Raw genomic sequence first — 56,565 nt, forward strand, 5'->3', positions numbered from 1 at the left:
GTCTTCGCAATGAACCGGCGACCCTCCGGAGACGCACCACGAGGGCGCCGGCCCCGCTCCGGCGCGACCGCAAAGACCACAACCTCCCTTGGTTCCGCAAGGAAGACAGCGAGCGGGGGCAGGGGCACCATGTGGCCCACGTCACCCTCCCCCACAGGGCTCCCCCGTACCGATCTACCCAACCGACAGGTGGTGTCATACGTGCGTCTGCGCACCCCCCTTGCCCTGCTCGGGGCCGCCGTGCTCGTGCTCGCGGGACCGCCGTTGCTCTCCACGGGCAGCGACGCCGGGACCGGCACACAGATCCCCGGCCTGCGCTTCATGGTCCCCAACACGCCCGGCGGGGGCTACGACATCACCGCCCGCACGGCCGCGAAGAACGCCGAGGACGCCGGGCTGACGCACAACATCGAGGTGTTCAACCTGCCCGGCGCCGGCGGCACCGTGGGGCTGAGCCGGCTGGTGAGTGAGCACGGCAACGGCAAGCTCGCCATGTCCATGGGGCTCGGCGTCGTCGGCGCCGCCCGCTCCAACCACGCGCCCAAGACCCTCGCCGACACCACGCCGATCGCTCGCCTCACCGAGGAGCAGGACGTCGTCGTGGTCGCCAAGGACTCGCCGTACAGGACGATCGACGAGCTGATCGGTGCCTGGAAGAAGGACCCGGGCAAGATCCCCGTGGGGGGCGGCTCCTCGCCGGGCGGGCCGGACCATCTCGCGCCGATGCTGATGGCGCAGGCAGCCGGGATCTCCCCCAGGTCGGTCAACTACATCCCCTTCGACGGCGGCGGCGAGCTGCTCGCCTCGATCCTCGGCAACAAGGTCGGCTTCGGGGTCTCCGGCGTCGGCGAGTACCTGGACCAGATCAAGGCGGGCGAGCTGAGGGTGCTCGCGGTGACCGGCCCGGAGCGGGTCGACGACCTCCGGGAGGCGCCGACGCTCAAGGAGTCCGGCTACGACGTGGACTTCACCAACTGGCGCGGCATAGTCGCCCCGCCCGGGCTCTCCGACGCGGAGCGCAAGAAGCTGATCCGGCTGGCCGAGGAGCTGCACGCCTCCCCGGAATGGAAGAAGTCCATGGAGCAGAACGGCTGGGACGACGCCTTCCTCACCGGTGAGAGGTTCGGCGCGTTCCTGGACGCCCAGGACAAGCGCGTGGTGTCGGTACTGAAGGAGCTGGGACTGTGACGACGCGGACCGAATCCTCCCCGGGCCCGGACCCGGCGCAGGCGCCCGAGCGGCGCTCCTGGCTGCGGGACCACTCCGAACTGGGCGTGTGCGTCCTCCTGCTGGCGCTCGGCGCCCTGGTCCTGACCGACGCGCTCACCATGGACGTCGACATCACCCAGCGCGGGCCGGTCGGCCCCAAGACCGTCCCGGTCGTGGTCGGCGCCGGCCTGCTGCTGATCGCCGCGCTGCTCGCCGTGGACGTCCTGCGCGGCGGCCGGGGCGAGGCCGAGGGCGGCGAGGACGTCGACCTGTCCGAACCGGCCGACTGGCGCACGGTGCTGCTGCTCGCCGGGATCTTTCTCGGCTCGGCCGTGCTCATCGAGCCGGCCGGCTTCCCCGTCGCCGGAGCGCTCCTGTTCTGGGGCGCCGCCTTCGCCCTCGGCAGCCGCCGCTCGGACCGCGATCCGCTCATCGCCGCGGTGCTGTCCCTGCTCACCTACGTCGTCTTCGACAAGCTGCTCGGAGTGCCGCTGCCCGGCGGTCCACTGATGGGAGTGCTCTGACATGAACGCCCTGAACTCCCTCATGGACGGCTTCGGGACGGCCCTCACCCCGCTCAACCTCCTGTGGGCCGCCGTCGGTGTGCTGCTGGGCACGGCCATCGGCGTCCTGCCCGGCATCGGCCCCGCGATGGCGGTGGCCCTGCTGCTGCCGGTGACGTACGGGCTGGATCCGGTCGCCGCGTTCATCATGTTCGCCGGCATCTACTACGGCGCGATGTTCGGCGGTTCGACCACCTCCATCCTGCTCAACACCCCCGGTGAGAGCGCCGCGGTGGTCGCGGCCATGGAGGGCAACCCCATGGCCAAGGCGGGGCGCGGCGCCCAGGCGCTGGCGGCCGCCGCCATAGGCCACTTCGCGGGCGGCATGATCGGCACGGTCCTGCTGGTGGCCCTGGCACCCGTGGTCGCCGACCTGGCGGTGGACATCGGTGCGCCGGACTACTTCGCCATCATGGTGCTGGCGTTCATCGCCGTGACGTCGGTGCTGGGTTCGTCGCGCGTCAGAGGCCTGGCCTCCCTGCTGATCGGCCTGACGATCGGACTGGTGGGCCTGGACCAGATGACCGGCCAGCAGCGGCTGACGTTCGGCTCCCTCCAACTCGCCGACGGCATCGACGTGGTGATCGTCGCGGTCGGCCTGTTCGCGATCGGCGAGGCCCTGTGGGTGGCGGCGCACCTGCGGCGCGGGGCGGCCGAACCGATCCCGGTGGGACGCCCCTGGCTCGGTCGCGCCGACGTGAAGCGGACGTGGAAGTCCTGGCTGCGCGGCCCGTTCATCGGGTTCCCGTTCGGCGCCATCCCGGCGGGCGGCGCGGAGATCCCCACGTTCCTGTCGTACGTCACGGAGAAGAGGCTGTCCCCGCACAAGGACGAGTGGGGCAAGGGCGCGATCGAGGGCGTGGCGGGTCCCGAGTCGGCCGCGTCGGCCTCGGCGGCGGGCACGCTGGTGTCCATGCTGACCCTGGGTCTGCCGACGACGGCGGTCGCGGCGGTCATGCTGGCCGCGTTCCAGCAGTACGGCATCCAGCCGGGCCCGCTGCTCTTCGAACGCGAACCGGAGCTGGTCTGGGGCCTGATCGCGTCCCTCTTCGTCGGCATGGTGCTGCTGCTCGCGCTCAACCTGCCCCTGGCGCCGGTCTGGGCCAAGCTGCTGCGCATCCCGCGGCCGTACCTGTACGCCGGGATCATGTTCTTCGCGGCCGTCGGCGCCTACGCGGTCGGCGGCGAGGTCGTCGACCTGGTGACCCTGCTCATCATCGGCCTGGTCGGCTTCGGCATGCGGCGCTACGGCCTGCCGATCCTGCCCGCCGTGATCGGCGTCATCCTCGGCCCCAACGCCGAGCAGCAGCTGCGCCGCGCGCTGCAGATCAGCGACGGCAGCGTGACGGGCCTGGTCGACACCCCGTTCGCGGTGACGGTGTACGCGGTGATCGTGCTGCTCCTGGCGTGGCCGCTGCTGAAGCGGGCGGTGATCCACAAGCGCCCCCGGGCCGGCGTCTGACCGCCCGGCCGGCGAGAACCGGGGTGCGGACCGACTTCGGCCCGGCGGGACAAGGGGTTGTCCTTGCCGGTGCCCACGGGGCACCGGCAAGGACAACCCCTGACCTGCGTACCTCTCCGCCCTTCAGGAGGCGTAGGCGAAGGACTTCACCTCGGTCGGCGTGAGAGCGCCCCTGAAGACGCGTACGGTGTCCACCCCGCCGTGGAAGTACTCGCCCCAACCGCCGTCCGCGGTGTGGCCGCGGCCGACGTTCAGCGGGCCGGGAGCCGCCCAGGAGGCGTTGAACCGTGCGGTCGCCACGGCCTCACCGCGGACGTACAACGTGATGTGGCCCTCGGAGTCGTCGTACACGACGACCAGCTCTTCGTCATGGGACGTGGGAACACCGGGCGCCGCGACGACGGTCTCGGGGGCGCCCGGTTCGTCGCCGTGGGTCACGACCAGCTGCCACTCGGCCGCGGCCGGGTCGTAGCGGACCCGGAAGGCGTCGCGGTCGGCGTCGCCCTGCGACAGGACGGTCATGGGCCGGTCCGGGGAGGTGTCGGTGGAGCGGACCCGCAGACCGACGCTGTAGCTGTCCGCGGTGTCGACCGGGGGACCGTCGGTGGCGGCGTAGTCGTCCGCCCCGTCCAGGGCCAGGTGATCGTTGCCGTCGATGGCCCCCGCGGGAAACTCGACGCACTCGGGGTCCTCCAGGCAGGCGTCGAAGTCCGGGGTGTAGAACCCCGTCCCGCCGTGCAGCCTGAGCGGCGTGTCGCCGTCCCGGTCGGGGACGCTCCCGTCTTCCGTGCGCTCTATGTCCCACGCCGCGACCAGGTCGGCGGGGCGTGCCCCCATCCTCTCGATCTCCTCGCCGGAGACCACCCGGTCCCAGACGCGCACGTCGCCGATCTCGCCCCGCCAGCGCGCACCGCCGTCGCCGCGGGCACGTCCGATCTGGAAGGCGCCGGGGGCGGCCGTCGCCGCCACGCCTGTCTGGGAGGCAACCTCTGTGCCGTTGACGTGCAGGCTGAGCGTGCCGTCCTCGGCGTCGTACAGGCCGGTCAGGTGGGCCCAGCCGCCCTCCGTGGCGCTGCCGCCGGTGACGCGCGCGCCGCCGTAGCCGAAGGCCCACTCGGCCTTGCCGTCCGCGGCAGGGCTCAGGCCGAGGGTGACGGCCGAAGTGCCGTCGCCGGCGTCCTGGCTGGCGACGGTCATCGCGGTGTCGGTGGCGGCGGGGCGGGCCCAGGCGGAGAGGGCGAACGTCCCGTCGGTGTCGGCCACGGAGACGTCCGGCGTGAGATAGCTGTTGCCCCGGCCGTCGAGGGCGACGGTGGCGGTGAGGTCGGTACGGGAGGGAGCGGGGGCGCCGAAGACGACCCCGTCCTCGGCGCGGGCCGCGGGACCCGTCTCCGCTGCGGCGGTGCCGGACCCCGCCGGATCCGCGAGCGTCCAGTGGGCCACGGGAGCCCGGCCCTCGGCGACGCGCAGCCAGTGGGTCGTCCGGGCGCTGGTGCGGCCCGTCCGGTCGATGGCGGCGACCTGCATGTAATAGGGCCCGCTGTGCTCCGGCATCCACCGGACGGTGACCGGCCCACCGGGTTCTTCGGGCCGGACCCGCCCGTGCCGGGAGCCGAGGACGGAGTAGTCGTACTCGACGACGTCCTCGGACGGGGAGTCGAACGTGAAGCTGCCGTAGACACCGACCCCGTCGTGCCAGGCCATGTCGTCGGGATACTGCTCGGACACCACCGTCGGGGACTCCGGGTTCACCGTGTCGATGATGAACCGGCAGGTGGTGCCCGGTCCTTCGTCGCTCCAGGCGGAGACCGCCCCCTCGTCGTCGACAGCGCGGACGTGCCAGGAGACGACGGTGTCGGCGGGAAGATCCGATGTCCGCCACAACTGGGTGGCGGGGGACTTCAGCGCGGGCGAGGTGTATGTGCGGTGCTGCTCGCCCCCGTCGGCATCGGTCCAGCTGAGGGCGAACTCGGCCCCGGCCGCGTTGGTCTCCCACGGCTCGTTGTCCTCGGTCGGGTCCTCCACGACAGCCCTCAGGTCGGGCGCGCGGGGCACGTACACGGGGTCGTCGGAACATGCCTTGGCGGAGTCGGTGGTGAGGGTCGCGGTACTTGGCCGCAGGGGCGGAAGGTTCTCATCCGCCGCCGCGGCGAGGCCCGGGGTGGTGGCGACCAGCGCCGCCGCCAGTACCGTGGCGGCGGTGACGCTGCGCCGACGGGAACGTGCTCTCATACGGTTCGGTCCCCCTGGTTCGATGATGCGTCCTTCGTGCGACCGATCGCCTCCCCCGGCGCACGCGAGCACCCGAGGACCAGTGGCTGACACGCTCACCATCGGTCTCGGGCGGCTCGACTATAGAGCGATCTTCGAACGCGTACGCGAGTTTTGATCCGGCAGGTTCGCCTCTCCGTCACCCGAGGAACGACAGCCGCACCCGGCGGTCCGGGTTGTCCCTGTTGGTGTCCACCAGGCACACCGACTGCCAGGTTCCGAGTTCCAGCCGTCCGCCGATCACCGGCAGGGTCGCGTGGGGCGGTACGAAGGCGGGGAGGACGTGGTCGCGGCCGTGGCCGGGGCTGCCGTGGCGGTGCTGCCAGCGGTCGTCGGCGGGGAGCAGGGTGTGCAGCGCGGCGAGCAGGTCGTCGTCGCTGCCCGCGCCGGTCTCGATGATCGCGATCCCGGCGGTGGCGTGCGGCACGAAGACGTTGAGGAGGCCGTCGCGGCCGCCGGCGACCTCGCGCAGGAAGGACTCGCAGTCACCGGTGATGTCGGCGACCCGTTCCGCCGAGCCGGTGGCGAGGTTCAGGACTCGGGTGGTGAAGGCGTCTGGCATGCCCTCCATCCTGGCGTACGCGGCGGTCCGGACGCGGGAGCGTCGGGGCCGAGGCAGGACGGACGGGAGAAGGACGGGCCAGGGAACGGCCGACGGGAGAAGGGCGGGCCGGGGGAAGATCGGGGCCCTCCGCTCCGTTGGTAGAAACGTGAACAACACTCGCGAGGTCGAGGTCGTCGTCATCGGTGCCGGTCAGGCGGGGCTCGCCGCGGCCCACCATCTGCGGCGCACCGGGTGGGAGCCGGACCGTGACTTCGTCGTGCTCGACCACGCCCCCGGCCCCGGAGGCGCCTGGCAGTTCCGCTGGCCGTCGCTGACGTACGGCAAGGTGCACGGGATGCACTCCCTGCCGGGCATGGAGCTGACCGACGCCGATCCGGGCCGGCCGTCCGCGGAGGTGGTCGGCGAGTACTTCGCGGCGTACGAGCGGGCCTTCGACCTGCGCGTGCGGCGGCCCGTCGACGTGCGTGCGGTGCGCGAGGGCACGGGCGGGCGACTGCTCGTCGAGACCTCGGCGGGAGCCTGGTCGACGCGGGCGCTGATCAACGCGACGGGCACCTGGGACCGGCCCTTCTGGCCGCGCTACCCGGGGCAGGAGACCTTCCGGGGACGGCAACTGCACACCGCGCGGTACACCGGTCCCGAGGAGTTCGCCGGGCAGCGGGTGGTCGTGGTGGGCGGCGGCGCCTCGGGGACGCAGCACCTGCTGGAGATCGCTCCGTACGCCGCGGCCACCACGTGGGTGACCAGGCGGCCTCCCGTCTTCCGCGAGGGCCCCTTCGACGAGAACGCGGGCCGGGCTGCGGTGGCGCTCGTGGAGGAACGGGTACGGCAGGGCCTGCCGCCCAAGAGCGTGGTGTCGGTGACCGGGCTGCCGCTGAACGACGCGATCCGGGCCGGGCTGGCGTCGGGGGTGCTGGACCGGCGGCCCATGTTCGACCGGATCACGCCCGAGGGGGTCGAGTGGAGCGACGGGCGGCGCGTGGAAGCCGACGTCATCCTGTGGGCGACCGGGTTCCGGGCCGCCATCGACCATCTGAGACCGCTGCGGCTGCGGGAGGCGGGCGGCGGCATCCGGGTCGAGGGGACGCGCGCGGTCGCCGACCCGCGCGTGCATCTCGTCGGTTACGGGCCGTCCGCCAGCACCATCGGCGCCAACCGGGCCGGGCGCGCGGCCGTACGGGACATCAGGCGGCTGCTGGCCGAACGGGAGCGGGTCGCCGCGTGACGTCCCGCCCGGTCACGTGGCCAGGTCCTCCTTGGCGGCGTCCTGCCGGACGCGGTTGAACTCGGCGACGTTGCGCTGGTGCTCGGCGTAGTCGGCGGTGAACCGGGTGTCGCCGGGCTTGACCGTGACGAAGTACAGCCAGTCGCCGGGGGTGGGGTTGATCGCGGCGCGCATCGCCTCGTCGCCCGGGTTGGCGATGGGGGTGGGCGGCAGACCCATGCGCTGGTACGAGTTGTACGGGCTGTCGATCCGGGTGTCCTTCGCGGTGGTGTTCAGAGTGGACCGGCCCAGGGCGTAGTTGATGGTGGAGTCCATCTGCAGCGGCATACCGCGTTCCAGCCGGTTGAAGATCACCCGGGCGGCCTTGGCCATGTCCCGCTGGCCGGCGGCCTCCGCCTGCACGATGCTGGCGATGGTGACGGCCTGGTAGACGTTCAGGGCGTTGCGCTGGGCGCCCGCGGCGACCGGCGCGCCGGTGAACTTCTCGTTCGCCTTGTCGACCATGGCCGCCAGCAGCTTCTCCGGGGTCGGGGCCTCGCCGAGCGGGTACGTCGCCGGGAAGAGGTAGCCCTCGGGGTTGCCCTCGGCGTCGTTCGGCAGCTTGAGGTCGGCCTTGGCCAATGACTTCCTGGTGGTGCCGGCGGGCAGGGCGAGGGCCTTGTCGACGGCCGCGTAGACCTGGGTCGCGCGCCAGCCCTCCGGGATCACGAGGGACGTGGGGCCCGACTCGCCCTCGTCGTCCGTCGTCAGCAGCGGCACCGCCACGGCGGTGCCGGCGACGACGGCGCCGGTCACGATCAGGGCGATACGGCCCCGGCGCGTCAGTCGGATCGTTCTCCTGGTGCCTCTCGCACTGCGCGGCGGAATGTTCGTCTGCATGCGGGCACGGTAACCCTCATATGCAAGCAAACCCGGCATATCGTCATTTTGTCGGCGCCAGTCGGGCGTCCCGGCGCACCAGTGCCGCGTACCTGCCCTCCTGGGCCAGCAGCTCCTCGTGCGTGCCCTGTTCCGCCAGGCGCCCCGAGTCGAGGACCACGATGCGGTCGGCGTCCCGGACGGTGGACAGGCGGTGCGCGATGGTGATGGTGGTGCGGTTGGCGGACAGTGCGTCGATCGCGTCCTGCACGGCGGCCTCGGTACGCGTGTCCAGGGCGCTGGTGGCCTCGTCGAGGACGAGGACGGGCGGGTCGCGGAGGATGGTGCGGGCGATGGCCAGGCGCTGTTTCTCACCGCCGGAGAAGCGGTGGCCGCGCTCGCCCACGACCGTGTCGTACCCGTCGGGCAGGGCGGCGATGTGGTCGTGGATCTGGGCCGCCCTCGCCGCCGCCTCCAGCTCCGCGTCGGTGGCGTCCGGCTTGGCGAAGCGCAGGTTCTCGGCGACCGAGGCGTGGAAGAGGTACGTCTCCTGCGAGACGACGCCGACCGCGCGGGCGAGGGTGTCGAAGTCGAGGTCGCGCACATCCACCCCGTCGAGGGTGACCCGGCCACCCGTCACGTCGTACAGCCGCGGCACCAGGTGGCCGAGGGTGGACTTGCCGGCGCCGGTGGGGCCGACGACGGCGAGGCTGCTGCCCGCGGGGACGGTGACGTCGATGCCGTCGAGTACCGGGGTGCCCTTGCCGTCGTAGCGGAACTCGACGTTCTCGAACCGGACCTCGCCCTTGATGTGGTCGAGGTGGCGGGGGTCGTCCCGCTCGGTGATGTCGATCGGCAGGTCGAGGTACTCGAAGATCCGCTGGAAGAGCGCGAGCGAGGCCTGGATCTGGACGCCGGTCGACAGCAGGCTCACGGTCGGGCGGAAGAGGCCCTGCTGGAGCGAGACGAAGGCGACGATCGTGCCGAGCGAGACATCGGGGCCGCCGAGCTGGAGGGCGATGCCGGCGGTCCAGTAGATGACGGCCGGCATGGCGGCCATGACGATCGTGATGACCGCCATCCGCCAGCGGCCCGCCATGTTCGACCTGATCTCCAGGTCGACCAGGCTCTCGGACTCGTCGGCGAAGGCGCGGGTGAGCGAGTCGGAACGACCCATGGTGCGGCCCAGCAGGATGCCGCTGACGGAGAGCGACTCGGTGACCGTGGCGGCCATCGCGGCCATCTGCTTCTGGCGCCGGGTGGTGATCTTCCGGCGTTCCCGCCCGACGCGGCGGCTGATCCACACGAACACCGGCAGGAGGAGCAGCGAGACGACGGTGAGGCGCCAGTCCAGGACGACCATGGCGGCGATCGTGGCGACCACGCTGGTGAGGTTGGAGACCAGGGAGGTCGCCGTGGACGTGACGGTGGCCTGCATGCCGCCGATGTCGTTGGCGATGCGGGACTGGACCTCGCCCGTGCGGGTGCGGGTGAAGAAGGCGAGGGACATCTGCTGCAGCCGGCCGTAGACGGCGGTGCGCAGGTCGTGCATGACGCGCTGGCCGACGGTGGTCGAGATCAGCGTCTGCAGGACACCGAAGACGCTGGTGAGGACGGCGCCGAGGATCATGCCGAGGGCGAGCAGGCTCAGCAGGCCCGTGCGCCCCTCGGGGAGGGCGACGTCGAGGATCTCCTTCAGCAGGAAGGGTGTGGCGACCGACACCAGCGACGCGGCGCCGACGAGCAGGCCGACGATCGCGAGCCGGCCGCGGTAGGGGCGGAAGAGTCTCAGAATGCGGCGCACCTGCCGCGGCTGCTCCTTCGCCTCGGCGGGTGCGGTCCAGGCGGACTCGTGATCGGGATGCATGGGCTCCTACGGGGGGGCGACAGGTGAGGGAGTGAGGGAGGTGCCGGGGAGCCTGCGGATCACGGGTTCCGGGCGGACTTCCGACAATGATCCGGGCGGACTTCCGGCAACCTTGCGGATCATAGCTCATTGTTACCTATACTCACAATGAACATCATCCTGATATTGTTCCCGCATGACCGCCCCCGATCCCGACGGCCTGCTCGCCGAGCAGTTGCTGCGGCTCACCCGCCGGGTGCACCGCATCCAGAAGCGCCATCTCGAACACCGCGACCTCGGCATCACACCGGCCCAGTCCCGGCTGCTGCGCACGCTGGCACACTACGGCTCGCCGCCCCGCATGGCCGACCTGGCCGAGCGTCTGGAGGTGGTGCCCCGGGCGGTGACGACGCTGGTCGACGGTCTGGAGGCCGCGGGCAAGGTGCGCCGCGTCCCGGACCCGGCGAACCGCAGGGTGATCCGGATCGAGCTCACCGACGACGGACACAGGGCCCTGCGGGAGCTGCACGGCGCGCGCCGCTCCGCCGCGGAGGAGATCCTGGCGCCGCTGACGGGCGAGCAGCGCACGGTGCTCGGTGGGCTGCTGGACACGCTGGTCGACGGGCCCGGCGTCGCGCGGGGCGGCCCTGCCGGGTGACCGGGGCACGCGCCCTCAGAGCTTCAGGTGCTCCCTGTCCCCCATGACCACCACCGGGTGCAGGTCGGGGTCGAGCGTGCGCAGCAGGTGCTCCATGGCCGGCTTGGGCAGGCTCACGCAGGCGGACGTGCCACTGCCGTGGTCCAGGTGCAGCCAGATCCCGCCCCCCTTGGACGCGCCCAGCGGGCGGGTGGGGTCGTTCGGGGCAGTGCCCTTGACCCGGTTGTAGTCGATGGCGATGACGTGGTCAAAGTCGTGCCAGTACGCCTTGTCCCACCACCTCGGTGCCGCGAAGGCGGCGGACCGGGTGTAGGGCAGGCCGGTGCCGGGAGCCGGCTCGGGGTCCGGGAGGACGCCGCCGGCGTCGCTGAGCGTGAAGACGCCGACGGGGCTGCGTCTGTCGTTCTCGTGGTGGTCCGTCGTCCACCCCTTCGTTCCGTTGTGCGCCGCCCAACTGCGCACGCGCTGCCAGCCGGAGCCCCGCTTCGTGTACAGCACGACCGTGGAATCGGCGGAGTCCTCGTCCTCGCCGTACACCGCGACGACCTGACGGGAGTCGGTGGGAACCAGCCGCTGGAGACGGTCGCCGACGCCGGGAATCCGTGTCGGGTCGGCCGTGGCTCCGCCCCGTCCCGCACCGCCGGCGGCTCCGCTCGCCCGGGCGTCCGTCCCGTCGCCCGCGCCGTGCCCCGACGGGCCGCCGCAGGCGGACAGCGTCGCCAGCAGGGATCCGAGGACCGCCAGAGCGACCGCCGTACGCCGTGCACCACCAGTACGCATCGGTCCATGGTCGCACTGGCGGTGGGCGGACGGGGCAGGGGTGCGACGGACGGCAGCCGGATTCGTGTCCCACCGCGGAAAACCGCTTGATTTTGGGCATGGCGCGACGCGAACCTTGCACGGTTTGCAGCCTCTTGCCGCCGTACCGCAACGGCACCCCCTGACACGAGCCACTGGGACGTCATGCAGATCCAAGACCTTCCGTATCCCGACCCGGGCGTGCCGGACGCGCGCTCGGGCCACCGATTCCTGTGGTGGCTGTTCCGCAACCAGCTGGGAGGACAACTCAAGTCGCTGGCCTGGGGCATGCTGCACTTCGCCTCCGTCTCCGCCCTGCCGTTCTGCGTCGGTCTCGCCATCCAGGCCGTCGTCGACCGTTCCGGCGCCCGACTCGCCCTGGCGGGCGGTCTCCTGGCCGTGTGCTGCGCCGGCAACGCGCTCGGCGACACCTTCCTGCACCGCACCGCCGTCACCAACTGGATCACCGCTGCGGCCCGCGTCCAGCAACTGCTGGCCCGCAAGACCGCGGTCCTGGGCTCGGCGCTGACCCGTCGGGTCGCGGCGGGAGAGGTCGTGGCCGTCTCCACCGGCGACGTCGAGAAGATCGGCTGGTTCGTGGAGGCCGTCTCCCGCTTCACGGCGGCGGCGCTGACGATCGTACTGGTCTGCTTGGCCCTGGTCGTCTACGAGCCGGCGCTCGGCGTCGTCGTGATCCTCGGCCTGCCGGTGCTGGCCCTCGCCGTCCTCCCCCTGCTGCCCCGGGCCACCCGACGGGCCGACGTGCAACGCGAGAAGGCCGGCCGCGCCACCGAACTCGCCTCGGACACCGTCGCCGGGCTGCGGGTGCTGCGTGGCATCGGCGGCGAGGAGCTCTTCCTCGACCGCTACCGCGGCGCCTCCCAGGAAGTGCGCCACGCCGCCGTGCGCAGCGCCCGGATGTGGTCCCTGATCTCCGCGATCCAGGTCCTGCTGCCGGGGCTGCTGCTGGTCGCCGTGGTCTGGCACGGCGTCCATGTCGCCCGCGAGGGCCGCATCGGTGTCGGCGAACTCGTCACCGTGTACAGCTCCGTCATGATCCTCACCTATCCGCTCCGGCACTTCGAGGAGATCGCCATGGCGTACTCCTTCTCCCGGCCGTCGGCCACGCGGGCCGCGCGGGTGCTCGCCCTGGAACGGGCCACCGACACCGCGGGGTCACGCGCCGCCGAGGTGCCGGCCGGGGACCTGTACGACCCGGCCACCGGTCTCCTGGCGCCGACGGGCCGGTTCACCGCCGTGGTGTGCGGCGATCCGGACGCGGCCGGGCGCCTGGCGGAACGGCTCGGCGGGCATCCCTCGGAGCAGGGCGAGTCGGCGCTGCTCGGCGGCGTGCCGCTCGACGAACTGCCGCTGCAGTCCGCACGCACCGCCGTGCTGGTCCAGGACAAGGACCCGGTACTGCTCTCCGGCACGCTGCGGGAACTGCTCGACGTGCCCGCCTCCGGCGCGGTCGCCGCGCAGGACGCGCTGGCCGCGGCCCAGTGCGGCGACGTGCTGGCGGCGCTGACCCAGGGATCGGTCGGCGCCGACGACCCGATGGACGCCCGCATCACCGAACGGGGACGCTCGCTGTCCGGCGGCCAGCGCCAGCGGCTGGCGCTGGCCCGGTCCCTGATCACGGACCCGGAGGCACTCGTCCTGGACGAGCCGACCTCGGCCGTGGACTCGCACACCGAGGCACGGATCGCGGACGGCGTGCGGACGCTGCGCGCCGGACGGACCACCGTGGTGTTCACGTCGTCGCCGCTGTTGCTGGACCGCGCGGACGGGGTCGTGTTCCTGCACGACGGCGAGGTCGCCGCGGTCGGCACCCACCGGGAGCTGTTGCACACCGAGCCCCGGTACCGGGCGGTGGTGACCCGCGAGACCGACGAGGAGACCGCGGCGCACGAGGAGAGGGTCCCGCCGGCCGCGGGCGGTCCGGAGCAGCCCCCGCACGGCCGGTCGGCGCCCGACGGCGAGCGGACACGAAAGCGCGAGAAGACCCCGGACGACGCCGTCCTCGTCGACGACGACGTACTGCACCGACTGGAAGAGATCGAGGAGACGGCATGATCGGCGTCGCGCCACCGTCGTACGACCCGGCGGCCCCGACCACGGCGAGCACCCTGCCCGTCGGGGCCCCCGCGACCGTACGCGCGTACGCGGGAGAACTGCTGCGCCGGCACCGCCGGGCGTTCCTCCTCCTCGTCTCCGTCAACACCGTCGCGGTGATCGCCTCCATGGCGGGCCCCTATCTGCTGGGCGGACTGGTGGAACGGGTGTCGGACGGGACCCGCGAGCTGAACCTCGGGCTCACCGCCTCGCTGTTCGTGCTCGCGCTCGTCGTCCAGGCCGTGTTCGTGCGGGAGGTGCGGCTGCGCGGAGCCGTGCTGGGCGAGCGGATGCTGGCCGATCTGCGCGAGGACTTCCTCGTGCGGTCGGTCGGGCTGCCGCCCGGCGTGCTGGAACGGGCCGGAACGGGTGATCTGCTCTCCCGCATCACCACGGACATCGACCGGCTCGCCAATGCCATGCGCGAAGCTGTGCCGCAGTTGGCCATCGGTGCCGTGTGGGTGGTGCTGCTGCTCGGCGGGCTCGTGATCACGGCGCCGCCGCTGGCGCCCGCGGTCCTGATCGCGGTGCCGCTGCTGGTCGTCGGCTGCCGCTGGTACTTCCGGCGGGCGCCCGCCGCCTACCGCTCGGAGGCCGCCGGGTACGCCGCCGTCGCCGCCGCGCTCGCCGAGACCGTGGACGCCGGCCGCACCGTCGAGTCCCACCGCCTCGACGCCCGTCGCATCGCGCTGTCGGAGCGGCGGATCACGGAGTGGACGGCCTGGGAGCGCTACACGCTCTGGCTGCGGTCGGTGCTCTTCCCGGTCATCAACGTCACCCATGTGACCGTGCTCTCCTCCGTCCTGCTGATCGGCGGTGTGTTCGTGTTGCAGGGCTGGATCGGGGTCGGTCAACTGACCACGGCGGCGCTGATCGCCCAGATGCTCGTCGACCCCGTCGGCCTCATCCTGCGCTGGTACGACGAGCTCCAGGTCGCCCAGGTGTCCCTGGCCCGGCTGGTGGGCGTGCGGGACATCGAGCCGGAGGCCGGTGACTCCTCGCTGGCCCCCGACGGGCGGCACGTGCACGCCGACCGCGTGCACTTCGGCTACGTCGAGGGCGTGGACGTCCTGCGCAAGGTGACGCTGGAGGTCGCCCCCGGCACGAGGCTCGCGCTGGTCGGTCCCTCGGGCGCCGGCAAGTCCACGCTGGGCAGGCTGCTGGCCGGCATCTACGGCCCCCGCGAAGGGCGGGTCACCCTGGGCGGCGCCGAGCTGTCCCGGATGTCCGCCGAGACCGTCCGCTCGCACGTCGCCCTCGTCAACCAGGAGCACCACGTCTTCGTGGGCTCCCTGCGCGACAACCTCCGCCTCGCCCGGACCGGTGCCACCGACGCCGAACTGTGGGCGGCGCTGGGCGCGGTCGACGCGGACGACTGGTCCCGCGGGCTCGACGAGGGCCTGGACACCGAGGTCGGTTCGGGCGGCTTCGCGCTCAGCCCGGCCCAGGCCCAGCAGATCGCGCTGGCCCGCCTGGTGCTGGCCGACCCGCACACCCTGGTCCTGGACGAGGCGACGTCCCTGCTCGATCCCCGGGCGGCCCGCCACCTCGAACGGTCCCTGGCCCGTGTCCTCGACGGACGGACGGTCGTCGCGATCGCGCATCGTCTGCACACCGCTCACGACGCGGACGTCATCGCCGTCGTCGAGAAGGGGCGGATCAGCGAGCTGGGCAGCCACGACGAGCTGGTCGCTGCGGACGGGGCCTACGCGGCGCTCTGGCGCTCGTGGCACGGCTGACCATGCCCCGACAGCACCCTCCGGACCGGGCAGGACGCTGCGCCGTTCGGATCCGGCCGGCACCGGGCCCGGGTCGCACTGGGACGGGCCGGGCGGGGACCGGCGGGCGGGGACGGAGGGGCCGGGCTGGGTGTGGCTGGGCGGGGCCGGTAACGGTGCACCTCGGTGCGGTCGGGACCGGGCTCGGCTCGGACGGTGCAGGTCGGAGCCGCTCGGTGCCGGGCCGGGGCAGGGACGGTAACGGCACCTCTCGGTGCGGTCGGGTCCGGGTCCGGTGGGACGGTGCAGGTGAAAGACGCTCGGCGCCGGGCCGGGCGGCCGGGGCCGGCCGCTGGCCGGCGCCGCGGGGCCGAAGCGTCGGGCACCCGGTCGACGGCTGTGGCGTTGCGCGGTCCCGAACGGGGGTGGAAGGCTGGGAGCAGGCACCGGCTCGGGGTAGGCCCGGGAACCGTGCGGTTCGTGACGGGTGACGCCTGTGCCCCGTGCAGCGGCGGCCCGCCGCGGTCCACGGTGAGAAGGGGCCCGTCCCCACCCCCTGGAGGTACCCGTGAACAGCGCCGACGGATGGGGAGATGACGTCTACCAGCCCGACGGATCCGAGCAGCGGGAGGACACCGGGCTGCTCGACGGGGAGGACACCCTCGAGAACGACGGTGTCGACGATCCGCTCGACCGCGGCTGGTCCCCGCCGGAGCGCCCCTGGGCGGTGGAGCACACCGGCGTGACGGCGGCCGAACGGCTCTCCGGCGAGACGCTGGAGGAACGGCTCGCCGAGGAGCGGCCGGACCTGCTCGCACCCGACGGTGACGGACTGGGCGACGCCGACGGCACCGACGGGGAACTGCTGGACAACGAGGTCGGCGCGGAGCGCTCCGGCCGGCTCGTGGCTCCCGACGAGGGGGCGCACGAGGACGAGGAACCCGCGCTGGTCGCCTTGGACGTCGGTATCGACGGCGCGGCGGCCTCCGCCGAGGAGGCCGCGATGCACGTCGTCGACGAGGACTCGCTGCCCGGCTGACGCCACCCCCGGCGGTGATCCGCCGCCGTCCCGACGATCCGCGCCGTACGAGGAGCACTCATGCAGCAGGACAAGCATCCCGAGTACCAGGCTGTGGTCTTCCGTGACCGCAGCGCCGGATACGCCTTCCTCACCCGGTCCACCGCCACCAGCGACCAGACCATCGCGTGGGACGACGGCGAGACCTACCCGGTGGTCGACGTGGAGATCTCCTCGGAGAGCCACCCCTTCTACACGGGCAAGGCCCGGACGGTGGACTCGGAGGGCCGCGTGGCCCGCTTCGAGCGGCGCTACGGCGCAGGCGAGGGGCAGAACCCGGACACGCCGGACTGAGCGGGGAGGGACCACGCCCCTCAGATGAAGTTGAGCGCCGCCGCGCCGCCCACTCCCCCGAGCAGCATGAACGCCGGCATCAGCACCTTCAGCTCCACCCAGCTGCCCGCCCGGAACCGCATGGCCTTCGGCGGACCGATGGGGTACCAGCGCTTGCGGCCCACGGGTATCGGCCAGAGTATCGGGCAGCCCGAGACGGTCAGCGCGTCCCCGATGTCGTGGACCAGGGCACCGAGCACGATCGGCAGCCCGAGCCACAGGTACTCCTGACCCGGCGCGGTGAAGAGCCAGTCCGCGCCGCCGTCCGACTTGTCCAGTATCCCGGCGAGGATCCAGGCGCTGGTCCCGGCGAGCAGCCAGACCAGCACGTCGCTGCTGGATCCGCGGGTCGCCCGCCAGAGCAGGCCCTCGATGGCGAGCACCATGTGCACGAAGAGGAGCGCCAGCACCGCCCAGCGCCCACCCGTGACGGCCAGCGCCGAGGCTCCCGCCCCGATCAGGACCGCCCACAGCCAGGTGTGGGTCAGCGTCCGGTGTCCGCCGGAGCGCCGTGGGTCGCCCTGTTTCTTCGTTGCCTTGTAGACGGCGTACGACAGCTTGTCGACGATCTCGCACAACCCCCGCGAGACGGGTCCGAAGGCCCGGGAGATGGTGGCCGCCTTGTGGTCGAGATCCGGGGCGAGCGCCGCTCCGGCGCAGATCAGGGCTCCGGCGAGCAGCACCGGCCAGGGCATCGGATGCCCCGCGGCGGCGGTCGCCGCCCCGACGCCGAGCCACGCCGCGGCGCCCGAGAGTGAGTGTGCTGGTCCCATCATCGCCGTTGCCCGCCCCATTCCTCGTGTGCCGCTGTGCAGTTGTCCAGGTCCGCTGCTGCCTCGTCGGCGACCCAGCGTAGCGTTCGTGATCTTCACGCGGACAGCCGATTCCCCCATCGCGACCGAGGCCAGGCAAGATGGGGGCGTGACCCTCATCGATCAGCTGCCGCGGACCGCCGACCCCGATGCCCTGTACGAAGCCTTCGAGGCGTGGGCGCAGGAGCGCGGTCTCACGCTCTACCCCCATCAGGAGGAGGCGCTGATCGAGGCGGTCTCCGGCGCGAACGTGATCGTGTCGACGCCCACCGGGTCCGGCAAGAGCATGATCGCGGCGGGCGCCCACTTCGCCGCGCTGGCCCGGGACGAGGTCACCTTCTACACGGCTCCGATCAAGGCACTGGTGTCGGAGAAGTTCTTCGAGCTGTGCAAGATCTTCGGCACCGAGAACGTCGGCATGCTGACCGGTGACGCCTCCGTGAACGCGGACGCCCCGGTCATCTGCTGCACCGCCGAGGTGCTGGCGTCGATCGCGCTGCGTGACGGCAAGCACGCGGACATCGGCCAGGTCGTCATGGACGAGTTCCACTTCTACGCGGAGCCGGATCGCGGCTGGGCCTGGCAGATTCCCCTGCTGGAACTGCCGCAGGCCCAGTTCGTCCTGATGTCGGCCACGCTCGGTGACGTCTCCTTCTTCGAGAAGGACCTCGCACGCCGCACCGGCCGTCCCACGGCGGTGGTCCGCTCGGCCACCCGGCCGGTGCCGCTCTCCTACGAGTACCGCTACACGCCCCTCACCGAGACGCTCACCGATCTGCTGACCGCACGGCAGGCCCCCGTCTACATCGTGCACTTCACGCAGGCGCAGGCCGTGGAGCGGGCGCAGGCACTGATGAGCATCAACATGTGCACGCGTGAGGAGAAGGACCGGATCGCCGAGCTGATCGGCAACTTCCGCTTCACCACGAAGTTCGGCCGCAACCTCTCCCGCTACGTCCGGCACGGCATCGGCGTCCATCACGCGGGCATGCTGCCCAAGTACCGGCGGCTGGTGGAGAAGCTGGCGCAGGCCGGCCTGCTGAAGGTGATCTGCGGGACGGACACGCTCGGGGTCGGCGTCAACGTCCCCATCCGTACGGTGCTGTTCACCGCTCTGACCAAGTACGACGGCAGCCGGGTGCGCACGCTGCGGGCCCGCGAGTTCCACCAGATCGCCGGCCGGGCCGGGCGCGCCGGCTTCGACACGGAGGGCTTCGTCGTCGCCCAGGCGCCCGAGCACGTCGTCGAGAACGAGAAGGCGCTCGCCAAGGCGGGTGACGACCCGAAGAAGCGGCGGAAGGTCGTTCGGAAGAAGGCTCCCGAGGGCTTCGTGGCCTGGTCGGAGAGCACGTTCGACAAGCTCATCGTCTCGGAGCCGGAGCCGCTGACGTCCCGCTTCCGGGTCACCCACACCATGCTGTTGTCGGTGATCGCCCGGCCCGGTGACGCGTTCGCGGCGATGCGGCACCTGCTGGAGGACAACCACGAGCCGCGCAAGCAGCAACTGCGGCACATCCGGCGGGCGATCGCCATCTACCGCTCGCTGCTGGACGGCGGCATCGTCGAGAAGCTCGACCGGCCGGACGCCGACGGGCGCGTCGTCCGTCTCACGGTGGACCTGCAGCACGACTTCGCGCTGAACCAGCCGCTGTCCACGTTCGCCCTGGCCGCGTTCGAGCTGCTGGACCCGGAGTCGCCGTCGTACGCGCTGGACATGGTGTCCGTCGTGGAGTCCACTCTGGACGATCCGCGGCAGATCCTCGCCGCCCAGCAGAACAAGGCGCGCGGTGAGGCCGTGGCCGCGATGAAGGCGGACGGTGTCGAGTACGAGGAGCGCATGGAGCGCCTCCAGGACATCACGTACCCGAAGCCTCTGGAGGAGCTGCTCTTCCACGCGTACGACACGTACCGCAGGAGCCACCCGTGGGTCGGTGACCATCCGCTGTCGCCCAAGTCCGTCATCCGCGACATGTACGAGCGGGCGCTGACCTTCACGGAGCTGGTCTCCCACTACGAGCTGGCCCGTACCGAGGGCATCGTGCTGCGCTACCTCGCGAGCGCGTACAAGGCACTGGACCACACCGTCCCGGACGACCTGAAGTCCGACGACCTGCAGGATCTGATCGAGTGGCTCGGCGAGATGGTGCGCCAGGTCGACTCCAGTCTGCTGGACGAGTGGGAGCAGCTCGCCAACCCGGAGGAGATGACCGCCGAGGAGGCGCAGGAGAAGGCCGACCAGGTGCGGCCGGTCACCGCCAACGCCCGCGCCTTCCGTGTCCTGGTCCGCAACGCGATGTTCCGCCGTGTCGAGCTCGCCGCCCTCGACCAGGTCGAGCAGTTGGGCGAGATGGACGGCGACGCCGGCTGGGACGCCGACGCGTGGGGCGAGGCCATGGACAAGTACTGGGACGAGTACGAGGACCTCGGCACCGGTCCCGACGCCCGCGGTCCCAAGCTGCTGGTGATCGAGGAGGAGCCGCAGAACGGCCTGTGGCGAGTCCGGCAGATTTTCGACGACCCGAACGACGACCACGACTGGGGCATCAGCGCGCAGGTCGACCTCACGGCCTCCGACGCGGAGGGCCGGGCGGTCGTCCGCGTCACCGATGTCGGCCAGCTGTGAGCACAGGAGAATCCCACCCATGACGAATCCGGCCGAGAGCCTCGTGTCCCTGCTCGACCTGGAGCAGATCGAGGTCAACATCTTCCGCGGCCGCAGCCCGGAAGAGTCGCTGCAGCGGGTCTTCGGCGGCCAGGTCGCCGGCCAGGCACTGGTCGCCGCGGGACGCACCACGGACGGGGAGCGCCCGGTGCACTCGCTCCACGCGTACTTCCTGCGCCCCGGGCGCCCGGGCGTGCCGATCGTGTACCAGGTCGAACGGGACCGGGACGGCCGGTCCTTCACGACGCGCCGGGTCACCGCCGTGCAGCAGGGCCGCACGATCTTCACGCTCACCGCCTCCTTCCACAAGCCTGAACAGGGGAGTTTCGAGCACCAGCTGCCGCCGGCCCGCAAGGTTCCGGATCCCGAGTCCCTGCCGACGGTCACGGACGAGGTGCGGGAGCACCTGGGGGCGCTGCCCGAGCAGTTCGAGCGGATGGCCCGCCGCCAGCCCTTCGACATCCGCTACGTGGACCGGTTGCGCTGGAGCGCCGAGGAGGTCGAGGAGGCCGAGCCGCGCAGCGCCGTGTGGATGCGCGCGGTCGGGCCGCTCGGTGACGACCCGCTCGTGCACACCTGCGCCCTGACCTACGCCAGCGACATGACGCTTCTGGACGCCGTACGCCTCCCGGTGGAGCCTCTGTGGGGGCCGCGGGGCTTCGACATGGCGTCGCTGGACCACGCCATGTGGTTCCACCGGCCGTTCCGTGCGGACGAGTGGTTCCTGTACGACCAGGAGTCACCCATCGCGACCGGCGGGCGGGGTCTGGCCCGGGGCCGGATCTACGACACGCAGGGGCGCATGCTGGTGTCCGTCGTCCAGGAAGGGCTCTTCCGGGCGCTGTAGGTCACGGGTCTCTGCGCCACAGCCTGCCGAACAGACCGCGAATCCGTCCGCGCGCCTCGGTCTTCGGCGGGCGCGGCGCGAGGCCGGGCGGGGTCGACGCCGACCGCGCCGGGTGAAGGTCCGGGTGCGGCACTCGACGCTGCGGGTGCCGCTCCTTCGGTGCCGGGTGGTGCTCCTTCGGTGCCGGGTGGTGCTCGGCCCCCCTCGGGACCGGGCGTGGGGCCGGACGCTGCCTGCGAGCGGCGTCCACCGCGCCCGCCAGGTCCGCGCGGAGCCAGTCGATCTCGTCCGGGTCGGCCGCCGTCATGATCTCCTCGGCGAGCTGCGCGGACGGGGAGCCGGGGACTCCGTGGGACGGCTGGGTCGGGCGGAACCGCAGCAGGTGGGACCGTTCACAGGGGTCCCTGACGACTTCCGAGACCTCGACCGGGTCGAGCAGCGACGCCACGGCCGCCGCCCGGGACCACGGGTCGTCGTCGGCCCGGCGGAGCAGGAATCCCAGGTGCCGGCCCCGCCAGTTGCGGGGGCGCAGGTCCAGGCCCTCCGTCAGCTGGTCCCGCAGCCCCTCCGGGGTGCGGCCCTTCAGGAGCGCGGCGTTCCTCTCGTCGGACGCGAACTGCCGCAGCTCGTCGGCCAGATAGAGCCAGACGACGGCGCGGTACCGGTTGATGTAGAACGACACGGGCACCAAGAGGCCCAGCCGGGCGAGACGGGTGAACCGGGCCCTGGTCACTTCCATGAGAGCCGCGCCCTCCGCGGTCCCGACGGAGCGGACGCTCTCCCGCAGCACCTCGGGGAAGCCCTGTTGCGCCCGGATCCGCTCGATCTCGTCCCGGGCCACGCGCCGGCCGCCCCCTCCCCCGTCGTCGGGCAGCGTGCGGATGCGGCCGAGGTGCACCGCGAGAGTGAACTCGCTGCGCTTGAGACCGAGTTCGCGTGCCGCCCGGCTCGGCGCCACAGACGTGCCGCGGGTGGTGCCGACCGGGTCTGCGGAGGTCGTCGTCTCGTGTGTGAGGGTGTTGCCGGACATGCTCGTCTCCCCCGTGGAGTGTGCGGCCTGCGCTGTCCGCGCCCGCCTGACACAAAACCGTAGCCGCTGCCGCGACCTCCGCGACGGGCCTGTGGAAAACTCTCCGGCCGACCGCCCCCGAGCATGGAAGGTCCAGGTCAGAGCTCTGTCGGCGATATACGCCCCGGCTGTCGCGCGTCCACGTCGAGATGCTCGCCGACCCGGTTCACGAGCAGCGTCATCTCGTAGGCGATCTGCCCGATGTCGGCTTCGGCGCCGCTGAGCACGCACAGGCAACTGCCCGCCCCGGCGGCGGTGACGAACAGAACGGCGTCGTCGAACTCGACCATCGTCTGCTGTACCTGCCCGGCGCCGAAGTGGCGGCCCGAGCCCTTGGCCAGGCTGTGCAGTCCGGACGAGACGGCGGCGAGGTGCTCGGCGTCCTCCCGCCGCAGGCCCGTACTCGCTCCGGTCACCAGCCCGTCGTTGGACAGCACCAACGCGTGCCGGACGTGTTCCACACGGCCGGTCAGGTCGTCCAGCAGCCAGCCGAGTCCCTGGTTCTGCACCATGGTCCGAACTCCCCGTGTTGTCCCCGTTTGCATGGTCTCCCCCTGGCCGGAGGATCTGCCCGCCAGCCTTCACCACGCCCGTGCTCCGGGCAAGGAGGATGGGGGCATGGCAGAGAAGATGACCGATGAGGAATGGCGGGCGTTCGTCTCGGACGGCACCCGCACCGCGAAGCTGTCGACCGTCCGGGCGGACGGCAGCCCGCACGTGGCACCGATCTGGTTCCTGCTCGACGGGGACGAGGTGGTGTTCAACACCGGCAAGGACACGGTCAAGGGCCGCAACCTGGTCCGTGACGGCCGCGTCGCCCTGTGCGTGGACGACGCCCGGCCGCCCTTCGACTTCGTCGTGCTGCAGGGGCGCGCACGGACCTCGGAGGATCCCGCCGACCTTCGGCACTGGGCCGAGCGCATCGGTGCCCGGTACATGGGCGAGGAGCGCGCCGCGGAGTTCGGGGCTCGCAACGGCGTCCCGGGCGAGCTGCTCGTCCGCGTCACCGTGGAGAAGGTCCTGGCGCAGAAGGCCGTGGCGGACTGAGGCCCCTCCGGTCCGACGCGCGGTGCGGTCAGCGTACGGAGTCGAGCAGCCGGGCGGTGTGCATCCGCCCGGCGTACTCGACGAGCCTGATGAGCACCTCTTTCCCCGAGGCGCGGTCCCGGGCGTCGCACAACACCACGGGCGTCCCCCGGTCGAGGTCGAGGGCGCGCAGGACGTCCTCGGCGTCGTAGCGGCGTGCTCCCGTGAAGCGGTTGACCGCCACCACGAACGGGATGCGCCGGTGCTCGAAGTAGTCCACCGCCGGAAAGCAGTCGGCCAGGCGCCGGGTGTCCGCGAGGACGACGGCACCGAGCGCTCCCTGGGCCAGTTCGTCCCACAGGAACCAGAAACGGTCCTGACCCGGTGTGCCGAAGAGGTACAGGGAAAGACCGGAGCGGATGGTGATGCGGCCGAAGTCCATGGCGACGGTCGTGGTGACCTTGCGGTCGACACAGTCCGTGTCGTCCACCAGCAGGCCGACCTCGCTGAGCTGTTCCTCCGTGCGCAGCGGCCGGATCTCGCTGACCGCGCCCACCAGGGTGGTCTTGCCCACGCCGAAGCCTCCGGCGACCAGGATCTTCAACGCCAGCGGGCCCGTGTCGCCGTCCTCGGCGTCGGAGTGCTCGAAGACCATTGCTCACTTCTTCCCGTCCTGATGGTCGTGCACGGTGTTGCCGGTCATGGTTCTCGGCCTCCTCTAGAGGGCTCGTAGCCCGTCGATCACTTCGCGCAGGATCCGTTCGTCGGGCAACTGCGCCGGCGGCACGGGACGGCTGACGGTGACCGAGCCGAGGTCCACCAGGTCGCCGAGGAGCACTCTGACGACGCCCACGGGCAGGTCGGCGTCGGCGGCGAGTTCGGCGACCGACTGGGTCTCCGTGCGGCACAGCTCGATCAGGGTCCGGTGTTCCGGCCCCAGCACGGGGTCGTCGGCGCCCGGTGCGCCAGGGGCACGCGTCACGAGGGCGATCAGGTCGAACCCCACGCCCGTGGGGCCCGGGCGGGTGCGTCCGCCGGTCATCGCGTAGGGACGCACCAGCGGCCCGGCCTCGTTGTCGTACCACTGGCTGCCCGGCCGGTCCCGTCCGTCGCCCGTGGCGTCCTCGGTCATCCGCGCGCCCTCCCGTCTCATCCGCCGGCGGGCGGCCGTGCGGCGGCGCGCGGAGCGGTGCGGAGGTGCTCGCCGACACGTCTCACCAGACGGGCCATCTCATAGGCCACCAGGCCGATGTCCGCGGTCGCGGCGGTGAGGACGGCGAGACAGGAGCCCTCGCCCGCGGCGGCGACGAAGAGGAAGCCGTCGTCCATCTCCACCATGGTCTGGCGCACGCCCCCGGCACCGAAGTGGCGGCCGGCGCCCTTGGCCAGGCTGTGGAAGCCGGAGGCGACCGCCGCCAGGTGTTCGGCGTCCTCGCGTCCGAGACCGGTCGACGCGCCGACGGCGAGGCCGTCGTTCGACAGCACCACGGCGTGTCGTACCTCGCCCACCCGTACGACGAGGTCGTCCAGCAGCCAGTCGAGTTCGCGGGTCCGCCGGGCGGTTCCCGTGCCGGAATCGTGGATCATGCGGGGTCTCCTTCATCGCTGTGGCCGCCGGCCGTGGCATCCCCCGGTGCTCCGCGGCCGGATGTCCGGCCCTCGCCGCGCGACCAGCCGTCCCGGTAGGCCGTCATGCGGTCCCGGACGGCTTCGGGGGTGCGTTCGTCGTCGCGGGGCGGCGGCTGCGCGGGGTCCGCGGTGCGCCTGTCGCGCAGTTGGGGCGCGAGACTGGCCTGCCGGGTGCGCCGGGGGAGGTGCTCGGGTTCCTCCGTCACGGACCGCGGGCCTGGTTCGTCGGTGCTCGCGGGGTCGCCGGGGGAACGGTGCAGTCGCAAGGCGGGGGCTCCTGGGTGCCGAGTCGGTGCGGTCGTTTCCGTTCTGGCCGGTGCGGAGGCCGTCAGGGCGGGCCGGTCGTCCGGTGCCGAGACGGTCTCCTGATGCTCGGCGGGGGCCGGCACGCGCGCGTGGAGGTGCCCCTCGGGCCGGGACGCCTCGTGCGCGGCCCTGGGCGAAGGGGCCGCCGGTCCGCTGTGCAGGAGCGCGGTGGGCAGCAGGACGACGGCGGTGGTGCCGCCGTAGGGCGAGGTCTTGAGGTGGACCTTGATGGCGTGCCGGGCGGCCAGCCGGCTGACCACGAACAGGCCGAGCCGGTCGCTGTCGAACAGGTCGAGTGCCTCGGACCGGGCGATGCGGTGGTTGGCTTCGGCCAGGCTGTCCTTGCCCATGCCGAGCCCGCGGTCCTCGACCTCGATCGCGTAGCCGTTGCCGACGGGCTCGCCGGTGACCCGCACGCGTGTGTGGGGTGGCGAGAACTGGGCGGCGTTCTCGATGATCTCGGCCACGAGGTGGGTGAGGTCGGCGACGGCGGCACCGACGACGGACGCCTCGGGCAGCTGTCGTACCTCCACGCGCGCGTAGTCCTCGACTTCCGAGACGGCCGCGCGGACCACGTCGGTGAGGGAGACCGGCATGCGCCAGGCCCGGCCGGGTGCCGCGCCGGAGAGGATGATCAGGCTCTCGGCGTGGCGCCGCATGCGGGTGGTGAGGTGGTCGAGGCGGAAGAGGTCGCTCAGTTCGTCGGGATCGTCGGACCGGCGCTCCATGGCGTCCAGGAGGCTCAACTGGCGGTGGACGAGGATCTGGCTGCGGCGGGCGAGGTTGACGAAGACTCCGGAGATGCCACTGGCCAGTTCGGCGCGTTCCACCGCAGCCCGCAGGGCGGCACGGTGCACGGTGTCCAGGGCTTCGGCGACCTGACCGGCCTCGTCCTCGGCGGGTGGTCCGGGTGGCGCCTCGGAACGGATGTCGATCTCCTCTCCCGCGCGCAGTCTGCGCATGGCCTCGGGCAGTTTGCGCCTGGCGATCTCCAGGGCGCTGTTGCGCAGGCTGACCAGTTCGACCACGAGGCCGCGGCCGATGCGGACGGAAATGACGAGCGACGCGGCCACGGAGAGCAGGCCGAGGAGGACCGCGGCCCCGGCCGGTGTCAGCAGGCCACGCGTGAACGGGTCGGCCCGGTCGGCGACTTCCCGCCCGGCGTCCCGTTCGATCGTCCGCATCCCGTCGCGCACGCGCGCGTGAGCGCTGTCCCAGGTGGCCCGGAGCGCGGTCTCCTCGATCCCCCGGGCCCGCGCACCGCCCGCGAGCAGCTTGTCCTCGGTCGCCCCCACGGCCGCGTAGGCGCCGCTACCGGCGAGTTCCCGCCAGGCGGCGCGTTCGGAGCCCCGCAGGTCGGCGACGGACGAGCCGGTCAGCGTCCGGCGGCGGTCGACGGCTCCGGTGAACAGCCGCAACCGCTCGCCGTCGAGGCCGTCGGCGAGGCGGGCGCCGGCCAGAAGGGCGTCCTCCTGGGCCAGCGCCTCGCCCGCGCGGGCGAACTCGACCAGCACGCGCGCGTCCGATCCCGCATCGGCGTCCTGGACACCGCTCAGCGCGCCGCCCACGGGGAAGGCGGCCGCGATGGTCGTCGTGTACCGGCGGTAGGCCTCCTCCCAGTCCGTGCGGCGGTCGAGGACCGCGGTGCGCAGTGGCCCGAGCCGTTCGGCGCCGACGAGGAAGGCGTCGAGGCGTCGGGCCACCCCGGTGGGCAGGCCCTCGCTGTCGGCGACGGTGTGGCGGTCCCCGAGCCGCAGTTTCCCCACCGCGCGGTCGGTGCGCGCGAAGAGTTCCCGGTAGTCGGCGCTCCGCACCGCCGACGGATCGGTGGTGTGGCGTACGGCGGCGAGCCGTTCGGCCTGCAACGCGGCGACGGCGGCGCTCACGGGGGACCGGACCTGGCCGTCCACACGCTGCACCTGCCGCAGCCGGGCGATGTCCTGGGCGGTGGTGACGGTGGCGTACGCCCACAGGCCGAGGAGGGAGACGACGGGCACCATCAGCAGGCAGACGATTCTGGCGCGCACGGTGCGCGGGCGCAGTCCCCTGCTCCGGGCGCTGATGGGCGCCGGGCCGGGTGTCTCGCTCATGGCGTCCGTCCGGTCCTCGTCGGCCGGCGGTCCGGCGTGCGCGCGACGGCCGCGCACGGCTGGCTTGAGCGGCGGCGTCCCGGCGCCGGCCGCGGCGGTCGTACGGGGTGTGCGCATGGCCTTCTCGCTCGCTAGGAGGTGGGTCGGTGCCTCGGGGCGCCGGACCGTGGTGGCCCGGGGCGCCGTCACCCGGCGGTGCTCCCCACGGGTCGCTGGGCCGAGGCGGAGGCCGCACGCTCCCCCGCCGTCGGCGACAGTGCGACGAAGGCCGCGGTCAGGAAGAGGTAGGACCCGAGGCCGACGGCGAGGGGGAAGACGAACTGCATCGCCGTGGCCCCAGGCAGTGCCTCGCCGGAGGGCGTGACCCGCACGCTCACCGCGAACATGCCGGTGTAGTGCATGCTGCTCACCGCCGCTCCCATGATCAGCGAGGCGAAGGTGACGGCGAGGGGCGAGCTGATGTGGAGCGCCGCCCACAGGGCCGCCGTGGCCGCGGCGACGGCGATGAGGACGGAGAGCCCGACGCGCGACGGGTCGTAGCTCACGTCGCCGTGCAGGCGCACGGCCGCCATGCCCAGGTAGTGCATGCTGGCCACGCCGAGACCCGTGGTGAGCCCACCGAGCAGGAGTGCCCGCCCGCGGTCGCGGCCGTAGCCCACCGCGAAGACGCCGGCGCAGACGACGATCATGGCGACGAGAAGGCTCGTGAGGGTGAGCGGCACGTCGTAGCGGATGTCGGTGCCGTGCACCCGGAAGCCGAGCATGGCGACGAAGTGCATCGTCCAGATGCCCGTGCCAATCGCCGAGGCCGCGGTGAGGAGCCAGTTGCGGCGCGCCCGCCCGGTGGCGGCGAGGGCGCGTACGGTGCAGCGCAGCCCGAGGGCCGCGCCGGTACAGGCCATCGCGTACGACAGCGCGGGGGTCAGCCAGCCGAGGGCGGCGTGGTCCAGGTGTCCCATGGCCCCGGGACGCTAGTCCTGGAAAGGGCGCACAACGGGGGCGCATTTCGAAAGGTGTTGCTAACTGACACAGAGAAGCGCTGGAACGATCGCGTCACGCTCGAACGTGCGCGCTGGAGCGTCATCCCCGCGCTTGAGGGATCATGCGGGGCATGAGCGACGACCACACGCACGTCCAGGAGTTCTTCGGCGCCCGCGCCGCCGACTGGGACAGCCGGTTCCCCGACGACGGGCCCGCCTACGCGGCCGCGGCCGCCCGGCTGGGTCTGCGGGAGGGGGACCGCGTGCTCGACGCGGGGTGCGGTACCGGCCGCGCCCTGCCGTCCTTGCGTGCGGCCGTGGGGCCGTCGGGCCTCGTGGTCGGGGCCGACCTGACACCGGCGATGCTCCAGGCCGCCGTACGGGCCGGGCGGGACCGTGACGGGCGGTTGCTGCTGACCGACGTCGCCGCGCTGCCGCTGCGGTCCGGTTCCCTCGATGCCGTGTTCGCGGCGGGTCTCGTCGCACACCTGCCCGATCCCGCGCGCAGTCTGCGGGAGTTGGCGCGCGTCGTGCGTCCCGGCGGTGTGCTGGCGCTGTTCCACCCGATCGGGAGGGCGGCGCTCGCTGCACGGCAGGGGCGGCAGATCACACCGGACGACCTGCGCGCCGAGCCCCGTCTCCGCCCCTTGCTGGCGGATTCCGGGTGGCGCATGACGTCGTACGTCGACGAGGACGACCGCTTCCTGGCGCTGGCCGTGCGCGAGGACTGACCGCTCAGCTCCGGCCCGCGACCTCGGCCGCGAAGACGTCGGGCCGGTCGAGCATCACGTTGTGTCCGGCCCCCGGCACGGTCACCACGCGCACGCCCGCGTCCTCCAGCGCCTGGCGGCCCGCCACTTCTCCGCTGAGTTCGCCCTGGAGGTACACCCGGTCGACCGGCAGCCCTTCGAGAAGGGCGCGCATCACGGGTTGCGATCCCCGGCGCAGCCCGACGGCGGAGCGGTGCAGGGCCCGGGGGTCGGCCAGCCGCATCGTCGCCGCCCACGGCGGTCCGACGTGCTCCAGTACGCGCGCGAAGCCGCGGTCGACGAAGTCGTCCTCCTCGTAGGCGGCGATGCCGCTGCTGCCCGCGGTCGGTGGCGGGCAGGCGTCGAGATTGGCCTCCGTGAGGACCAGGCGGGAGACCAGCTCGGGCCGCCGGTGGGCGAGGACGACGGCGACGGCGCCCCCCATGCTGTGGGCGATCAGCTCGGCTCCGGACAGTCCCGCCTCGTCCAGCGCGGCGGCCAGCGCGTCGGCGTGGTCGTCGAGGGTGTAGCCGAAGCGCTCGGGCCGGTCGCTGATGCCGTGACCGGGCAGATCCACGAAGAGGCTGCGCCGTCCCGCCAGTTCCGGGCGCGCCGCGATGTGCGCGTGGTACACGGACGAGATCGAACCGAGACCGTGCACGTACACCCGCGCGGGTTCCTCCCCCGGCGTCTCCGTCCAGCGGATGCGGCTTCCCTCGCCGTCGAACCGTGCCTCTCTCATTCCGTCCTCCCTCGATGGGCCGCAACTGTCGCCGCGCTCCCGAGGAGAATACATCGGAACCGATGTATAAGACGGACGGAGTATCGGATGCCCGATGTACAGCGGCCGTACGCGAGAATGCGAGCATGCTGGAGCTCTCCATCCTCGGATTCCTGTACGACGCCCCCCTGCACGGCTACGAGCTGCGCAAACGCATCACCGCCCTGACCGGGCACGTCCGGCCCGTCGCCGAGAGCACGCTCTACCCCGCCATCAAACGCCTGGAAGCGGCGGGCCTCCTCGCGCGCGCCACGCAGCCCGGCGCCGTGGCGGCACCACGTCACGTCCTGACCCTCACCGAGGAGGGACGGCAGGAGCTGCGCCGTCGGCTCGCGGAGCCCACGAAGCGTGACATCACCGACGAGAACCGCTGGTTCACGGTGCTCGCCTTCCTCCGGCACCTGGACGACGCCGGCGCCCAGGCCGCCGTGCTGCGCCGCCGGCTGGCCTTCCTGGAAGAGCCCGCGAGCTTCTTCTACGACGGCGACCGGCCGATGCGCGCCGAGGAACTCGACGACCCCTTCCGGCGTGGTGTTCTGACCATCGCCCGAGCCACGTCCCGGGCCGAACTCGGCTGGCTGCGCGAGACCATCGACTCACTCGACGGGTGACGCGCCGATCTGCCGGACCGGGCAGCCCCGGACCCCGGGGGTGGGGCGAGTGCCCAGCTCCGCCAGCCGGTAGCCGTCCGGGTAGCCCTTGATCTCCCGGTTCTGCCGGGCGTGGTGCGGGGTACGCCTCGGGGGCATCAGGCGGACCGCGCGCCCGCGCAGACGCACCGCGCGGCGCACGATCGCGCGGCTGGCGGCGCTCGGCGGCGTGTACCGGAAGGCACGCAGGAGGGGCTCGTCGAGCAGGGCGAGGGTGCCGGTGCGCAGGAGCGGCGCGAGGGGACCGGGGTACCAGGAGGCCATGAGGTCGAGTGTGCCGTCGGCGACCCGGCGCGCCTCCTCGTCCCAGGCGAAGTGGGCCTCCTCGTAGGCGTCGAGGCAGGCCTCGAACTCCTCGTACGAGGTGGGAAGGTCCTTGATGCCCATGTGCCGCCCCAGCGTGCGGTAGTGGACGACGGAGGCGACGGTCTCGTGGCGCGACAGCCTGCGCCAGCCGTAGGCGTCGATCCAGCGTTTGGGCACCACCACGAAGGTGCACAGGACGTACCGCATGTCGTCGTTGGTGATGTCGTAGGCGCGGTGCATCTGGTTGATGCGCCGGATGGCCGTGCGGCCCTGCTCGCTGCCGAAGCCGTGCTCGACGACGGCGTCGAGCAGCAGCGCCGTGTCGTCGTACCGCTTCTGCGCCCGGTCCGTGAACTCCGTGGTCCGCGCCAGCAGTCGGCCGATGCTCGGAACGGCGTAGGTGCGGTACAGCGCCAGCTCGAGAGCACGGGCGAAGTCCCACGGGAACTCGTAGGCCGAGGCCAGCCGATAGATCTCCGAGGCCTCCTCGTAAGGGTCCATCCGCCGGATCTGCCGCAGCCGCTCGAAGCGCTTCACAGTCCTCGTCCCCTCCTGCCGTAGGAGGTTCAACTCTACGTCGATGGGGAGGAGATGGACGGTCACCGGTCACGGCACTCGGCAGGGGAGGTGGTCCGCTTGTTCGGCAGGATCCGCGGGACCTGGGGCAGATCTCGCGCCGCCCGGCGCGCTGAGAGGAAGGACGGAGGGGAGCCGCGTGCACACAATCTCTTCGAGGCTGCCGCCGCCTACGTCTCGGCATCCGCGGAGGACGACCAGGAGGGCATCGACGAGGCGGCGGGCTGGGTGTCGCCGGAGGCCCTGTCGTTCGGGGTGAACGAGCTGGCCTGCCGGGCCGTGATCGCGCTCGCGCGGGAGCGCGGCGAGTCGCCGAGGGACGTGGCCCGGGCCCTTCTGGGGCTGCCCGCGACCTGACCCGACCGTCCGGGACAGGTGGTCGATTCGCCCCCGTCCAGCCGGAAAGCTGCAGCTCGGGTGCGTCTGGGAGTCGTGACAAGGGCTTCCCGGTCGCACTAGGGTGCGCGCCATTGGACCAACCGATGGGGAGGCTGGGATGGCCGGGACGGACGAGGACACCGTCGCCGCCGCGGAGGATGCGCTCTACGTGCTCACGGCGGTGCTGCTGACGCCGGCGAAGTTTCCGAGTGTGCTGGGCGACGACTACGTGGAGGCGTGTGCGGCGCTCGGTCTCCCCCCACTGGCCGACGGCTACGGCCTGGTGCTCGGCCAGGACGGTGACGGTGCCCGGTGGACCGTGGTCATCGACGATGCGTCGCTGGTCGCCGTGGCCGTAGCGTCCTGGGACTGCGGGATGGAGTACGACCTGTCGCCGGACGAGCGTACGGTCGTCACCGCGCTGCCCGGCTGGCCCCTCGCGGTCGCCGTGGCGGCCCCCGGCGTGCCCGCGCCGCACGATCCCGGCCCCGAGTCCGCCGACCAGCCCGCGCTGACACCGCCGGACACGGCCGTGTGGGGGCCCGCGCAGCGACGTCTGGGGGCCGACGAGATCGCTTCGCAGTGGGCCCGGTGGCGGGAGCAGATCGACGACGCGGACTTTCCCGCGCCGGACGGCGGGCCCGGCGCGGGCAACGGCGCCCCGGAGAACGGCGCCGACAGGGGCCGGGCCTCCGTCGCCGGCGAAGGGCCGCCGGCCGGCGCCGCGGACCAGGCCGACGCCGCGGACGGAGCCGGCGGCACCGACCGAGCCGGCGACGCGGGCCAGGCCGGCACCACGGATCGAGCCGGCACCTCGGACCAGGGCGATGCCGCGGGTCGGGACGATGCCGGGCTCCCCGGGCACAGCGGTGTCCGGCGCGTGCTCGCGGAGGCCCGCGCCTACATCGACACGCCCCCGCCCCTGGGCCGGGTCCGTTCGTCGTTCGCGACGGGGGACGCGCGGACGCTGCGGGCGGACGGTCCCGGCTGGTCGCTCGTCGCCCGAACCGACGACATCGCCTTCATCCTGCTCGACGAGGAACCCGGCGAGGTTCTGCCGGTGGGACGGGGGCCGTCGCTGCCCGGGCTCCTGGAAGCCCTCGACGAAATGGCGGTACGGCCGAGCTGACCGGGTACCGGAGAGCCCGGCAAAGCCGAAGGGCTGCGCCGGGCCGTCTTCGGCCTCCATGCCCGGCCCTTCCCTCATGTGGTTCCAGCACATGGATACGGCCGCGGCGGGCCCGCACGATGGGGCACCCCTGAGCCCCTCCCGTCGCGCCTGGAGTCCCTGATGCGTCTGCCCCGTGGTGTCCCGTTCCTCGCCGCCGTCCTCACGGCGGTCACGCTCATCGGGCCGGCCCCCGCGGCCGCGACGGCCGCCGAAGGGGGACACTGCTCCCGCCAGGACCGTGTGCGGGTGCCGGGCGCGGCCCTCCAGCGCAGCGCCTGTCTGGACGATCTCACCACCACCGGGCTCGCGGGCACCCCCTACACCGACATGGCCGACCAGGCCGGGCTGACGGCCCTCGGCACCCGGGCTCCGTCCGGTGTTCCCGGCGTCCAGGTCGACGGCTACTTCCCGGACTCCTCCCGCTTCAACGCCACACACGGCTGGCGGCACGACGCGCAGTTCGTGATCCGGCTGCCGGACCACTGGAACGGCGGCCTCGTCGTCACGGGCGCGCCGGGCACGCGCAAGCAGTACGCCACGGACAAGGCGATCTCCGACCGCGTCCTCGCGCAGGGATACGCGTACGCCGCGACCGACAAGGGCAACAGCGGTGCGGACTTCTACCGGGACGGCACACGGCCCGGAGACGCGGTCGCCGAGTGGAACACGCGCACCACGCAGCTCACCCGTGCCGCCCGGCGGGTGGTCGCCCAACGCTACGGACACGCACCGCGTCGCACGTACGTCACCGGCATCTCCAACGGCGGCTACCTCACCCGCTGGCAACTGGAGAACCACCCGGAGCTGTACGACGGCGGCGTGGACTGGGAGGGGGCGCTGTGGACCGCGGACGGCCCCAGCCTGCTCACGTCCCTGCCGGTGACGGTGGCCCGGATGTTCGGCGAAGCGCGGGAGGAGGACCTGTACACGGCGGGCTTCGCACGCGGCTCCGCGTTCCTGTGGCCGTACCACGAGAAGGCCTACTGGGGACTGACCCAGAAGATCTACCGCGCCGAGTTCGACCCGGGCTACGACCCGCGCTGCCCGGGGCCGACCGCCGGGTCCGCGCCGGAGGAGATCCTGGCGCCGTGCCCTTCCGACTCGGCGTACGACTACACGGCACGTCCCGCCTCCGTCCACCGCGCGGTGGCTCGGGTCGCCCTGACCGGACGCGTCACGAAGCCCCTGATCACCCTGCACGGCGATCTCGACGCGCTACTGCCCAAGGCCACCGACTCCGACGTGTACGCCCGCATGATCGACGCGAGCGGGCGTGGGACCTTGCACCGCTACTACACGATCCAGGGCGGCACCCACGTCGACGGGCTGTACGACACCCACCCCGACAAGCTGCGACCGATCCTGCCCTGCTTCCGGTCGGCGTTCGACGCGCTGACGGCGTGGGTGGAGCGGGGCACCCCGCCGCCCGCGGACCACACGGTCGGCATGCCCGCGGACGGCGACGTGGTCGACTCCTGCCCTCTGGAGGAGCCGGCCGCGGGGCGGCGGCGCTAGCGCCTCATCGGCCTATCTCCTTGCGCGTCGCACGGCGCAGCCTGCGCCGCTGCGAGGGGTCCAGGGTGAGGTACGCGGCGGCCGGAACTCCCAGAACGATCAGCAGGGCGGCCCACCAGGGCAGCCAGATCAGCAGGATGAGCCCGACCGCCACACCGCCTGCCGCAACCTTGGCGTTCTTCGACATGATGTCGCCTCCTTCGCGGCCACTGCCGCTCTCTGTCCTGAAAACGGGCCCGGGCTCCCGGCAGTTCCGTACGGCGCCCCTGAGACGTCCCTGAGACCGGACCCCTACGCGACCCTGAGAACCCGTCGGTGTGCCCGCCACCACCGCGTCACCGTCCGGTCGGCGACGACGGGGCGACGGTGACGGGGTGGCCTCGGGGCCCTCACCCGGGCACGTCGTCCGAGATGTCGTCCGGAGCAGCCACTCTCCTCCTCGAAAGTGTCCCAGGCCACACCCGAGGCGCATCCCACAGCCATGGAAAGCATGTATGCTCTGCGATCGCGCCTCCGACTAGTCAAATTTGAGGAATACATCATCGCTGCACGGACCGCTCCCCCGGTTGCACCCTCCGCGTTCTCCGCACTCGCCCACTGCTGTGCCGTCTTCCTGCCCGGTGACCCCGCCCGCACCGGCAGCGTCGCCTTCTGGCTTCCCGACACCGAGGATCCCCCGGCCGTCGCTCCGGATCTGCCCACGGAACGGCTGACGGTCGTGCTGCCCGACGGTGACGGTGTGCGTCCGGTGAGCGTGTCGGCGGTCCTGCTGCCGGTGCGGTCGGCCCTGCCGGTCCTCACGCGCGCGCGTGTCCGCGCGGACGGCCATCGGGCGACGGAGTTCTGGGGCGCGGTCGCCGTGGAGGCACTCCACCTCGTGGCGCGCGGGCTCCTGCTGCCCGGTCTGTCCGCGACCGATCACGAGGCCTGGCGCACGGGCCCGCTGCGCGGCGACGACGCCGAGCGGATCCGGCATCTGGCGGCCGCCATGCCGCCCGAGGCGCACGCGGTACCGATCGACGGCGTCGAACCCCTGCGGCTTCTGGACCCGGAGACGCTGGTGCGCGCCTTCCTGGACGCCGTCGCCGACACCGTGCCCCGCTCCCCCGCCGCCGAGCTGGTGACGGCCGGCCCCGCCTACGCCTCGCGGGAGCCCCGGCGGATGCCCGAACTGCGCGAGTGGGCCGCCGACGTCGCCGCGGGACACGACGCGGGCGTACGCCTGTCACTGCGTGTCGAGGTGCGGGGGCTGTCGGCCTCGGCGCCCCAGGGGGCTCGGCCGACGTTCCGGGCCGTGCCCCAGGTGCACAGCGTGAGCGATCCGGCGCTCGTCGCGGACACCGCCGAGGTGTGGGCCGGGACCGTGGGCGCCGCGTTCGGCACCCGCGCGCGGCTGGACGCCCTGCTCGCGCTGCGCCGTGCCGCCCGGGCCTGGCCCGCGCTCACGCCGCTGCTGTCGGCCGCCGTGCCGGACGCGGTCGAACTCGCCGACGAGGAGGTCACGGAGCTCCTCGGGACCGGGACCCGGGCGCTCGCCGGCGCGGGGGTCGACGTGCACTGGCCGAGGGACCTGGCTCGTGACCTGACCACCCAGGCGGAGATCGGGCCGCCCGAGGACGCGTCGGCACCGCGCACGGCCTCGTCCGACGCCGGCCCGTCGTTCCTGTCCGCCGACGCGCTGCTCGCCTTCGACTGGTCGTTCGCCCTGGGCGGCCAACGGCTCACCCGCGAGGAGCTGGAGCTGCTCGCGGAGGCCAACCGCCCTCTGGTGCGCCTGCGCGACCAGTGGGTCCTCGTCGCCCCGGAGGAGGCGCTCCGCGCCCGTAGCCGCCAGGAGCACAAGGTCACGCCCGTCGACGCGCTCGCCGCGGCCCTCACGGGCTCGACGGAGTTCGACGGACGCCGCGTCGAGGTGCGCCCCACGGGATGGCTGGCCGACCTGCGGGAGCGGCTCGCCGATCCCGAGGGGCAGGACGCCGTGGCCCAGCCCGCGGCGCTCGACGCCACGCTGCGCGACTACCAGCGACGGGGCCTGAACTGGCTGGTCCGCATGACGTCGTTGGGTCTGGGCTGCTGTCTCGCCGACGACATGGGTCTCGGCAAGACCATCACGCTGATCGCGCTGCACCTGCACCGACAGACCGACCCGGCCGCCGCCGGACCCACCCTAGTGGTCTGCCCGACCTCCCTCATGGGCAACTGGCAGCGGGAGATCGAGCGGTTCGCGCCCGGCACGCCCGTGCGCCGGTTCCACGGTGCACGACGTGACCTGGCGGGCCTCCCGGACGGCGCGTTCGTGCTCACCACCTACGGCACCATGCGTCTGGACGCCGAACGGCTGGCCGCCGTGGGGTGGGGCATGGTCGTGGCGGACGAGGCACAACACGTGAAGAACCCGTACTCGGAGACCGCGCGGCAGCTGCGTTCCCTCGGCGCACGCGCACGTGTGGCGCTCACCGGCACCCCGGTGGAGAACAACCTCTCGGAACTGTGGGCGATCCTCGACTGGGCCACCCCGGGTCTGCTGGGGCGGCTCGGTACGTTCCGCAAGCAGTACGCACAAGCCGTCGAGGGGGGCCGGGACCCGGCGGCTGCGGAGCGGCTGGCGCGCCTGGTCCGGCCGTTCCTCCTGCGCCGACGCAAGTCGGACCCGGGGATCGCACCGGAGCTGCCGCCCAAGACGGAGACCGACCACCCGGTGTCGCTGACCGCGGAGCAGACGGGTCTGTACGAGGCGGTGGTGCGCGAGGCACTCGCGGAGATCGCCGGGGCCGACAGCATGGCGCGACGCGGCATGATCGTGAAACTGCTGACGAGCCTCAAGCAGATCTGCAATCACCCGGCCCAGTTCCTCAAGGAGGACCGGCCGCGGATCACCGGCCGCTCGGGAAAACTGGAGCTGCTGGACGAGTTGCTCGACACGATCCTCGCCGAGGAGTCGAGTGTGCTGGTCTTCACGCAGTACGTGCAGATGGCACGCCTCCTCGAACGACACCTAACCGCCCGCGGCGTGTCGTCGCTGTTCCTGCACGGCGGAACGTCCGTCACGGCACGGGAGTCGCTCGTGCGGCGTTTCCAGGACGGTGAGGTCCCCGTGTTCCTGCTGTCGCTGAAGGCGGCGGGCACCGGACTGAACCTCACCCGCGCGGAGCACGTCGTGCACTTCGACCGCTGGTGGAATCCGGCCGTCGAGGCGCAGGCCACCGACCGTGCCTACCGCATCGGCCAGACCCGCCCCGTGCAGGTGCACCGGCTCGTCGCCGAGGGGACCGTCGAGGACCGCATCGCCGCCCTGCTGCACCGCAAGCGGAAACTGGCCGACGCCGTGCTGGGAGCGGGCGAGGCGGCGCTCACGGAGCTGACGGACACGGAACTCGCCGACCTGGTCGAGCTGCGAGGGGGTACGCGATGACACGGTACGACGACGACGCGGAACGGACGTTCGCCGCGCTGCCGCCCGCACAGGGACGGGCCTTCGCCCAGACCTGGTGGGGCCGGTCCTGGCTGAAGGCACTGGAGGACGCGGCGTTGGACACGGCCCAGGTGAAGACGGGCCGTCGGCTCGCGCGCGCGGGAGCCGTCGGGGCGGTGTCCGTGCGGCCGGGCCGCATCACCGCCGTCGTCACGGACCGGGACCGTACGGCGCACCGGGCCGACGTCCTGCTCGAGAAGCTGTCCGACGCCCAGTGGGACCGCTTCGTCGACTTGGCGATCGAGCGATCCGGACATGTCGCGGCGCTGCTGGACCGCGACATGCCGCCGCACCTCGTCGAGGACGCCGCGACCGCGGGGATCGACCTGCTGCCGGGCCTGGGCGACCTGGAGCCGGAGTGCGACTGCGGCGCCTGGGACCACTGCGGACACACCGCCGCGCTCTGCTATCAGGTCGCCCGGCTGCTGGACCAGGACCCCTTCGTGCTGTTGCTGATGCGGGGCCGCGCGGAGAGCACCGTGCTCGACGCCCTTCAGACGCACGGCGGGGCACCCGCGCAGGAGAGCGCCGCACGTCCGGCGGGTGTGGATGCCGCCGAGGCCTACGCGGCGGGTCACGTGCTGCCTCCGCTGCCCGCGCTGCCCGTTCTCCGGGAGGGGCCGGGCGTACCGCCGTCCCTGGAGACCGAGGCGGTGCCACCGGCCGGTGTCGACCCGGTCGCGCTGGCCCATGTGGCCTCACAGGCCGCGGTGGAGGCGCACCGGCTGCTCGCCGAGGCCTTGCGCGGCGAGGCACTGGGCGACGGGCAGGCCCTCCAGGCCGCGTACGCGGAGCCGACCGCCTCGCAGGACGCGGTACGGCTGGCCGCCGGCGACCCCGGACCGGAGGTGTTGCACCGTCTCGGGGAGGGCTCGGGACGCGACGCGGCGGAACTGGCCGTCGCCGTCCGCGCGTGGCGGCTCGGGGGCGCGGCCGCCCTGTCGGTACTCGAGGAGGAGTGGACGCCGGAGGACGAAACGTTCGCACGCGCGCGTGCCGCTCTCGGGGCCGCCTGGGGCGAGGAGGAACGGCCCTCCCTGCGGGCACGGGCCAACCGGTGGACCGCCGTGGGCGCGCCGTATCAGCTCCGGTTGGACCGCGACGGCCGCTGGTGGCCGTACCGGAGGGAGCGGGGTCGTTGGCTCCCGGTGGGCAGCCCGGCCCAGGACCCGGCGACGGCTCTGGCCGCGGCGGCACTTGCGGCGGACGAGGAGACGGCCTGACGTCCGCCCCGGACATCGGGAGGGGCGGGTGACCGAGCGGCTCCGGCCCCGCCCGTGAACAGGGGGGCCGGAGCCGTCTCTCAGCGGACTGACCACTGGGCGACGGTTTGGCGGACGGACCACTGGGTGGACGGACCACTGGGTGGACCGATCACTGGGTGGACCGATCACCGGGTGGAGCGACCGCTGGGTGGAGCGACCGCTCAGCGAGCGCCGAGAAGGTGGTCCATGGCGAGCTGGTCGAGGTGCTCGAAGGCCATGCCGCGGGCGGCGGCCTCGTCCACGTCGAAGGTGTCGTACGCGGTCGGGTCGGCCAGCAGGGCCGCGAGACCGTCCTCGGCGGTCGGTCGGGCCAGCTCGTCCAGTCGCGCCGCGGCGAGCGCCTCCTGCACCTGCGGGTCGGCACGGAAGGCGGCCGCCCGGTCCTTGAGGATGAGGTAGTTGCGCATGCAGCCGGCCGCCGACGCCCACACGCCGTCGAGGTCCTCGGTCCGCGGCGGCTTGAAGTCGAAGTGCCGCGGCCCCGCGTACCCGGCCCGCTCCAGCAGGTCGACCAGCCAGAAAGCGGCCCTCAGGTCACCCGCGCCGAACCGGAGGTCCTGGTCGTACTTGATACCGGACTGGCCGTTGAGGTCGATGTGGAACAGCTTGCCCGCCCACAGCGCCTGTGCGATGCCGTGCGGGAAGTTCAGCCCCGCCATCTGCTCGTGTCCGACCTCCGGGTTCACGCCGTAGAGCTCCGGCCGCTCCAGCCGCTCGATGAACGCCAGCGCGTGTCCCACCGTCGGCAGCAGGATGTCGCCGCGGGGCTCGTTCGGCTTGGGCTCGATCGCGAACTTCAGGTCGTAGCCCTGCTCGGTGACGTACTCGCCCAGCAGGTCGAAGGCCTCCTTCATCCGGTCCAGCGCGTCCCGCACGTCCTTGGCCGCGCCGGATTCCGCACCCTCCCGGCCGCCCCAGGCGACGTACACGCTCGCGCCCAGCTCCACCGCGAGATCGATGTTGCGGATGGTCTTGCGCAGCGCGTACCGGCGCACGTCGCGGTCGTTCGCGGTGAAGGCACCGTCCTTGAACACCGGGTGCGTGAACAGGTTCGTCGTCGCCATCGGCACCTTCATGCCCGTCGCGTCCAACGCCTGCCGGAACCGCTTGACGTGCTCCTCGCGCTCGGTGTCGCTCGACCCGAACGGGATCAGGTCGTCGTCGTGGAACGTGACCCCGTACGCGCCCAGCTCGGCCAGGCGCCGTACCGACTCCGCCGGGTCCAGCGCCCGCCGGGTGGCGTCGCCGAAGGGGTCCCGGCCCTGCCAGCCGACCGTCCACAAACCGAACGTGAACCTGTCCTCGGGAGTGGGCTGGTAGTTCATTCCGCGGCTCCTCACTCGCTGCCGATCACTTGCTGCCGACTATTTCGTCATGGCGCTTTACAAATTAGTATGCACACACGCTCCTGGGAAGGGACAAGGTGTCCCCCGACGCAGAACGAGCCGTCCAGTCAGATCCCGCAGAGCCGCGGAAGAGGGAGAAGCCCGATGTCAGCAGCCGAGGGTCCGCTCGTCGTGGGCGTGGACACGTCCACCCAGTCCACGAAGGCACTGGTCGTCGACGCGGCCACCGGCCAGGTCGTCGCGAGCGGCCAGGCACCCCACACCGTGTCCTCCGGGGCGGGCCGCGAGAGTGATCCGCGTCAGTGGTGGGAGGCGTTGCGCGAAGCGCTGGCCCAGTGCGGCGACGCCGCTCGGGAAGCGGCCGCGGTGTCGATCGGCGGACAGCAGCACGGACTCGTCACCCTGGACGCCCAGGGAGACCCGGTGCGCCCGGCCCTGCTGTGGAACGACGTGCGTTCGGCCCCGCAGGCCCGCCGTCTGATCGATGAACTGGGCGGCCCCAAGACGTGGGCGGAGCGCACGGGCAGTGTGCCGAGTGCCTCGTTCACGGTCACCAAGTGGGCCTGGCTGGCCGAGCACGAGCCGGAGGCGGCCCGCGCGGTGAAGGCCGTCCGACTCCCCCACGACTACCTCACCGAGCGCCTCACCGGTGAGGGGACCACCGACCGCGGCGACGCGTCCGGCACCGGTTGGTGGGCGTCCGGTACGGAGTCGTACGACGAGGACATCCTCGCGCGCGTGGGGCTCGATCCGGCGTTGCTGCCCCGCATGGTGCGGCCCGGCGAGGTGGCCGGCACCGTGCGCGACGGTCACGGCCTGCCGTTCTCCAAGGGCACCCTGGTCGCCGCCGGCACCGGTGACAACGCGGCCGCGGCACTGGGCCTCGGGCTCCGTCCCGGCGCACCCGTGATGAGTCTCGGCACGTCCGGCACCGTGTACGCCGTGTCGCGGCGCCGGCCCGCCGACCCGACCGGCACCGTGGCGGGCTTCGCCGACGCACGCGGCGACTGGCTGCCGCTGGCGTGCACCCTCAACTGCACGCTCGCCGTCGACCGCGTCGCGGCCCTGCTGGGCCTGGACAGGGAAGCCGTCGAACCGGGCACCGACGTCACCCTGCTGCCCTACCTGGACGGCGAACGCACGCCGAACCTGCCCCACTCCTCCGGCCTCCTGCACGGACTGCGCCACGACACCACCGCCGGCCAGCTGCTCCAGGCCGCGTACGACGGCGCGGTGCACTCGTTGCTCGGGGCACTCGACCTCGTCCTGGACTCCGACGCGGACACCTCGGAGCCCCTGCTGCTGATCGGCGGCGGCGCCCGCGGGACCGCGTGGCAGCAGACCGTACGGCGGCTGTCGGGCCGGCCCGTGCAGATCCCCGAGGCGAAGGAGCTGGTCGCACTCGGCGCCGCCGCACAGGCGGCCGGCCTGCTGACCGGTGAGGACGCGGCGGCGGTCGCCCGGCGTTGGAACACGGCCGCCGGGCCTGTGCTCGACGCCGTGGAGCGGGACGAGGCGGCGCTGACGAGGATCTCCGGGGTACTCTCCGACGCGGCACCCCTGCTGGAGCGGACTGCGGGAACCCGCTGAGGACGCGTTCCCGCGGGCGCGCCGCCCACGGGGAACCCCGTCACCGGGCCGTTCCCGGGCGACGCGGCCCACTCGGGGCGTCGGGTGTGCGCCGGGGTGGACCGCGACCTGGGCGCCCTACCGGAGGCCGTGCCCGCGGTCGGTCGCCGACGGAGTCCGCTCCGCGGGCGACGGTGCGATGGCCGACGGACAGCACCGGGGATCGCGCGGGCGGTCGCCGGCCCGCGACGGCGGGCGTACGACGACGACCGCCGGCCCGCGTCGGCGGGCCTGTGGCGGGGACCGACCGAGGACCGACCGAGACCGAGCAAGGACTGACGGAGGCATGACCGCACCCCCGCACGAAGACCGTCCGGCACGCGCCGGGCGCCCGCTGCCGGACACCCAGCAGGGCATGCGTCGCCGCAACCTGGCCCGGGTGATGCACACCGTCAGCGCCGAGGGCCCGCTGTCCCGAGCCGCCGTCGCCTCACGCATCGGGCTCACGCGAGCCGCCGTGTCGACCCTGGTGGACGAGCTCATCCGCTCCGGACTCCTGGAGGAGCTGGGGCCCGAGCGGCCCGGCCGGGTGGGGCGGCCCGGGTCGGCGCTCGGCGTCAGCGCACAGGGGCCTGCGGGCATCGGTGCCGAAGTCGGCGTCGACCACCTCGCGGTCTGCGCCGTCGACCTGCGCGGCCGGGTGCGGTCGCGGGTCGTGCGGTACGGCAGCAACCGGGGCCGTTCGCCGGAGCCGGTGGTCGAGCAGCTCGACGGTCTGGTACGTCAGGTCGTGTCGGAGGCCGAGTCGGAGGGGCTGTGGCCCGCTGGTCTCGCGGTGGCCGTACCGGGTCTCGTGGCACGGGACGCCCGGACCGTCGTACGCGCTCCGAACCTGGACTGGCACGACGCCGACCTGGGTGCCCTGCTGCCCGCGGACCTGCCGCTGACCGTGGACAACGAGGCCAACTTCGGTGCACTCGCCGAGCTCTGGCTCGGTGACGGTACCCCGCGGGACTTCCTGCACGTGTCGGCCGAGATCGGCATCGGTGCCGCGGTGGTCGTCGACGGACGGCTGCTGCGCGGAACCCGAGGTTTCGCCGGCGAGCTGGGCCACGTACCGGTGCGACCCGACGGGCCGGAGTGCGCCTGCGGCGGGCGCGGGTGCCTGGAGCAGTACGCCGGCGAGAAGGCGGTACTGCGCGCGGCCGGGGTGGAACCGGGCGAGGACCGCGTCGGACTGCTCGCGGGGCGTGCGACGGAGGGCGACGAGGCCGTGCGGCGGGCCCTGAGCGACGCGGGCAGGGCGCTCGGCATCGCGCTGACCGGCGCGGTGAACCTGCTGGACCCCGAGAGCGTGGTGCTGGGCGGGGCACTGGCCGGGCTCGCCCCCTGGCTGCTGCCGTCACTGCGCGACGAACTCGCCCGGCGCACGGCCGGCCCGGCCTGTCCGGTCAGCGTGTCGGAGTTGGGCCCGCAGGGTCCGCTGCTCGGCGCCGCGCACTCGGTGGTGCGAGCCGTCCTGGACGACCCGGCGGTGGTGGCGGAGCGGGCCTGAGCCCGCCCCAGGCGTTGGCTCCTCGCCGGCCGGCCCGAACCCCGATCGCCCCCGCCGCCGACGTTCCACGGCTGCGGCTGCGGCTGCGGCTGCGGCTGCGGCTGCGGCTGCGGCTGCGGCTGCGGCTGCGGCTGCGGCTGCGGCTGCGGCTGCGGCTCAACGAGTACGGGAGTCGGCGGGCCCGCGTCGTCCTCGTCCGCACGCCCCCCACTCCCCTCCGCCCCCATCCCTTGCCGCACTCTCTTCACTCGATCGAGTGAGCGCGATGTCCACAAGAAGGCGCCCGTCCACGGAACGGCGCGGCGCCCTACTGCGCAATCCCCGCTGCCCGTACGGTGATTCGCACCGGCACATCTCACGCAAGGCGACGGCCGTCTCCCTCACCCACCCCCACCGGGCCTCGGGCCCCACCCATCCCACGAAAGGGCAGACCCCATGGAAAGGGAAAGGACAACACCTGTTCCGACCAGGCGGCGGCTCCTGAAGGGCGCCGCGCTCGCCGCCGTCCCGTACACCCTGCTCTCCGGTACCCGGGCCGCCGCCCGGCCCGCCGCCGTGGACTACCCCTTGGCCGAGTGGCAGCCGTCGAGCGCCTTCAACTACACCCCGTCGAGCCGCCCTACCACCTACCCCGTCGACCACGTGGTCGTCCACGTCACGCAGGAGACGTACGCCGACACCCTCGCCATCTTCCGCAACCCGGAGAAGCAGGTCTCCGCGCACTACGTCGTCCGGTCCTCCGACGGGCACGTGGCCCAGTGCGTCCGGGAGGCGGACGTCGCCTGGCACGCGGGAAACTGGGACTACAACACCCGCAGCATCGGGATCGAGCACGAGGGGTGGGTGGACCGGCCCGAGTACTTCACCAACGCCCTGTACGAGGAGTCGGCCCGGCTCACCGCGGCGATCTGCACCAGGTACGGCATCCCCAGGGACCGCGCCCACATCATCGCCCACCATGAGGTACCGGGCAGCGATCACACGGACCCGGGGCCCCTGTGGGACTGGACCCGCTACATCAGACTGGTCAACTTCGCCTGACCAATGGCCTGTTCTTCGGCCGATGTTCCCGTCCGGGTGATCCTGCCGGTCGAAACGGTTGTCCGCGCCTGCCCGCGGAGTGACGATGTCCCCCACCGCACCACTCTCCGGGGAGGCCGAGTTGACCGATTCGTGGCTGGCTCTGGAGCCGGGGACCGACCCCGTCGAGCGCGCGCGGACGCTGCGGCGAGCGCACGAGACCTTCACCGAGGCCGGGACGGTGCCGCGCCCCGTACGCCCCGTGGTGGCGGAGTCGTGGCGGCGCTCGGTCAGGGCGGGTGTCGGCCCGGACAGCACCGCGAACGTGGAACTCATGGACGGTGACCTGGGCGCCTACCGGGCCGAGCATCCGCTGGCGCGGGTGATGCCGCTGATCCGGGAACTCCTGGGCGCGTTCGCCGCCGACGGCGAGCATCTGCTCGCCGTGTGCGACGCGCACGGCAGACTGCTGTGGGTCGAGGGCCATCCGGCCACACGGCGCAGTGCGGGGCGGATGAACTTCGTGCCCGGTGCCCGCTGGGCGGAGTCCGCGGTCGGGACGAACGCGCCGGGCACGGCGATGGCGGTCGGCCGTCCGGTCCAGGTCTTCGCGGCCGAGCACTTCGTCCGACGGGCCCAGCCGTGGACGTGTGCGGCGGCTCCGGTGCACGACCCCCGCACCGGGCGGGTGCTCGGTGCGGTGGACATCACCGGCGGGGACGGTCTGGCGCACCCGCACAGTCTGGGCTTCGTCCAGGCGGTCGCGCGTGCCGCGGAGTCGCAGCTGGCGCTGCTGACCCCGGAGCCAGCGGCGGCCCGGACGGCTCAGCTGACCGCGCTGGGCCGTGACGAGGCCCTGCTGAGCGCGGAGGGTCGCAGCGTCAGGCTGAGCCGGCGGCACAGCGAGTTGGTCGTGCTGCTGGCCCATCATCCGGAGGGCCTCACCGGCGACGAGTTGCTGTGCGCGCTCTATGAGGACGAGGCGGTGCCGCCGGTGACGCTGCGCGCCGAACTGGCGCGGCTGCGCGGGCTGCTGGGGCCGGGGCGGCTGGCTTCACGGCCGTACCGGCTCACGATGCCCGTCGACTCCGACGCCGCCGTGGTCGAGCGGCGCCTGCGGGCCGGTGCGGTGACGGCGGCCGCGACGGCGTACGCCGGACCGCTCCTGCCCGGTTCCCGGGCCCCGGCGGTGGCCCGGCTCCGGCGCCGCCTCGCCGACGGCCTGCGCGCGGCACTGGTCGCCCGCCGCGATCCCGACCTGCTGGCCGACTGGGCGCACGCGCCCTGGGGCGAGGACGACCTGGACGTCTGGCGGGCACTGGTCGCGGTCCGGCCCACGGCTGCGGCCAGGGCCCGGCTGGCCGCACTGGAGTCGGAGCTGGCGGCGCCGGGGGCGTGGTGACCACCTGCCGGCCGCGACGGCCCGCCGGAGACGGCCACCGCCACGCAACGTCCCTGCAACGTCCCGCTTCCTAGCCTCGCGGGCGGAGCTGTCCAACGGCGGGCAGCGCTCGACGAGGGAGGCAGACAGGATGACCCGTTACGCGGCGCCCGGCACCGAGGGCGCGATCGTCTCCTACCAGTCGCGCTACGACCATTTCATCGGCGGCGAGTACGTGCCGCCGGCGCGGGGGCAGTACTTCGAGAACCCGTCGCCGGTGGACGGCCGGCCGTTCACGGAGGTCGCGCGCGGTACGGCGGAGGACGTGGAGCGCGCGCTCGACGCCGCGCACGAGGCCGCGCCCGGCTGGGGCCGCACATCGGTGACCGAGCGTTCCGACATCCTGCTGAGGATCGCCGCTCGTATGGAGGCGAACCTGGAGAGCCTGGCGGTCGCGGAGAGCTGGGAGAACGGAAAGCCGGTGCGCGAGACACTGGCGGCCGACATCCCGCTCGCCATCGACCACTTCCGCTACTTCGCGGGCGCGGTGCGCGCCCAGGAGGGCTCGATCGGCGAGATCGACGACGACACGGTGGCGTACCACTTCCACGAGCCGCTGGGGGTCGTCGCGCAGATCATCCCGTGGAACTTCCCGATCCTGATGGCGGTCTGGAAGCTCGCCCCCGCCCTCGCGGCCGGCAACGCGGTGGTCCTGAAGCCCGCCGAACAGACCCCGGCCTCCATCCACTACTGGCTGAGCCTGGTCTCCGACCTCCTGCCGCCCGGAGTCCTCAACGTCGTCAACGGCTTCGGCGTGGAGGCGGGCAAGCCGCTCGCGTCCAGCCCGCGGGTGGCGAAGGTGGCGTTCACCGGGGAGACCACCACCGGGCGGCTGATCATGCAGTACGCGTCGGAGAACATCAAGCCGGTCACGCTGGAGCTGGGAGGCAAGTCACCGAACATCTTCTTCGACGACGTCTGGGCGCGGGACGACGACTTCCGTGACAAGGCACTCGAGGGCTTCACGATGTTCGCGCTCAACCAGGGCGAGGTGTGCACCTGCCCGTCCCGGGCGCTGGTCCAGCGCGGCAACTACGCCGAGTTCCTCGAGGCCGCCGTCGCGCGTACCGAGCTGATCAAGCCGGGACACCCCCTGGACACCGACACGATGATCGGCGCGCAGGCGTCCAACGACCAGCTGGAGAAGATCCTCTCCTACCTGGACATCGGCCGCCAGGAGGGCGCCAAGGTGCTCACGGGCGGGGAACGCATCGATTACGGCGGCGAGTTGAAGGGTGGCTACTACGTTCAGCCGACGATCTTCGAGGGCCACAACCGCATGCGGATCTTCCAGGAGGAGATCTTCGGGCCGGTCGTGTCGGTCACGTCCTTCGACGACTTCGACGACGCCGTCACCATCGCCAACGACACCCTGTACGGCCTGGGCGCCGGCGTGTGGACCCGCGACATGAACACCGCGTACCGCGCGGGCCGCGCGATCCAGGCGGGCCGCGTGTGGACGAACTGCTATCACGCCTACCCGGCGCATGCCGCCTTCGGCGGCTACAAGCAGTCCGGGATCGGCCGGGAGAACCACAAGATGATGCTGGAGCACTACCAGCAGACGAAGAACATCCTCTGTTCCTACAGCCCTCGGAAACTCGGGTTCTTCTAGAGCCCCGAGTCGGGTCGCCGGGCGGCCACCCGCCCGCGACGGCCCGCGCCCCGGTCACGCGGACTCGCGCACCACGAGCTCGGGGTCGAAGATCACGGCGGTGGGCTCGGTGCGGGGCGTTCCCTCGATCTCCTCCTGGAGGAGCCGGGCCATCGTGGCCGCCATCTCCTCCATCGGCTGGCGGACCGTGGTCAGTCGTGGCTGGGAGGTGACCGCCGCGCTGGAGTCGTCGAAACCGACCACCGCCACGTCGTCCGGGATTCTGCGGCCCTGCTCGCGCAGGGCGTCACAGGCGCCCCGGGCCATCATGTCGTTGGCCGCGAACACGCCGTCGACACCGGGGTGTTCGGTGAGCAGACGGGTCATCGCCGCCGCACCGCTGGCGGCGGTGAACCCGCCCTCCGCGACCGGGACGCAGGGCTGGCCGTGCCGTTCCATCGTCTCCCGGAACCCGGTCAGCCGGTCCTGCGCCGCGGGCAGGTCCAGCGGCCCCGTGATCGTGGCGACGCGCCGGCAGCCACGCGTCAGCAGATGCTCGGCGGCCAGGCGCGCGCCTTCCCGGTGGGCCAGGTCCACGTACGTGACGGGGACCGGTGCGCTGGGGCGCGCGAAGAGTACGCAGGGCAGCCGCTCCGCCGCCAGCAGCGCGGGCAGGGGGTCCTCCGCGTGGGTGGAGAAGATCAGCGCGCCGTCCGCGCTCCCCTGCCGCAGGTACGCCGCCACCTCCCGGCGGGCCGCCGCGGTCTCGGCGAACATCAGGACCGGGTACATCGACCGCGGACGCAGGAATCCGACGACTCCGCCGACCACCCGGCCGAAGAACGGGTCGGTGAGCGCACGCGAGGCGAACGCACCCTCGTCACCGGGGTCGTCCGCCGCGCCGGAGATGACCAGGGCGATGGTCTGGGCGCGCCGGGTCACCAGAGCGCGCGCGGCGCTGTTCGGCGCGTAGCCGGTCCGCTCGATCGCGTCCCGGACCACTTCCTGGATGGCGGGGTCCACGTTGCGGACGCCGTTGACCACGCGGGACACGGTCGCGCGGGAGACACCCGCCTGCCTCGCGACATCTTCGAGCGTCGGGGGGCGTCTGATCATGCGGACACCCTACCGGCGCGTTCCACGGCCTGATCGGCGATGGGCGGACCGGCTCCGGTGGGACGTCACGGCCCGGAACCGGTCACCCCGACGCCGGTGCGCAGCTGCGGGTTTCCGGCCGACGGGCACGCATGCGCCTCGTACGCCCCGGTGCGGCGCGCAGGCAGTCGTGGGGCGGGCGATGCTGGGGGTGACCCCGGTGGGGGACCCCGGCGGGGGACGCCGGTGGGGGACGCCGGTGGGCGACCGTGAGGGGAACCTCCGGGGCGAGGGGCGGAGGTCGTGGATCGCGTCGGGGTTGACCCTCGACCTGGTCAAGGGCTCAGGGTCACGGATGTGGAGAACGAGATGCGCAGCATCGGGGAAACGGCCCGCGACAGCGGACTGGGCGTGAGCGCCCTGCGGTTCTACGACCGTGCCGGTGTGCTGGTCCCCGCCTGGGTCGATCCGGTGAGCGGCTACCGCTGGTACGCCCCGGAGCAGACCGACGAGGCCCGGCTGCTGGCCAGACTGCGGAGGGCCGGTATGCCGTTGGCGGACCTCCGGCTGGTGCTGGCCGGTTGGTCCGGGACGGACACGGACCTGGTGCGGGGTCTTCTGGAGACGCACCTGCGCCGTCTGGAACGGGGACTGGCCGACGCCCGCAGCGAGATCTCCGCGCTCCGAGCAATACTCGACCAGAGGGAGAATCCCATGCCCACGTCACCGCCCACCGCCTCCGTGCGGCTGTCGTTCCCCGCGCCGGCGCTGGCCGCCGCGCTGGACGCCGTCCGGTTCGCCGCCGGCACCGACCCCGGCCTGCCCATGCTCGCCGGGATCCTGTTCGACCTGGAGGGCGACTCGCTCCACCTCGTCGCCACGGACCGTTACCGGATGGCCGTGGCACGCGTGGACGCCGGTGCGCACGACGGACCGCGCGTCCAGGCTCTCGTGCCCGTCCCGCTCGCCGGCGCGATGCGCGCCCTGCTGAGCCACGACGAGCCGGTCGGTCTCACCGTGGGCGGTGACAGCGTGACGCTGGAGACCGGGGGCGGCCGGACGGCCGGGCAGTGCCTCGACCACGACTTCCCCGACTACCGTCGGCTCGTCCACCTGCCGTCCGGGCGGCGGACGCTCGTCGATGTGCCGGTCTTCCGCAAGGCACTGGAGTCCGGACCGGTCCGCACCGGCGAGGTGAGCGAGCAGGACGGCACGTCGCACGACCTCAGTGTGCTCCGGGTGGCCGACGACGGCACGGTGACGGTCCGCGAGGACGGTGACGACCACCCCGACGACTTCGCCGTGGACCGCGGGTACCTGCTCGAGGCGCTGGAGGCGGGCGGCCGGGAGCGCCTGGTCCTGGAGTTCGGCGCTCCCACGGCGCCGCTCGCGATCCGTCGGCCCGACGACGCGTCGACGTTCTCGCTGCTGATGCCGGTCCGCCTGGACGGCTGACGGCCGGGCACGTGTCGCGCCCCCCGTCGATGCCGACAGGCAGCCGCCGGCCCGGGCGACTCCGCCGGGACCGCGGCGCCCCCGACCCGGCCGGCACCCCCGACCCCGGCCGGCGGCCCTCCGGCCCGGGGCCGTCCCGGTCCCGGCCCGGCCGACCCCCGGTGCTGGTTCGCACCCTGACGCCCGCCCCGGCCCCGGACCCTGCCGGCCCGGATGCCGACCCACACCCCTCCGGAACACTCCGCGTCGGCGGAAGGACCACGGCGGTGCGCCGAGCATCTGGCCCTTGGGTCCTCTCCGTCGATGCGGGGGTGCTTCGCCAGTCCTTTCCTTGGATGGTGATTCTCCTGGGCCGGGCGGCTCGTACACTGCCGAAATGGAGGACCAGACGGCCACCGAGATCGGTGCACGTCCAGCGCCCGTCCTGCGGGAGTACGTCGACTCGTATGTCGGCTTCGACCTCCGCGGGCTCCCGACGGGGGTGCACTGCGGCCCGCCGAGCCGCGCGCTCACCGCGGTGATCAGCCTGTCGGAGCCCTTGGAGGTGGCGGCGGGCGTTGACGACGGGTCGCCGGTCACCCGATTCGACAGTCTGGCCGGCGGTCTGATGCGCCGGTCCGTCGCGATTCACCACGACGGACGCCAGCAAGGTGTGCAGATATCGCTGACACCGCTCGGGGGCCGGGCCCTCTACGGCATGCCCGCCGCCGAGCTCGCCCACCAACTGGTCCCACTTGACGAACTTCTCGGAGCGCTGGCCGTCGAACTGGTCGACCGGCTCCGATCGGCGACGACGTGGGCCGCGCGGTTCACCGTGCTGGACGAAGTGCTCCTGCGAGCTGTCGGCCGTGGCGCCTGCGGCGGCCATGTGCGCTGGGCGCGCCCCGAGATAGCCGAGGCATGGCGTCGCCTCGTCACCGCGCGGGGTTGCGTCCAGGTGGGTGCGGTCGCCGCGGAACTCGGCTGGAGCCGTCGGTACCTCACCGAGCGGTTTCGCGGGGAGGTGGGTCTGTCGCCGAAGACCTTCGCCCGCGTCCTGCGCTTCGAGCACGCGCACGAACTGGCGGCGGCGCCGGACCCGCTCCCGTGGGGTGATGTGGCAACCGTCTCCGGCTACGCCGACCAGGCCCATCTCGTCCGGGACTGGCGCGAGTTCACCGGCCGGTCGCCGACGGCCTGGCGTCGCGGCGAAGTCCTCCTCCAAGCCGGGTAGCCGCCGACCGTCCGCCCCTCGCGCCGGCTTCTCTTCCCTTTTCTTCAAGACCGCCCGAGCGCGGACGTGGACGATCGTCGGCATGAGACTCGTCAACCACGAACGCAATGCCGTGGACCTGCGGACCACCCCCGTGCACCTCGGACTGGAATCGAGAGCGAATCCCGTCGAGGGCTTCGCCTGGGACCCGGAGGTGCTCCAGGCCTACAGCGCCGCGGTCGCGGCGGACGGCGCCGAGGGCCGGATGGTGATGATCTTCGACGGCGACGGGCTCGGCGACCACTGGGAGAGCCACCCCGCAGGTGACGAACTGGTCGTCTGCCTCAGCGGATCCGTGACGGTCACCCGCGACGTGGACGGGGTGCCCGACCGCGTTCTGCTCGGGCCGGGCGAGGCCACCATCAACCCGGCCGGGGTATGGCACGTGGTCGACATGGAGGGGCCGACGTCCATCCTGGCCATCACCGCGACCCTCGGCACCGACCACCGTCCTCGGACCGACACCCGCCCGACCGAACGCGTCGGCACGCCCGGCCCGGAGGAAGCGCCGTGACGACACGCGTCGCGTGCCTCGGCGACAGCCTCACCCGCGCGCAGTTCAGCGTCGACTACCTGGATCTTCTCGGACGACGCCACCCTCCCGGTGACGTGCGGCTCGCCCGTTTCGGCGTCAACGGCGACTTCGCCCACAACCTCTTGCAGCGCCTCGATGCCGTCGTCAGGAACCCACCCGACGTGATCACCGTGTTGATCGGGACCAACGACGCCCGAGCGAGCCTTGCCGGCTACCCCGTCGAGCAGGCCATGAAGCGTAAACGGCTCCCTGCTCGCCCGTCGGAAGGCTGGTTCCAGCAGTGCCTGGGAGCCGTCGTCGCACGGCTGCGAGCGGAGACCGACGCGACGATCGGTCTGCTGTCGCTACCGGTACTCGGCCAACGACTCGACGGAGCAGCGGCACAGGCGTCGCAGGCGTACAGCCGGGTGATCGCCGAGGTCGCCGCCACCAACGCGGTGGCCTACCTTCCGCTCCACGAACGCCAGATCGAGGAACTGCGCCGAGCGGACCCGCCGCCGATTCCCTACCGGGAGGCGACGCCCGCAGCGGTCGTCGGCGTCCTCGTCCAGCACGCAGTGCTGCGCCGCAGCCTCGACACGATCTCGCGGCGGCGAGGTCTCGTGCTCACGACCGACCACATCCACCAGAACAGCCGCGGCGCCACCCTGGTCGCGGAGGTCATCGACGCCGTTCTGCTGCCTCGCAGCGCGTAGCCGGCTCCGGCGCCCGGACGGTCGGTCCCACGAACCCCGGCCCCACCCCGCCGAACCCACGACCTCCGGGTCCGCCCCTCCGAACCCACGATCTCCGGGTCCACCCTCGCGATCGGCCCGCCCAGCCGAGCGGGTCGCCGTAGTATCGAACGATCTCGTGAGGGGGAGGCGGACATGGGCAGACAGCGACCCGGTACGCCGACGCTGGAAGAGGTGGCCGCGCTCGCCGGCGTCGGACGGGGCACCGTCTCCAGGGTCATCAACAACGCGGCCGGCGTGCGGGATTCGACGCGCCGTGCCGTGCAGCAGGCCATCGCCGAACTGGGGTACGTCCCGAACCTCGCGGCCCGTTCCCTGGCCGGGCACCGTGCGGACGCCGTCGCGCTGGTGATGACGGAGCCGGACTGGCGGCTGTTCGGCGAGCCGTTCTTCACCGAGGTCGTCCATGCCGTGGGCGACGCCCTCACGGACACCCCGGTGCAGTTGCTGCTCACCCTGGTCCGTACGGACACCGAGCGGCAGCGCTTCGTGGAGTACGCCCGCGGCGGCCGGGTGGACGGCGTGCTGCTGATGTCCGTGCACGCCGAGGACCCGCTGCCCGACATGCTCGCCAAGGCGGGGCTGCCCACTGTCATGCTGGGGCGGCGTTCCGGCGACGAGAGCGTCACCTACGTGGACGCGGACAACACCGGCGGTGCGCGCGGCGCGGTCACCCACCTGCTGAACGGCGGCCGGACGACGATCGGCGCCATCAGCGGACCGCTCGACATGTACGTCGCCCAGTGCCGCCTGCGCGGGTACCGGGAGGCGCTGGAGCTGGCGGGCGTGGCGGCCAGGCCCTCGCTGGTCGTCGAGGGGGACGACTTCACGGAGGAGAGCGGCCGCCGGGCGACGGCCGACCTGATCGCCCGGCACCCCGAGCTGGACGCGGTCTTCGCGGCCTCCGACACGATGGCCGCCGGAGCGCTGAACGCACTGCGCGCGGCGGGCCGACGGGTCCCTCAGGACGTCGCCGTGATCGGCTTCGACGACTTCCACCCGGCCCGGCCCACCGATCCGCCGCTGACGACGGTCCGCCAGCCGCTGGAGGAGATCGGCCGCACGATGGTGCGGCTCCTGCTGGAGGAGATGGAGCAGATCGAGGAGTCCTCCGTCGCCTGGCGGCACGTCATCCTCCGTACGGAACTGGTGCTGCGCGACTCCGCCTGAAGCGCAGGGCGTCGGGAGCGCTCCCGACGACCGATACCGGGGTCGGCCTCCCACCTGGGGCTTCGAGATTTCTTCGACAACTCCCGCGCGCACAGTCTTGTCAGGAACATGAACCGCTTCTACAGTCCCCAATCAACCGGTAAGTGGGAGCGCTCCCATCAGTGGGGAGTTGGGAGCGCTCCCGCACCGGCCCCTTCCCCCCGCACCCTCCGGAGAGGCCCCCATGCGACCGTTACGGCCCCAAGTACGCACCGCGCGCGGCCTTCTAGGCGTACTCATCGCGACTCTCGCCGTCGTCGCGTCCCTGGTGACCGCGGCGGCGCCGGCCCAGGCCGACACCACGATCTGCGAACCGTTCGGGACGACGACGATCCAGGGACGCTACGTCGTCCAGAACAACCGCTGGGGTACCAGTGCCACCCAGTGCGTCACCGCCACCGACACCGGTTTCCGGGTCGGCCAGGCCGACGGCTCGGTGCCGACCAACGGGGCACCGAAGTCGTACCCGTCGGTCTTCAACGGCTGTCACTACACCACCTGTTCGCCGGGCACCAACCTTCCCGCCCGGCTCGACACCATCTCCGAGGCACCCTCCGGCATCTCGTACGGCTATGTCGGCAACGCCGTCTACAACGCCTCGTACGACATCTGGCTGGACCCGACCCCCCGGACGGACGGGGTCAACCGGACCGAGATCATGATCTGGTTCAACCGGGTGGGCCCGATCCAGCCCATCGGCTCACCGGTCGGCACGGCCACCGTCGGCGGACGGACCTGGGAGGTGTGGACGGGGAGCAACGGCGCCAACGACGTGCTGTCCTTCGTGGCCCCGTCGGCCATCACCGGCTGGAACTTCGACGTCATGGACTTCGTCCGGGCGACCGTCGCACGCGGGCTCGCCGAGAACGACTGGTACCTGACGAGTGTGCAGGCGGGCTTCGAGCCGTGGCAGAACGGCGCCGGCCTGTCCGTGAACTCCTTCTCCTCCTCCGTCGTGACCGGCGGCGACCCGGGCGATCCCGATCCCGGCAACCCCGGCGAACCGGTGGCGTGCACGGTGACGTACGGGACCAACGTCTGGCAGAACGGCTTCACCGCGGACGTCACCGTCACCAACACCGGACAGGCCCCGGTCGACGGTTGGCGACTCGCCTTCACCCTGCCCTCCGGCCAGCGGATCACCAACGCCTGGAACGCCTCCGTCACCCCGTCGACGGGCTCCCTCACCGCCACCGGCTTGGGGCACAACGCCCGGATCGCACCCGGCGGCAGCCTGTCGTTCGGCTTCCAGGGCACCCACAGCGGGGCGTTCGCCGAGCCGGACGGTTTCCGGCTGAACGGCACCGCCTGCGCCGCGTCGTAGCACCGCGCGGGGCCACCGTCCCCCTCGCCCGTCCGGACGAAGCGCGTTCCCGGACGGGCGAGGGGTTCCACCGTGCGCCCATCGCGCACCCCCTCCGACAGCGGGCTCGATCGTCCCCTCTGATGGTCATGCCTTGATCATCACCGACCGGAAGACTCCGTACCGGAAACAGGAGATCCCATGGCTCGACGCAGCAGATACATCTCCCTGGCGGCGGTAATGGCCACCTTGCTCAGTGCGCTCGGCGTGACCTTCCTGCTCGGACAGGGGCGGGCCGAGGCACACGGCGTGGCGATGATGCCCGGCTCCCGTACCTATCTCTGCCAGCTGGACGCCAAGACCGGCACCGGCGCCCTGGACCCGACGAACCCCGCGTGCCGGAGCGCCCTCGACACGAGCGGTGCGACGGCGCTGTACAACTGGTTCGCCGTCCTCGACTCCAACGCGGGCGGACGCGGCGCCGGTTACGTGCCGGACGGCACCCTGTGCAGTGCCGGCAACCGGTCCCCGTACGACTTCAGGGGCTACAACGCGGCCCGCTCCGACTGGCCCCGGACGCACCTGACGTCCGGTTCGACGATCCAGGTGAACTACAGCAACTGGGCGGCCCACCCGGGTGACTTCCGGGTCTACCTGACCAAGCCCGGCTGGTCGCCCACGTCCGAACTGGGCTGGGACGACCTGGAGCTGATCGAGACGGTGACCGACCCGCCGCAGCGGGGCTCGGCGGGTGCCGACGGGGGGCACTACTACTGGGACCTGGCGCTGCCCTCGGGACGGTCGGGTGACGCCCTGATCTTCATGCAGTGGGTGCGCTCGGACAGCCAGGAGAACTTCTTCTCCTGCTCCGACGTCGTCTTCGACGGCGGCAACGGCGAGGTGACCGGCATCCGCGGTTCGGGCGGCACGCCGACGCCGACGCCGACACCGACCACGCCTCCGACCACTCCCCCGCCCACCCACTCCGGTTCGTGCATGGCCGTCTACAACGTGGAGAACTCCTGGAGCGGTGGCTTCCAGGGCTCCGTGGAGGTCATGAACCACGGCACGGAGCCCCTGAACGGCTGGGCGGTGCAGTGGAAGCCGGGCAACGGGACCACGCTCGGCGGCGTGTGGAACGGCTCGCCGACCCGCGGCACCGACGGCACGGTCAAGGTCCGGAACGTGGACCACAACCGCGTCGTCCCACCGGACGGCAGCGTGACCTTCGGGTTCACCGCGACGTCCACGGGCAACGACTTCCCGGTGGGGACGATCGGCTGCGTGGCGCCGTAACACCTGACGGGGAGGCGCCGTGGCCGGTCCTGCGGCGCCTCCCCCGGCATCCTCCGCGTGCCCGCCGACCTCACGTGCCGGTTACGAATCGCTCAACCTCTGGTTGCGGGGCGGTGATCGGGCGACGATGGGGTCATGACTCTGGCCCAGCGCGCCCTTGAGCGGCTGCAAGCCTGGC

General features: G+C 72.6%; 51 protein-coding genes (1 of these 51 running past the window's edge). 33 read left to right on the plus strand and 18 right to left on the minus strand.

Going from position 1 to position 56,565, the window contains the following annotated elements; genetic code table 11:
* Positions 1–201 precede the first annotated feature (201 nt).
* The 3 genes from SAM23877_RS05535 to SAM23877_RS05545 are packed head-to-tail and all read left to right on the plus strand — an operon-like array spanning position 202 to position 3,234.
* The gene (locus tag SAM23877_RS05535) at positions 202–1,188 is read left to right on the plus strand and encodes a Bug family tripartite tricarboxylate transporter substrate binding protein (RefSeq protein WP_053127465.1); all 987 of its coding nucleotides are present in this window, start codon (positions 202–204) and stop codon (positions 1,186–1,188) included.
* Positions 1,185–1,733: a tripartite tricarboxylate transporter TctB family protein gene (locus SAM23877_RS05540; protein WP_053127466.1), complete on the plus strand. Its 549-nt coding sequence runs from the start codon at positions 1,185–1,187 to the stop codon at positions 1,731–1,733. Before SAM23877_RS05535 ends, SAM23877_RS05540 begins: the two co-directional genes overlap by 4 nt.
* 1 nt (position 1,734) lies before the next feature.
* On the plus strand, positions 1,735–3,234 hold the full coding sequence (locus tag SAM23877_RS05545) for a tripartite tricarboxylate transporter permease (RefSeq protein WP_053127468.1): 1,500 nt from the start codon (positions 1,735–1,737) through the stop codon (positions 3,232–3,234).
* 123 nt (positions 3,235–3,357) lie between these two features.
* On the opposite strand, the gene SAM23877_RS05550 is transcribed toward SAM23877_RS05545, so the two are convergent.
* A complete protein-coding gene (locus tag SAM23877_RS05550) occupies positions 3,358–5,466 on the minus strand; it encodes a LamG domain-containing protein (protein WP_053127470.1) in 2,109 nt (702 codons plus the stop codon).
* Positions 5,467–5,644: 178 nt separating this feature from the next.
* Positions 5,645–6,067 carry a secondary thiamine-phosphate synthase enzyme YjbQ gene (locus SAM23877_RS05555; protein ID WP_053127472.1) on the minus strand — a complete coding sequence of 141 codons (423 nt, stop codon included), beginning with the start codon at positions 6,065–6,067 and terminating at the stop codon, positions 5,645–5,647.
* A 148-nt stretch (positions 6,068–6,215) separates the two neighbouring features.
* Between SAM23877_RS05555 and SAM23877_RS05560 the strand changes: the two genes are divergently transcribed.
* Positions 6,216–7,295, plus strand: a complete 1,080-nt coding sequence (locus SAM23877_RS05560; RefSeq protein WP_053127474.1) for an NAD(P)-binding domain-containing protein — start codon at positions 6,216–6,218, stop codon at positions 7,293–7,295.
* A 12-nt stretch (positions 7,296–7,307) separates the two neighbouring features.
* Here SAM23877_RS05560 and mltG read toward each other — a convergent pair whose 3' ends face one another.
* Together mltG and SAM23877_RS05570 are read right to left on the minus strand one after the other, a co-directional pair.
* On the minus strand, positions 7,308–8,174 hold the full coding sequence (gene mltG / locus SAM23877_RS05565; RefSeq protein ID WP_162492088.1) for an endolytic transglycosylase MltG: 867 nt from the start codon (positions 8,172–8,174) through the stop codon (positions 7,308–7,310).
* 43 nt (positions 8,175–8,217) lie between these two features.
* Positions 8,218–10,020, minus strand: coding sequence for an ABC transporter ATP-binding protein (locus SAM23877_RS05570; RefSeq protein WP_053127476.1), 1,803 nt, complete (start codon positions 10,018–10,020; stop codon positions 8,218–8,220).
* 175 nt (positions 10,021–10,195) lie between these two features.
* On the opposite strand from SAM23877_RS05570, the gene SAM23877_RS05575 reads away from it, so the two are divergent.
* Positions 10,196–10,657, plus strand: a complete 462-nt coding sequence (locus tag SAM23877_RS05575; protein ID WP_053127478.1) for a MarR family winged helix-turn-helix transcriptional regulator — start codon at positions 10,196–10,198, stop codon at positions 10,655–10,657.
* A 15-nt stretch (positions 10,658–10,672) separates the two neighbouring features.
* Here SAM23877_RS05575 and SAM23877_RS05580 read toward each other — a convergent pair whose 3' ends face one another.
* The gene (locus SAM23877_RS05580; RefSeq protein ID WP_053127480.1) at positions 10,673–11,437 is read right to left on the minus strand and encodes a hypothetical protein; all 765 of its coding nucleotides are present in this window, start codon (positions 11,435–11,437) and stop codon (positions 10,673–10,675) included.
* A gap of 183 nt (positions 11,438–11,620) precedes the next feature.
* On the opposite strand from SAM23877_RS05580, the gene SAM23877_RS05585 reads away from it, so the two are divergent.
* The 4 genes from SAM23877_RS05585 (at position 11,621) to SAM23877_RS05600 (ending at position 16,660) form a co-directional block, all read left to right on the plus strand.
* Positions 11,621–13,531: an ABC transporter transmembrane domain-containing protein gene (locus SAM23877_RS05585; RefSeq protein ID WP_053127482.1), complete on the plus strand. Its 1,911-nt coding sequence runs from the start codon at positions 11,621–11,623 to the stop codon at positions 13,529–13,531.
* The gene (locus SAM23877_RS05590; protein WP_053127484.1) at positions 13,528–15,309 is read left to right on the plus strand and encodes an ABC transporter ATP-binding protein; all 1,782 of its coding nucleotides are present in this window, start codon (positions 13,528–13,530) and stop codon (positions 15,307–15,309) included. Before SAM23877_RS05585 ends, SAM23877_RS05590 begins: the two co-directional genes overlap by 4 nt.
* A gap of 547 nt (positions 15,310–15,856) precedes the next feature.
* Entirely contained in the window at positions 15,857–16,327 is a 471-nt protein-coding gene (locus tag SAM23877_RS05595) for a DUF5709 domain-containing protein (RefSeq protein ID WP_053127486.1), read from the plus strand.
* A 60-nt stretch (positions 16,328–16,387) separates the two neighbouring features.
* Complete coding sequence (locus SAM23877_RS05600) at positions 16,388–16,660, plus strand: type B 50S ribosomal protein L31 (RefSeq protein WP_053127488.1); 273 nt, start codon at positions 16,388–16,390, stop codon at positions 16,658–16,660.
* 20 nt (positions 16,661–16,680) lie between these two features.
* On the opposite strand, the gene SAM23877_RS05605 is transcribed toward SAM23877_RS05600, so the two are convergent.
* Positions 16,681–17,475 (minus strand): metal-dependent hydrolase, encoded by a 795-nt coding sequence (locus tag SAM23877_RS05605; RefSeq protein ID WP_053127490.1) that lies wholly within the window; start codon positions 17,473–17,475, stop codon positions 16,681–16,683.
* Positions 17,476–17,620: 145 nt separating this feature from the next.
* Here SAM23877_RS05605 and SAM23877_RS05610 point away from each other — a divergent pair, with 145 nt between their 5' ends.
* Complete coding sequence (locus tag SAM23877_RS05610) at positions 17,621–20,134, plus strand: DEAD/DEAH box helicase (protein ID WP_053127492.1); 2,514 nt, start codon at positions 17,621–17,623, stop codon at positions 20,132–20,134.
* A 19-nt stretch (positions 20,135–20,153) separates the two neighbouring features.
* Positions 20,154–21,020, plus strand: a complete 867-nt coding sequence (locus SAM23877_RS05615) for an acyl-CoA thioesterase (protein ID WP_053127494.1) — start codon at positions 20,154–20,156, stop codon at positions 21,018–21,020.
* A 1-nt stretch (position 21,021) separates the two neighbouring features.
* On the opposite strand, the gene SAM23877_RS05620 is transcribed toward SAM23877_RS05615, so the two are convergent.
* Both SAM23877_RS05620 and SAM23877_RS05625 read right to left on the minus strand, forming a co-directional pair.
* Positions 21,022–22,050, minus strand: a complete 1,029-nt coding sequence (locus SAM23877_RS05620) for a DUF6397 family protein (protein ID WP_053127496.1) — start codon at positions 22,048–22,050, stop codon at positions 21,022–21,024.
* A 137-nt stretch (positions 22,051–22,187) separates the two neighbouring features.
* Positions 22,188–22,601, minus strand: a complete 414-nt coding sequence (locus SAM23877_RS05625; RefSeq protein WP_053127498.1) for a roadblock/LC7 domain-containing protein — start codon at positions 22,599–22,601, stop codon at positions 22,188–22,190.
* 106 nt (positions 22,602–22,707) lie between these two features.
* Between SAM23877_RS05625 and SAM23877_RS05630 the strand changes: the two genes are divergently transcribed.
* On the plus strand, positions 22,708–23,136 hold the full coding sequence (locus tag SAM23877_RS05630) for a PPOX class F420-dependent oxidoreductase (protein ID WP_053127500.1): 429 nt from the start codon (positions 22,708–22,710) through the stop codon (positions 23,134–23,136).
* Positions 23,137–23,164: 28 nt separating this feature from the next.
* Here SAM23877_RS05630 and SAM23877_RS05635 read toward each other — a convergent pair whose 3' ends face one another.
* The 5 genes from SAM23877_RS05635 to SAM23877_RS05655 form a co-directional block, all read right to left on the minus strand.
* Positions 23,165–23,770 carry a GTP-binding protein gene (locus tag SAM23877_RS05635; protein ID WP_053127502.1) on the minus strand — a complete coding sequence of 202 codons (606 nt, stop codon included), beginning with the start codon at positions 23,768–23,770 and terminating at the stop codon, positions 23,165–23,167.
* Positions 23,771–23,833: 63 nt separating this feature from the next.
* Complete coding sequence (locus SAM23877_RS05640) at positions 23,834–24,247, minus strand: DUF742 domain-containing protein (protein WP_053127503.1); 414 nt, start codon at positions 24,245–24,247, stop codon at positions 23,834–23,836.
* 17 nt (positions 24,248–24,264) lie between these two features.
* Complete coding sequence (locus SAM23877_RS05645) at positions 24,265–24,702, minus strand: roadblock/LC7 domain-containing protein (RefSeq protein WP_053127505.1); 438 nt, start codon at positions 24,700–24,702, stop codon at positions 24,265–24,267.
* Positions 24,699–27,257 carry a sensor histidine kinase gene (locus SAM23877_RS05650; protein ID WP_053142192.1) on the minus strand — a complete coding sequence of 853 codons (2,559 nt, stop codon included), beginning with the start codon at positions 27,255–27,257 and terminating at the stop codon, positions 24,699–24,701. Before SAM23877_RS05650 ends, SAM23877_RS05645 begins: the two co-directional genes overlap by 4 nt.
* Before the next feature lie 68 nt (positions 27,258–27,325).
* Positions 27,326–28,099, minus strand: coding sequence for an MHYT domain-containing protein (locus SAM23877_RS05655; protein WP_053127507.1), 774 nt, complete (start codon positions 28,097–28,099; stop codon positions 27,326–27,328).
* Positions 28,100–28,251: 152 nt separating this feature from the next.
* On the opposite strand from SAM23877_RS05655, the gene SAM23877_RS05660 reads away from it, so the two are divergent.
* The gene (locus SAM23877_RS05660; RefSeq protein ID WP_053127509.1) at positions 28,252–28,851 is read left to right on the plus strand and encodes a class I SAM-dependent methyltransferase; all 600 of its coding nucleotides are present in this window, start codon (positions 28,252–28,254) and stop codon (positions 28,849–28,851) included.
* 4 nt (positions 28,852–28,855) lie between these two features.
* Here the strand turns inward: SAM23877_RS05660 and SAM23877_RS05665 are convergent, their stop codons facing one another.
* Positions 28,856–29,611: an alpha/beta fold hydrolase gene (locus tag SAM23877_RS05665; protein WP_053127511.1), complete on the minus strand. Its 756-nt coding sequence runs from the start codon at positions 29,609–29,611 to the stop codon at positions 28,856–28,858.
* 125 nt (positions 29,612–29,736) lie between these two features.
* Between SAM23877_RS05665 and SAM23877_RS05670 the strand changes: the two genes are divergently transcribed.
* Positions 29,737–30,261 (plus strand): PadR family transcriptional regulator, encoded by a 525-nt coding sequence (locus tag SAM23877_RS05670; protein ID WP_053127514.1) that lies wholly within the window; start codon positions 29,737–29,739, stop codon positions 30,259–30,261.
* On the opposite strand, the gene SAM23877_RS05675 is transcribed toward SAM23877_RS05670, so the two are convergent.
* Positions 30,247–31,143 (minus strand): oxygenase MpaB family protein, encoded by an 897-nt coding sequence (locus SAM23877_RS05675; RefSeq protein WP_053127515.1) that lies wholly within the window; start codon positions 31,141–31,143, stop codon positions 30,247–30,249. The genes SAM23877_RS05670 and SAM23877_RS05675 overlap by 15 nt on opposite strands.
* Positions 31,144–31,242: 99 nt before the next feature.
* On the opposite strand from SAM23877_RS05675, the gene SAM23877_RS05680 reads away from it, so the two are divergent.
* From SAM23877_RS05680 to SAM23877_RS05690, 3 genes are all read left to right on the plus strand, one after another.
* Positions 31,243–31,539: a hypothetical protein gene (locus SAM23877_RS05680; RefSeq protein ID WP_174532195.1), complete on the plus strand. Its 297-nt coding sequence runs from the start codon at positions 31,243–31,245 to the stop codon at positions 31,537–31,539.
* 139 nt (positions 31,540–31,678) lie between these two features.
* A complete protein-coding gene (locus SAM23877_RS05685) occupies positions 31,679–32,689 on the plus strand; it encodes a hypothetical protein (RefSeq protein ID WP_053127518.1) in 1,011 nt (336 codons plus the stop codon).
* 162 nt (positions 32,690–32,851) lie between these two features.
* Positions 32,852–34,246, plus strand: a complete 1,395-nt coding sequence (locus SAM23877_RS05690; RefSeq protein ID WP_053127520.1) for a tannase/feruloyl esterase family alpha/beta hydrolase — start codon at positions 32,852–32,854, stop codon at positions 34,244–34,246.
* Positions 34,247–34,250: 4 nt separating this feature from the next.
* On the opposite strand, the gene SAM23877_RS05695 is transcribed toward SAM23877_RS05690, so the two are convergent.
* Complete coding sequence (locus SAM23877_RS05695; RefSeq protein ID WP_053127522.1) at positions 34,251–34,433, minus strand: hypothetical protein; 183 nt, start codon at positions 34,431–34,433, stop codon at positions 34,251–34,253.
* A gap of 303 nt (positions 34,434–34,736) precedes the next feature.
* Between SAM23877_RS05695 and SAM23877_RS05700 the strand changes: the two genes are divergently transcribed.
* Positions 34,737–37,658 (plus strand): DEAD/DEAH box helicase, encoded by a 2,922-nt coding sequence (locus SAM23877_RS05700; protein WP_079030040.1) that lies wholly within the window; start codon positions 34,737–34,739, stop codon positions 37,656–37,658.
* Positions 37,655–38,941 (plus strand): SWIM zinc finger family protein, encoded by a 1,287-nt coding sequence (locus SAM23877_RS05705; RefSeq protein ID WP_053127525.1) that lies wholly within the window; start codon positions 37,655–37,657, stop codon positions 38,939–38,941. Before SAM23877_RS05700 ends, SAM23877_RS05705 begins: the two co-directional genes overlap by 4 nt.
* Before the next feature lie 203 nt (positions 38,942–39,144).
* Here SAM23877_RS05705 and xylA read toward each other — a convergent pair whose 3' ends face one another.
* Positions 39,145–40,308 (minus strand): xylose isomerase, encoded by a 1,164-nt coding sequence (xylA, locus tag SAM23877_RS05710; protein WP_053127527.1) that lies wholly within the window; start codon positions 40,306–40,308, stop codon positions 39,145–39,147.
* 165 nt (positions 40,309–40,473) lie between these two features.
* On the opposite strand from xylA, the gene xylB reads away from it, so the two are divergent.
* From xylB to exaC, 6 genes are all read left to right on the plus strand, one after another.
* Positions 40,474–41,919, plus strand: coding sequence for a xylulokinase (xylB, locus tag SAM23877_RS05715; RefSeq protein WP_053127529.1), 1,446 nt, complete (start codon positions 40,474–40,476; stop codon positions 41,917–41,919).
* 325 nt (positions 41,920–42,244) lie between these two features.
* The gene (locus tag SAM23877_RS05720; protein WP_053127531.1) at positions 42,245–43,453 is read left to right on the plus strand and encodes an ROK family transcriptional regulator; all 1,209 of its coding nucleotides are present in this window, start codon (positions 42,245–42,247) and stop codon (positions 43,451–43,453) included.
* Between the two features lie 14 nt (positions 43,454–43,467).
* On the plus strand, positions 43,468–43,713 hold the full coding sequence (locus tag SAM23877_RS39625; RefSeq protein WP_053127533.1) for a hypothetical protein: 246 nt from the start codon (positions 43,468–43,470) through the stop codon (positions 43,711–43,713).
* Positions 43,714–43,888: 175 nt separating this feature from the next.
* Positions 43,889–44,494, plus strand: coding sequence for an N-acetylmuramoyl-L-alanine amidase (locus SAM23877_RS05730; RefSeq protein WP_053127535.1), 606 nt, complete (start codon positions 43,889–43,891; stop codon positions 44,492–44,494).
* Positions 44,495–44,615: 121 nt separating this feature from the next.
* Positions 44,616–45,875 carry a GAF domain-containing protein gene (locus SAM23877_RS05735; protein ID WP_053142194.1) on the plus strand — a complete coding sequence of 420 codons (1,260 nt, stop codon included), beginning with the start codon at positions 44,616–44,618 and terminating at the stop codon, positions 45,873–45,875.
* Positions 45,876–46,005: 130 nt separating this feature from the next.
* Positions 46,006–47,529 (plus strand): acetaldehyde dehydrogenase ExaC, encoded by a 1,524-nt coding sequence (gene exaC, locus SAM23877_RS05740; protein ID WP_053127537.1) that lies wholly within the window; start codon positions 46,006–46,008, stop codon positions 47,527–47,529.
* Between the two features lie 54 nt (positions 47,530–47,583).
* On the opposite strand, the gene SAM23877_RS05745 is transcribed toward exaC, so the two are convergent.
* Complete coding sequence (locus tag SAM23877_RS05745) at positions 47,584–48,624, minus strand: LacI family DNA-binding transcriptional regulator (protein ID WP_053127540.1); 1,041 nt, start codon at positions 48,622–48,624, stop codon at positions 47,584–47,586.
* Between the two features lie 348 nt (positions 48,625–48,972).
* Between SAM23877_RS05745 and SAM23877_RS05750 the strand changes: the two genes are divergently transcribed.
* The 8 genes from SAM23877_RS05750 to SAM23877_RS05785 all read left to right on the plus strand — a co-directional run.
* Complete coding sequence (locus tag SAM23877_RS05750) at positions 48,973–50,058, plus strand: DNA polymerase III subunit beta family protein (RefSeq protein WP_053142196.1); 1,086 nt, start codon at positions 48,973–48,975, stop codon at positions 50,056–50,058.
* A gap of 376 nt (positions 50,059–50,434) precedes the next feature.
* Positions 50,435–51,271 (plus strand): AraC family transcriptional regulator, encoded by an 837-nt coding sequence (locus SAM23877_RS05755; RefSeq protein ID WP_053127543.1) that lies wholly within the window; start codon positions 50,435–50,437, stop codon positions 51,269–51,271.
* Positions 51,272–51,353: 82 nt separating this feature from the next.
* Positions 51,354–51,824: a cupin domain-containing protein gene (locus tag SAM23877_RS05760; protein ID WP_053127545.1), complete on the plus strand. Its 471-nt coding sequence runs from the start codon at positions 51,354–51,356 to the stop codon at positions 51,822–51,824.
* Entirely contained in the window at positions 51,821–52,540 is a 720-nt protein-coding gene (locus SAM23877_RS05765; RefSeq protein ID WP_053127547.1) for an SGNH/GDSL hydrolase family protein, read from the plus strand. Before SAM23877_RS05760 ends, SAM23877_RS05765 begins: the two co-directional genes overlap by 4 nt.
* A 174-nt stretch (positions 52,541–52,714) precedes the next feature.
* Positions 52,715–53,749: a LacI family DNA-binding transcriptional regulator gene (locus SAM23877_RS05770; RefSeq protein WP_053127549.1), complete on the plus strand. Its 1,035-nt coding sequence runs from the start codon at positions 52,715–52,717 to the stop codon at positions 53,747–53,749.
* A gap of 223 nt (positions 53,750–53,972) precedes the next feature.
* Positions 53,973–55,112, plus strand: coding sequence for a glycoside hydrolase family 12 protein (locus SAM23877_RS05775; RefSeq protein WP_053127551.1), 1,140 nt, complete (start codon positions 53,973–53,975; stop codon positions 55,110–55,112).
* Between the two features lie 180 nt (positions 55,113–55,292).
* A complete protein-coding gene (locus SAM23877_RS05780) occupies positions 55,293–56,387 on the plus strand; it encodes a lytic polysaccharide monooxygenase (RefSeq protein WP_053127554.1) in 1,095 nt (364 codons plus the stop codon).
* Positions 56,388–56,522: 135 nt separating this feature from the next.
* Positions 56,523–56,565 carry the 5' portion of a luciferase domain-containing protein gene (locus SAM23877_RS05785; protein ID WP_053127556.1) on the plus strand. 347 nt of this gene lie beyond the right edge of the window, so 43 of the gene's 390 nt are visible here — the first part of the coding sequence; it begins with the start codon at positions 56,523–56,525; its stop codon lies off the right edge, out of view.

The sequence above is a fragment of the Streptomyces ambofaciens ATCC 23877 genome (assembly GCF_001267885.1).
GTDB lineage: Bacteria > Actinomycetota > Actinomycetes > Streptomycetales > Streptomycetaceae > Streptomyces > Streptomyces ambofaciens.

Bases quoted from the DNA above. Each gene is read 5' to 3' on its own strand.
- SAM23877_RS05750 (WP_053142196.1), top strand. From the start codon at position 48,973: ATGCGCAGCATCGGGGAAACGGCCCGCGACAGCGGACTGGGCGTGAGC.
- SAM23877_RS05580 (WP_053127480.1), bottom strand. From the start codon at position 11,437: ATGCGTACTGGTGGTGCACGGCGTACGGCGGTCGCTCTGGCGGTCCTC.
- SAM23877_RS05755 (WP_053127543.1), top strand. From the start codon at position 50,435: ATGGAGGACCAGACGGCCACCGAGATCGGTGCACGTCCAGCGCCCGTC.
- SAM23877_RS05670 (WP_053127514.1), top strand. From the start codon at position 29,737: ATGCTGGAGCTCTCCATCCTCGGATTCCTGTACGACGCCCCCCTGCAC.
- SAM23877_RS05700 (WP_079030040.1), top strand. From the start codon at position 34,737: ATGTATGCTCTGCGATCGCGCCTCCGACTAGTCAAATTTGAGGAATAC.
- SAM23877_RS05590 (WP_053127484.1), top strand. From the start codon at position 13,528: ATGATCGGCGTCGCGCCACCGTCGTACGACCCGGCGGCCCCGACCACG.
- SAM23877_RS05600 (WP_053127488.1), top strand. From the start codon at position 16,388: ATGCAGCAGGACAAGCATCCCGAGTACCAGGCTGTGGTCTTCCGTGAC.
- SAM23877_RS05605 (WP_053127490.1), bottom strand. From the start codon at position 17,475: ATGATGGGACCAGCACACTCACTCTCGGGCGCCGCGGCGTGGCTCGGC.
- SAM23877_RS05645 (WP_053127505.1), bottom strand. From the start codon at position 24,702: ATGATCCACGATTCCGGCACGGGAACCGCCCGGCGGACCCGCGAACTC.
- SAM23877_RS05545 (WP_053127468.1), top strand. From the start codon at position 1,735: ATGAACGCCCTGAACTCCCTCATGGACGGCTTCGGGACGGCCCTCACC.
- SAM23877_RS05630 (WP_053127500.1), top strand. From the start codon at position 22,708: ATGGCAGAGAAGATGACCGATGAGGAATGGCGGGCGTTCGTCTCGGAC.
- SAM23877_RS05575 (WP_053127478.1), top strand. From the start codon at position 10,196: ATGACCGCCCCCGATCCCGACGGCCTGCTCGCCGAGCAGTTGCTGCGG.
- SAM23877_RS05685 (WP_053127518.1), top strand. From the start codon at position 31,679: ATGGCCGGGACGGACGAGGACACCGTCGCCGCCGCGGAGGATGCGCTC.
- SAM23877_RS05650 (WP_053142192.1), bottom strand. From the start codon at position 27,257: ATGCGCACACCCCGTACGACCGCCGCGGCCGGCGCCGGGACGCCGCCG.
- SAM23877_RS05705 (WP_053127525.1), top strand. From the start codon at position 37,655: ATGACACGGTACGACGACGACGCGGAACGGACGTTCGCCGCGCTGCCG.
- SAM23877_RS05640 (WP_053127503.1), bottom strand. From the start codon at position 24,247: ATGACCGAGGACGCCACGGGCGACGGACGGGACCGGCCGGGCAGCCAG.
- SAM23877_RS05620 (WP_053127496.1), bottom strand. From the start codon at position 22,050: ATGTCCGGCAACACCCTCACACACGAGACGACGACCTCCGCAGACCCG.
- mltG (WP_162492088.1), bottom strand. From the start codon at position 8,174: ATGCAGACGAACATTCCGCCGCGCAGTGCGAGAGGCACCAGGAGAACG.
- SAM23877_RS05615 (WP_053127494.1), top strand. From the start codon at position 20,154: ATGACGAATCCGGCCGAGAGCCTCGTGTCCCTGCTCGACCTGGAGCAG.
- SAM23877_RS05745 (WP_053127540.1), bottom strand. From the start codon at position 48,624: ATGATCAGACGCCCCCCGACGCTCGAAGATGTCGCGAGGCAGGCGGGT.
- SAM23877_RS05550 (WP_053127470.1), bottom strand. From the start codon at position 5,466: ATGAGAGCACGTTCCCGTCGGCGCAGCGTCACCGCCGCCACGGTACTG.
- SAM23877_RS05760 (WP_053127545.1), top strand. From the start codon at position 51,354: ATGAGACTCGTCAACCACGAACGCAATGCCGTGGACCTGCGGACCACC.
- SAM23877_RS05770 (WP_053127549.1), top strand. From the start codon at position 52,715: ATGGGCAGACAGCGACCCGGTACGCCGACGCTGGAAGAGGTGGCCGCG.
- SAM23877_RS05665 (WP_053127511.1), bottom strand. From the start codon at position 29,611: ATGAGAGAGGCACGGTTCGACGGCGAGGGAAGCCGCATCCGCTGGACG.
- SAM23877_RS05655 (WP_053127507.1), bottom strand. From the start codon at position 28,099: ATGGGACACCTGGACCACGCCGCCCTCGGCTGGCTGACCCCCGCGCTG.
- exaC (WP_053127537.1), top strand. From the start codon at position 46,006: ATGACCCGTTACGCGGCGCCCGGCACCGAGGGCGCGATCGTCTCCTAC.
- SAM23877_RS05585 (WP_053127482.1), top strand. From the start codon at position 11,621: ATGCAGATCCAAGACCTTCCGTATCCCGACCCGGGCGTGCCGGACGCG.
- SAM23877_RS05625 (WP_053127498.1), bottom strand. From the start codon at position 22,601: ATGGTGCAGAACCAGGGACTCGGCTGGCTGCTGGACGACCTGACCGGC.
- SAM23877_RS05690 (WP_053127520.1), top strand. From the start codon at position 32,852: ATGCGTCTGCCCCGTGGTGTCCCGTTCCTCGCCGCCGTCCTCACGGCG.
- SAM23877_RS05775 (WP_053127551.1), top strand. From the start codon at position 53,973: ATGCGACCGTTACGGCCCCAAGTACGCACCGCGCGCGGCCTTCTAGGC.
- SAM23877_RS05780 (WP_053127554.1), top strand. From the start codon at position 55,293: ATGGCTCGACGCAGCAGATACATCTCCCTGGCGGCGGTAATGGCCACC.
- SAM23877_RS05570 (WP_053127476.1), bottom strand. From the start codon at position 10,020: ATGCATCCCGATCACGAGTCCGCCTGGACCGCACCCGCCGAGGCGAAG.
- SAM23877_RS05695 (WP_053127522.1), bottom strand. From the start codon at position 34,433: ATGTCGAAGAACGCCAAGGTTGCGGCAGGCGGTGTGGCGGTCGGGCTC.
- SAM23877_RS05720 (WP_053127531.1), top strand. From the start codon at position 42,245: ATGACCGCACCCCCGCACGAAGACCGTCCGGCACGCGCCGGGCGCCCG.
- SAM23877_RS05730 (WP_053127535.1), top strand. From the start codon at position 43,889: ATGGAAAGGGAAAGGACAACACCTGTTCCGACCAGGCGGCGGCTCCTG.
- xylA (WP_053127527.1), bottom strand. From the start codon at position 40,308: ATGAACTACCAGCCCACTCCCGAGGACAGGTTCACGTTCGGTTTGTGG.
- SAM23877_RS05555 (WP_053127472.1), bottom strand. From the start codon at position 6,067: ATGCCAGACGCCTTCACCACCCGAGTCCTGAACCTCGCCACCGGCTCG.
- xylB (WP_053127529.1), top strand. From the start codon at position 40,474: ATGTCAGCAGCCGAGGGTCCGCTCGTCGTGGGCGTGGACACGTCCACC.
- SAM23877_RS05660 (WP_053127509.1), top strand. From the start codon at position 28,252: ATGAGCGACGACCACACGCACGTCCAGGAGTTCTTCGGCGCCCGCGCC.
- SAM23877_RS05635 (WP_053127502.1), bottom strand. From the start codon at position 23,770: ATGGTCTTCGAGCACTCCGACGCCGAGGACGGCGACACGGGCCCGCTG.